At 56.1% G+C, this 46,897-nt stretch carries 45 protein-coding genes; 15 read left to right on the top strand and 30 right to left on the bottom strand.

Translation table 11 applies throughout. The annotated features are described in order from the left end of the window. On the top strand, positions 1-234 hold a 234-nt coding region (locus DEO48_RS13830; protein ID WP_309136813.1), incomplete at its 5' end, for an inositol monophosphatase family protein. A gap of 59 nt (positions 235-293) precedes the next feature. Here the strand turns inward: DEO48_RS13830 and DEO48_RS13835 are convergent. Beyond that, positions 294-1,274, bottom strand: a complete 981-nt coding sequence (locus DEO48_RS13835; RefSeq protein ID WP_109845506.1) for a nickel/cobalt transporter — start codon at positions 1,272-1,274, stop codon at positions 294-296. Then, positions 1,265-1,903, bottom strand: a complete 639-nt coding sequence (locus DEO48_RS13840) for a DUF1007 family protein (protein ID WP_047744042.1) — start codon at positions 1,901-1,903, stop codon at positions 1,265-1,267. Before DEO48_RS13840 ends, DEO48_RS13835 begins: the two co-directional genes overlap by 10 nt. 125 nt (positions 1,904-2,028) lie before the next feature. On the opposite strand from DEO48_RS13840, the gene csiE reads away from it, so the two are divergent. Beyond that, entirely contained in the window at positions 2,029-3,306 is a 1,278-nt protein-coding gene (gene csiE / locus DEO48_RS13845; RefSeq protein WP_023308831.1) for a stationary phase inducible protein CsiE, read from the top strand. Here csiE and DEO48_RS13850 read toward each other — a convergent pair. Further along, entirely contained in the window at positions 3,301-4,446 is a 1,146-nt protein-coding gene (locus DEO48_RS13850) for a 3-phenylpropionate MFS transporter (protein WP_039263750.1), read from the bottom strand. The two genes, csiE and DEO48_RS13850, sit on opposite strands and share 6 nt — an antisense overlap. Before the next feature lie 116 nt (positions 4,447-4,562). Beyond that, positions 4,563-5,054, bottom strand: a complete 492-nt coding sequence (locus DEO48_RS13855; RefSeq protein WP_045355304.1) for a DUF2569 domain-containing protein — start codon at positions 5,052-5,054, stop codon at positions 4,563-4,565. Between the two features lie 149 nt (positions 5,055-5,203). On the opposite strand from DEO48_RS13855, the gene DEO48_RS13860 reads away from it, so the two are divergent. Beyond that, positions 5,204-5,626, top strand: a complete 423-nt coding sequence (locus tag DEO48_RS13860; RefSeq protein ID WP_109845507.1) for a DoxX family protein — start codon at positions 5,204-5,206, stop codon at positions 5,624-5,626. A gap of 54 nt (positions 5,627-5,680) precedes the next feature. Here the strand turns inward: DEO48_RS13860 and glyA are convergent, their stop codons facing one another. Continuing rightward, positions 5,681-6,934: a serine hydroxymethyltransferase gene (gene glyA / locus DEO48_RS13865; protein ID WP_008502165.1), complete on the bottom strand. Its 1,254-nt coding sequence runs from the start codon at positions 6,932-6,934 to the stop codon at positions 5,681-5,683. A gap of 304 nt (positions 6,935-7,238) precedes the next feature. On the opposite strand from glyA, the gene hmpA reads away from it, so the two are divergent. Continuing rightward, positions 7,239-8,429 (top strand): NO-inducible flavohemoprotein, encoded by a 1,191-nt coding sequence (hmpA, locus tag DEO48_RS13870; RefSeq protein WP_109845508.1) that lies wholly within the window; start codon positions 7,239-7,241, stop codon positions 8,427-8,429. 79 nt (positions 8,430-8,508) lie between these two features. Here hmpA and glnB read toward each other — a convergent pair whose 3' ends face one another. The 5 genes from glnB to purL all read right to left on the bottom strand — a co-directional run bounded on the left by glnB (position 8,509) and on the right by purL (position 16,825). After that, the gene (gene glnB / locus DEO48_RS13875; protein ID WP_003860685.1) at positions 8,509-8,847 is read right to left on the bottom strand and encodes a nitrogen regulatory protein P-II; all 339 of its coding nucleotides are present in this window, start codon (positions 8,845-8,847) and stop codon (positions 8,509-8,511) included. 65 nt (positions 8,848-8,912) lie between these two features. Beyond that, complete coding sequence (gene glrR, locus DEO48_RS13880; protein ID WP_109845509.1) at positions 8,913-10,250, bottom strand: two-component system response regulator GlrR; 1,338 nt, start codon at positions 10,248-10,250, stop codon at positions 8,913-8,915. Further along, positions 10,237-10,974: a two-component system QseEF-associated lipoprotein QseG gene (gene qseG, locus DEO48_RS13885; protein WP_023308836.1), complete on the bottom strand. Its 738-nt coding sequence runs from the start codon at positions 10,972-10,974 to the stop codon at positions 10,237-10,239. Before qseG ends, glrR begins: the two co-directional genes overlap by 14 nt. 1 nt (position 10,975) lies before the next feature. Beyond that, on the bottom strand, positions 10,976-12,403 hold the full coding sequence (gene qseE / locus DEO48_RS13890; RefSeq protein WP_023308837.1) for a two component system sensor histidine kinase QseE/GlrK: 1,428 nt from the start codon (positions 12,401-12,403) through the stop codon (positions 10,976-10,978). Positions 12,404-12,937: 534 nt separating this feature from the next. Next, positions 12,938-16,825, bottom strand: coding sequence for a phosphoribosylformylglycinamidine synthase (gene purL / locus DEO48_RS13895; protein WP_109845510.1), 3,888 nt, complete (start codon positions 16,823-16,825; stop codon positions 12,938-12,940). Positions 16,826-17,092: 267 nt separating this feature from the next. Here purL and mltF point away from each other — a divergent pair, with 267 nt between their 5' ends. Then, entirely contained in the window at positions 17,093-18,643 is a 1,551-nt protein-coding gene (gene mltF / locus DEO48_RS13905) for a membrane-bound lytic murein transglycosylase MltF (protein ID WP_109845511.1), read from the top strand. On the opposite strand, the gene tadA is transcribed toward mltF, so the two are convergent. From tadA to murQ, 4 genes are read right to left on the bottom strand one after another with little or no spacing between them, the layout of a single operon-like run. Further along, positions 18,531-19,070, bottom strand: coding sequence for a tRNA adenosine(34) deaminase TadA (gene tadA / locus DEO48_RS13910; RefSeq protein ID WP_109845512.1), 540 nt, complete (start codon positions 19,068-19,070; stop codon positions 18,531-18,533). The genes mltF and tadA overlap by 113 nt on opposite strands. A 24-nt stretch (positions 19,071-19,094) precedes the next feature. Next, the gene (gene yfhb, locus DEO48_RS13915; RefSeq protein WP_039263757.1) at positions 19,095-19,730 is read right to left on the bottom strand and encodes a phosphatidylglycerophosphatase C; all 636 of its coding nucleotides are present in this window, start codon (positions 19,728-19,730) and stop codon (positions 19,095-19,097) included. 3 nt (positions 19,731-19,733) lie between these two features. After that, positions 19,734-21,095, bottom strand: a complete 1,362-nt coding sequence (locus tag DEO48_RS13920; protein WP_109845513.1) for a PTS transporter subunit EIIC — start codon at positions 21,093-21,095, stop codon at positions 19,734-19,736. 11 nt (positions 21,096-21,106) lie between these two features. Next, on the bottom strand, positions 21,107-22,000 hold the full coding sequence (gene murQ, locus DEO48_RS13925; protein ID WP_109845514.1) for an N-acetylmuramic acid 6-phosphate etherase: 894 nt from the start codon (positions 21,998-22,000) through the stop codon (positions 21,107-21,109). Between the two features lie 117 nt (positions 22,001-22,117). On the opposite strand from murQ, the gene DEO48_RS13930 reads away from it, so the two are divergent. After that, on the top strand, positions 22,118-22,966 hold the full coding sequence (locus DEO48_RS13930) for a MurR/RpiR family transcriptional regulator (protein WP_109845515.1): 849 nt from the start codon (positions 22,118-22,120) through the stop codon (positions 22,964-22,966). Between the two features lie 46 nt (positions 22,967-23,012). Continuing rightward, the gene (locus DEO48_RS13935) at positions 23,013-23,273 is read left to right on the top strand and encodes a YfhL family 4Fe-4S dicluster ferredoxin (RefSeq protein WP_109845516.1); all 261 of its coding nucleotides are present in this window, start codon (positions 23,013-23,015) and stop codon (positions 23,271-23,273) included. Here the strand turns inward: DEO48_RS13935 and acpS are convergent. The 12 genes from acpS to rseD form a co-directional block, all read right to left on the bottom strand. Next, positions 23,270-23,650 carry a holo-ACP synthase gene (acpS, locus tag DEO48_RS13940; protein WP_023294331.1) on the bottom strand — a complete coding sequence of 127 codons (381 nt, stop codon included), beginning with the start codon at positions 23,648-23,650 and terminating at the stop codon, positions 23,270-23,272. The genes DEO48_RS13935 and acpS overlap by 4 nt on opposite strands. Continuing rightward, positions 23,650-24,381, bottom strand: a complete 732-nt coding sequence (gene pdxJ, locus DEO48_RS13945) for a pyridoxine 5'-phosphate synthase (RefSeq protein WP_109845517.1) — start codon at positions 24,379-24,381, stop codon at positions 23,650-23,652. The genes acpS and pdxJ overlap by 1 nt, the downstream gene beginning before the upstream one ends. Positions 24,382-24,414: 33 nt before the next feature. Then, on the bottom strand, positions 24,415-25,122 hold the full coding sequence (recO, locus tag DEO48_RS13950; RefSeq protein WP_109845518.1) for a DNA repair protein RecO: 708 nt from the start codon (positions 25,120-25,122) through the stop codon (positions 24,415-24,417). 17 nt (positions 25,123-25,139) lie between these two features. Then, the gene (gene era, locus DEO48_RS13955; protein WP_023308847.1) at positions 25,140-26,045 is read right to left on the bottom strand and encodes a GTPase Era; all 906 of its coding nucleotides are present in this window, start codon (positions 26,043-26,045) and stop codon (positions 25,140-25,142) included. After that, on the bottom strand, positions 26,042-26,722 hold the full coding sequence (rnc, locus tag DEO48_RS13960) for a ribonuclease III (RefSeq protein WP_003860711.1): 681 nt from the start codon (positions 26,720-26,722) through the stop codon (positions 26,042-26,044). Before rnc ends, era begins: the two co-directional genes overlap by 4 nt. A gap of 222 nt (positions 26,723-26,944) precedes the next feature. Beyond that, complete coding sequence (gene lepB / locus DEO48_RS13970; protein WP_063408956.1) at positions 26,945-27,919, bottom strand: signal peptidase I; 975 nt, start codon at positions 27,917-27,919, stop codon at positions 26,945-26,947. Positions 27,920-27,934: 15 nt separating this feature from the next. Beyond that, positions 27,935-29,734: a translation elongation factor 4 gene (gene lepA / locus DEO48_RS13975; RefSeq protein WP_109845519.1), complete on the bottom strand. Its 1,800-nt coding sequence runs from the start codon at positions 29,732-29,734 to the stop codon at positions 27,935-27,937. Between the two features lie 185 nt (positions 29,735-29,919). After that, positions 29,920-30,396: a SoxR-reducing system protein RseC gene (gene rseC, locus DEO48_RS13980; RefSeq protein ID WP_023308850.1), complete on the bottom strand. Its 477-nt coding sequence runs from the start codon at positions 30,394-30,396 to the stop codon at positions 29,920-29,922. After that, positions 30,393-31,346: a sigma-E factor regulatory protein RseB gene (rseB, locus tag DEO48_RS13985; RefSeq protein WP_109845520.1), complete on the bottom strand. Its 954-nt coding sequence runs from the start codon at positions 31,344-31,346 to the stop codon at positions 30,393-30,395. Before rseB ends, rseC begins: the two co-directional genes overlap by 4 nt. After that, positions 31,346-31,996, bottom strand: a complete 651-nt coding sequence (gene rseA / locus DEO48_RS13990; RefSeq protein WP_008502186.1) for an anti-sigma-E factor RseA — start codon at positions 31,994-31,996, stop codon at positions 31,346-31,348. Before rseA ends, rseB begins: the two co-directional genes overlap by 1 nt. A gap of 31 nt (positions 31,997-32,027) precedes the next feature. Next, the gene (gene rpoE, locus DEO48_RS13995) at positions 32,028-32,603 is read right to left on the bottom strand and encodes an RNA polymerase sigma factor RpoE (protein ID WP_006176728.1); all 576 of its coding nucleotides are present in this window, start codon (positions 32,601-32,603) and stop codon (positions 32,028-32,030) included. Next, positions 32,600-32,686 (bottom strand): rpoE leader peptide RseD, encoded by an 87-nt coding sequence (rseD, locus tag DEO48_RS27335; RefSeq protein ID WP_223537823.1) that lies wholly within the window; start codon positions 32,684-32,686, stop codon positions 32,600-32,602. Before rseD ends, rpoE begins: the two co-directional genes overlap by 4 nt. A gap of 339 nt (positions 32,687-33,025) precedes the next feature. On the opposite strand from rseD, the gene nadB reads away from it, so the two are divergent. Next, the gene (nadB, locus tag DEO48_RS14000) at positions 33,026-34,645 is read left to right on the top strand and encodes an L-aspartate oxidase (RefSeq protein WP_109845521.1); all 1,620 of its coding nucleotides are present in this window, start codon (positions 33,026-33,028) and stop codon (positions 34,643-34,645) included. Here nadB and DEO48_RS14005 read toward each other — a convergent pair. After that, a complete protein-coding gene (locus tag DEO48_RS14005) occupies positions 34,630-35,367 on the bottom strand; it encodes a tRNA1(Val) (adenine(37)-N6)-methyltransferase (RefSeq protein WP_109845522.1) in 738 nt (245 codons plus the stop codon). The genes nadB and DEO48_RS14005 overlap by 16 nt on opposite strands. A gap of 132 nt (positions 35,368-35,499) precedes the next feature. Between DEO48_RS14005 and srmB the strand changes: the two genes are divergently transcribed. Then, the gene (gene srmB, locus DEO48_RS14010; RefSeq protein ID WP_023308854.1) at positions 35,500-36,828 is read left to right on the top strand and encodes an ATP-dependent RNA helicase SrmB; all 1,329 of its coding nucleotides are present in this window, start codon (positions 35,500-35,502) and stop codon (positions 36,826-36,828) included. Between the two features lie 51 nt (positions 36,829-36,879). On the opposite strand, the gene grcA is transcribed toward srmB, so the two are convergent. Beyond that, positions 36,880-37,263 (bottom strand): autonomous glycyl radical cofactor GrcA, encoded by a 384-nt coding sequence (grcA, locus tag DEO48_RS14015; RefSeq protein WP_029741127.1) that lies wholly within the window; start codon positions 37,261-37,263, stop codon positions 36,880-36,882. 314 nt (positions 37,264-37,577) lie between these two features. Here grcA and ung point away from each other — a divergent pair, with 314 nt between their 5' ends. Then, the gene (gene ung / locus DEO48_RS14020) at positions 37,578-38,267 is read left to right on the top strand and encodes a uracil-DNA glycosylase (RefSeq protein ID WP_109845523.1); all 690 of its coding nucleotides are present in this window, start codon (positions 37,578-37,580) and stop codon (positions 38,265-38,267) included. Between the two features lie 48 nt (positions 38,268-38,315). On the opposite strand, the gene DEO48_RS14025 is transcribed toward ung, so the two are convergent. Then, positions 38,316-39,446: a tRNA/rRNA methyltransferase gene (locus DEO48_RS14025; protein ID WP_029741125.1), complete on the bottom strand. Its 1,131-nt coding sequence runs from the start codon at positions 39,444-39,446 to the stop codon at positions 38,316-38,318. A 204-nt stretch (positions 39,447-39,650) separates the two neighbouring features. On the opposite strand from DEO48_RS14025, the gene trxC reads away from it, so the two are divergent. From trxC to DEO48_RS14055, 5 genes are all read left to right on the top strand, one after another. Next, on the top strand, positions 39,651-40,070 hold the full coding sequence (gene trxC, locus DEO48_RS14035; RefSeq protein ID WP_023308858.1) for a thioredoxin TrxC: 420 nt from the start codon (positions 39,651-39,653) through the stop codon (positions 40,068-40,070). 69 nt (positions 40,071-40,139) lie between these two features. Continuing rightward, a complete protein-coding gene (locus tag DEO48_RS14040; RefSeq protein WP_109845524.1) occupies positions 40,140-40,838 on the top strand; it encodes a tRNA-uridine aminocarboxypropyltransferase in 699 nt (232 codons plus the stop codon). Between the two features lie 35 nt (positions 40,839-40,873). After that, positions 40,874-43,537: a protein lysine acetyltransferase gene (gene pat / locus DEO48_RS14045; protein WP_048978828.1), complete on the top strand. Its 2,664-nt coding sequence runs from the start codon at positions 40,874-40,876 to the stop codon at positions 43,535-43,537. Between the two features lie 110 nt (positions 43,538-43,647). Then, the gene (gene pssA, locus DEO48_RS14050; RefSeq protein ID WP_023308861.1) at positions 43,648-45,003 is read left to right on the top strand and encodes a CDP-diacylglycerol--serine O-phosphatidyltransferase; all 1,356 of its coding nucleotides are present in this window, start codon (positions 43,648-43,650) and stop codon (positions 45,001-45,003) included. Between the two features lie 45 nt (positions 45,004-45,048). After that, on the top strand, positions 45,049-45,372 hold the full coding sequence (locus DEO48_RS14055; RefSeq protein WP_045399407.1) for a YfiM family lipoprotein: 324 nt from the start codon (positions 45,049-45,051) through the stop codon (positions 45,370-45,372). Here the strand turns inward: DEO48_RS14055 and DEO48_RS14060 are convergent. Continuing rightward, entirely contained in the window at positions 45,369-46,664 is a 1,296-nt protein-coding gene (locus tag DEO48_RS14060) for an MFS transporter (protein ID WP_109845525.1), read from the bottom strand. The two genes, DEO48_RS14055 and DEO48_RS14060, sit on opposite strands and share 4 nt — an antisense overlap. Positions 46,665-46,897: the final 233 nt, after the last annotated feature.

Consider the following 46,897-nt stretch of genomic DNA (forward strand, 5'->3'; position numbering starts at 1 on the left):
GATCTGGCCTACGTGGCGACCGGCCGCGTTGACGGTTACTTCGAGCTGTCTCTGAAGCCGTGGGACTTTGCTGCGGGCGAGCTGATCGCACGTGAAGCAGGCGCCATCGTATGTGATTTCACCGGCGGCCATAACTATATGTCTACCGGCAACGTCGTTGCGGGTAACCCACGCGTTGTTAAAGCCATGCTGGCCAACATGCGTGATGAACTGAGCGATGCGCTGAAGCGTTAATCCAGTTAGTTAAGCCCGGTGGCGCTACGCTTACCGGGCCTACAAAATCCCTCAGTACGCTAGAAAGGCCGCAATCCCCTTCCCACCAGCACCGCGCTCATCCACATCGTCACTGCCGCCACCAGCAGAATCACTCCGCCCGCCAGCGCAAGCGTTGTCCACCCTACCTGCCGCCACAGCACCGGCGTTTTATTGCCGCTCAGTTTGACCGCCAGCTGACGGAAGCTGTGAACCAGCAGCGCTAAAGACGAAATGGTGAGAGACGTTCCTGCCGCCATCGCCAGCGCAGAGAGCATTCCCCAGCCAAACACGCCAATCACCTTACTGAACAGCAGCACCATGATGGCCCCCGAGCACGGGCGCATGCCCATCGAGAGAACAATCATCAGCCGCGCGCGCCAGTCGTCGCCGTTCTGCAACTGTTCCTGCGTGGGCAAATGCTGATGCCCGCAGCCGCAGTGTTCATCATGAACGTGGTGCGGCGTAAAGGTTTTGAATTTCGGTTTTTGCAGCAGCACGCGCAGCTTTTTCAGCGCCCGCCAGCAGAGGATCACCCCCAGCACGCCAACCAGCGCGTAGCTCCCCTTCTCCAGCCAGAAACTGCTCATGTGCAGCTGGCGCGCGGGAAGCTGCAACAGCGAAAGCACGACAACGACGAGCGCAATCGCCACGCTGCCCTGAAGCAGCGAGGAGGCCAGCGTCAGCCCGATACTCGATTTCAGCTTCGACGGATGGGTGGCGAGCCAGGTCGCGATCACTATTTTGCCGTGCCCCGGCCCCAGCGCGTGCAGAACGCCATAGATAAAGCTGAACGCCAGCAGGGATCCGCCCGCTTTGGTCGGGTTCTCCGCCACCGCCTTCAGCAGGCCGCTCATCTGCTGGTTGACCTCACGCTGCCAGACAATACTTTTCATCATCACCTGCGGCCAGGCCTGCCATAGCCAGAGCGAACCGCAAACGGCTAGCAGGAGAAAGAGCGCCAGCGGCCAGAGGTGCAGCCAGCTGCGCGGTTTCCGAACCGGAGAAGAGATCACTGACATTGTAACGTCACCTCCTGCGCGAACTGTTTACCCAACTCCATGTCCTCAGGGGGTGCATCTTCTTTATCAAGCGAGATCGCAAAGTTCAGCGTCTCTTCGCTGGGTTTCGGGGTGTGCACGCCAATTTTGCAGTTTTTTTGCAGAGCGTCCGGCAGCCGTACGTCGCCGTCTTTGTCATAGCGCATGTCGACATAGTAGGTAGGATCAAAGGTGGAAAAGCGGTACGTTTGCCCCGCCAGCGGCTGCGGATGCGCCAGCGGAAGCACAAACGTCAGCACCGCCTGATGCCCTTCACGCGTCATACCGTATTCCGTTGGCCGGTTCAGAAATTTGACCTTCTGCCCGTTGTGCCAGAATTCCGTGAAGTAGTGCTGGCCGAGCACGTTAGCCATCACTTCCGCCGCCAGCTTTTTCCAGATTTCATCGCCAGGCTTCGCGTTTCCCGCATCATAGAGCAGATCGGCCGAGGTGATTTCATCCATCGTCCAGCGCATCTTCAGGCCGCTCAGCTGCGTGCCGTCGGTAACCAGCTCGGTCTGGAGGTCAATAAAACTGTGAGGATGTGCGCTGGCGGTGAAGCTGATAACCGCCAAAAATAACGCCATCGCACTTTGTTTAACTGTTTGCATCAATTCCTCACGTCAAAAATTCTGTGATGTTCCCCAGCAATCCTGAGTGAAAGGCCTGCCGGCGCGCTTTTCAGCGCTCATCCTTTAGCTATTCTTATCAAACATTCACACTGGATACCCGACAGATGATGACGACGCTTGAAATTCCATCTGTGCTTTCCAGTTCGCAGCGCCGCTGCCAGGTGCTTTTGATGCTTTACCTGCCCGATGCTGCCGTCACCGCACAGAGCATAATTGCTGCCAACGGGGTGGACGACGCGATGGCACGGCAAGATATAGCCGAGACGCGCGATGAAATCCAGCGCTATCACCGGCTGGACATCGTCACGCACCACGACGGCAGCTACCGGATTGAAGGCACAGCCCTGAATCAGCGTTTATGCCTGCTGCACTGGCTGCGCCGGGCGCTGCGGCTTTGCCCGCAGTTTGTCTCGCACCAGTTTACCCCCGCATTAAAAACCGCGCTTAAACAACACGGCATTGCGCGGCCGCTTTACGATGATGCGAACCTGCGGGCGCTGATCGGCTTCTGCTCCCGCAAGCTGCAGCGCCAGTTTGAATGCCGCGACGTCCAGTTTTTACAGCTCTATCTGCAATACTGTCTTATTCAGCACCAGCTTGGGAATACGCCACAGTTTTCTCACGTTCAGCGCAGCTGGACCCAGTCGAGAGGGGAGTATTTTACGGCCCAGGAGATCGTGCGTCACTGGAGACGTCGCGTGCCGCAGGGTGCGCACGGGGATGAACAGCTGTTTCTGGCACTGCTGTTTATGATGCTCCGCACGCCCGATCCGGTGCTCGATAAACACCAGCAGGATCAGCGCTTGCGTCGGGCCATCGTGCGCATGGTCGCCCGTTTTCGCTCGCAGACCGGGATGAACTTCAGCGATGAGCAAGGGCTGACCGATCAGCTGTATATCCATCTTGCTCAGGCGCTGGACCGCTCGCTGTTTGAGATCGGCATCGACAATAGCCTGCCGGAGGAGATCCATCGCCTCTATCCCCGGCTGTTACGCACCACAAAGGAAGCGCTGTTTGAGCTGGAAGCGGAGTTTGGGCTGCGTTTTTCTGATGAAGAGATGAGTCTTGTCGCGGTGATTTTCGGCGCCTGGCTGATGCAGGAGACCGATCTGCACGAAAAACAGGTGATCCTGCTGACGGGAGACGATAAAGCCACCGAGGACCTGATTGAACAGCAGCTTCGCGAGCTGACGCTGCTGCCGCTCAACATTCGCTATCTGACGCTGCAGGCTTTCCAGAAAGAGGGGGCACCGCGCGAGGCCGCGCTGGTTATCACCCCCTACCCTACCGTCCTGCCGCTGTTCTCGCCGCCGCTGATACATGCCGTTGAGACATTGAACGCGCAGCAGCAAGAACATATTCGCGCCATGCTGGAATCATAGCGGCGCACGAGCGGCCACTTTAGGGCGCACAACGATGGCGGGTAAGGCGACCAGCGCCATTACCCAGAAGACGCCATGCCCCAGATGCTGGTAGAGGAACCCCGCAAATACCGTCATGATCGCGATACTGCCCCCCATTGCAACCGCCGAATAGACGGCCTGCAGGCGAATAACGTCTCCGCCCTCGCGCGCAGCGATATAGCGCATCGCCGCCAGATGGCACACGGTAAAGGTGCCGCAGTGAAGGATTTGCGCCACTATCAGCCATGGCAGATCGGTCGTCCAGCCCATAATCCCCCAGCGCGCCACGCCGCACACGGCGGAAAGCAGCAGCAGGTCTCGCGCGCCAAAGCGGCGGAACAGCTTCTTGCTCAGGGCGAAAATAATGACTTCGGCCACTACCCCCAGCGACCACAGATAGCCCACTGCGGAAGCAGAATATCCCGCCCCCTGCCAGTAGATGGCGCTGAAGCCATAGTACGCCGCATGCGCCCCCTGAAGCAGACAGACACACGCCAGAAAACGCCAGCTCTGGGCCACCAGGCTCCGCCAGGCGGGCCAGCCTGCGCTCTCCTGATGGCGGCTTTCCCCTTGCGGCATCACCGACGGACGCAGCAGCATGCCCAGCAGCATTGAGGCAATACCGATACTCAGCAGGGCGAGAATGGCGCGGTAATCGTAAAGGCTGACCAGTTTACCCACCAGCGCAGAGCCAATCACAAAGGCAATAGAGCCCCACAGGCGCACGCGGCCATAGTCCATGGTGATCTGCTTTTGCCAGGTGTTCGCCAGGGCATCCGTTAGCGGCACCAGCGGTGAGAAGAACAGGTTAAAGCCGACCATCACCACCATCAGCCAGGCAAACTGGTGGCTGACCCAGAAGCAGGCAACAAAGACCAGCGTCAGCAGAGCAAGAATACGCACGGCCTTGATCAGCAAGGAGGGATCGCTGACGCGCGGGGCAATCAGCAGGCTGCCGAGGAAACGCGCCACCAGCCCGGCCCCCAGCAGGACACCGATGGTCTCAGGAGTCAGGCCGATACCCTTGAGCCAGACGCTCCAGAAAGGAAGAAAAATACCGTAGCTAAAAAAATAGGTGAAATAACTGAGCGCCAGCCAGCGCGTGGAATGCAAGACCATGAATCCCTCCCGAAATCGAGGCCATAGTCTGGCGTTAAATCAAAGCCTGCGCAAGCAACTATTAACAAGTGAATAACACGCACATTTTACAGGGCCATGGCGGCCCTGCGAAACGTCTAGCGTACAAAGACCTGATTAATGCGTTTGGAAACCAGGAAGTAGGGGATCCAGATCGATGCGCCAACAATGGAGGAAAGCGCATTGCGAATATCAGCCGTATCCAGCCTTGCGTCGAAGAGCCAGGCAGGTATGCCCACAAAATAGAGCATAAAGACAACGCCCATTAAATAGTAGGGAATGATGATCTTACGGATACCCGACTTTCTTTTAAAGAAATACCAGCCTGCGGCCGCGGTCAGTGCCACATCAATTATCATTACCGCGATACCCACGGCACCAAACAGGTTAATTCCCCCTGACTGGAAAAAGTGGAACATCGCCGCAAAGTAATTCCATGCTCCAATGGGCGTCATGATGAGGTTAATCACCAGGCCCGCCGCCGGGAGATAAAGCAGCCCGTTAATTTTCTTTTCATCTGCACGCTCACACTGATTACACAGCCCGGATTCTTTATTTGCCTCTTCTTGCTGACATGATATGCACTGCATAAATTTCCCTTGCCTAAGAAAAGAGACAATTTTACACGAAGTCTGAATTTAACATCACGCGAACGCCTGATTTATGAAGAAAAGCTGAATGGAAGAGTATGGATTTGTGTATTAATTTTAGATTGGGTCCCCTGAAAAATGAGCCAGCTATGAACACTCTACGTTATTTCGATTTCGGTCAGTCACGTCACCTGCTGCTGCTGATTGGCCGCATCGCGCTTGTCGTGCTGTTTATTATCTTTGGTTATCCAAAACTGACGGGGTTTAGCGGCACCGTACAATATATGACCTCGCTGGGTGCGCCGATGCCCATGCTGGCGGCCATTATTGCGGTGGTAATGGAAGTGCCTGCCGCTATCCTGATCGTCCTGGGCTTTTTCACCCGTCCTCTCGCGGTACTGTTTGTATTCTATACCCTCGGAACCGCGGTGATTGGGCACCACTACTGGGATATGACAGGTGATGCGGTCGTGCCGAATATGATTAACTTCTATAAGAACGTCAGTATTGCTGGCGCCTTTATTTTGCTGGCGATTGTCGGACCTGGAGCCATTTCCCTCGACCGGCGTTAAGCCATAAAAAAAGGCCGCAAGCGCGGCCTTTTTTATTTCTGCCAGGCAGAGGAATTATGCGTAAACCGGGAAGCGTGCGCAGATATCCAGAACTTTACCTTTGACGCGCTCGATAACCGCTTCGTCATTGATGTTGTCCAGAACGTCACACATCCAGCCAGCCAGCTCTTTCACTTCCGCTTCTTTAAAGCCGCGGCGAGTTACGGCCGGAGAACCGATACGGATACCGGAGGTCACGAACGGGCTCTTCGGATCGTTTGGCACGCTGTTTTTATTCACGGTGATGTTGGCGCGGCCCAGGGCTGCGTCAGCTTCTTTACCGGTCAGGTTCTTATCAACCAGATCCAGCAGGAACAGGTGGTTTTCAGTACCGCCGGATACCACTTTGTAGCCACGGTTCAGGAACACTTCCACCATCGCTTTGGCATTCTTAGCAACCTGCTGCTGATAAACCTTGAACTCAGGCTCCATCGCTTCTTTCAGCGCGACCGCTTTTGCCGCGATAACGTGCATCAGCGGGCCGCCCTGCGCGCTTGGGAATACAGCGGAGTTCAGTTTTTTGTACAGCTCTTCGTCACCGCCTTTCGCCAGGATCAGGCCACCGCGTGGACCCGCCAGGGTTTTGTGGGTGGTGGTGGTCACAACGTGAGCGTGTGGAACCGGGTTCGGGTAAACGCCAGCGGCAATCAGGCCCGCAACGTGCGCCATGTCGACGAACAGGTAAGCACCGATGCTGTCCGCGATTTCGCGCATTTTTGCCCAGTCAACGATACCGGAGTAAGCAGAGAAGCCACCGATGATCATCTTCGGTTTGTGCTCTTTAGCCTGCTTCGCCATGTCTTCGTAGTCAATTTTACCGGACTCATCAATACCGTAAGGGATGATGTTGTACAGTTTGCCGGAGAAGTTAACCGGGGAGCCGTGAGTCAGGTGGCCGCCCTGCGCCAGGTTCATACCCAGAACGGTATCGCCAGGCTGCAGCAGCGCGGTGTAGACCGCGAAGTTAGCCTGAGAGCCAGAGTGCGGCTGCACGTTTGCGTAGTCAGCGCCAAAGAGTTCTTTCGCACGGTCGATAGCCAGCTGCTCAACGATATCAACGTACTCGCAGCCGCCGTAGTAGCGTTTGCCCGGGTAACCTTCAGCATATTTGTTAGTCAGCTGAGAACCCTGCGCCTGCATGACGCGCGGGCTGGTGTAGTTTTCGGAGGCGATCAGTTCGATGTGCTCTTCCTGACGTACTTTTTCCTGCTCCATAGCCTGCCACAGTTCGGCATCATAATCGGCAATGTTCATTTCACGCTTTAACATCCGCATCTCCTGACTCAGCTAACAAGTAAATTTTGGCCTGAAAAGGCAGTCCTGTTGGACGACGGGCAACAGTATAACTGATTAGTTCTGTGATAACAGGTCTTGACAAACGATTTTACGCAAACGTTTTCCTACCCGCCACGCAAGGGTTTGAGGAATAAAGCTCTCGCTCTTTCCAGCGGATTTCTTTTCAGGTTTGTGATGCATATTTTTCATCTTGCAAAGAACCATTTACAACGCAGGGGTATTTTTTATAAGATGCATTTAAAATACATCATTAAAGTCACATCAGAAGGATGCGCTCATGCTCGACGCTCAAACCATCGCTACCGTTAAAGCCACCATTCCCCTGCTGGTGGAAACCGGCCCTAAACTCACCGCCCATTTCTACGATCGCATGTTCACGCACAACCCGGAGCTCAAGGAAATTTTCAACATGAGCAACCAGCGTAACGGCGATCAGCGCGAAGCGCTTTTCAACGCCATCGCGGCCTACGCCAGCAATATTGAAAACCTGGCGGCACTGCTGCCCGCGGTGGAAAAAATCGCGCAGAAGCACACCAGCTTCCAGATCCAGCCCGAGCAGTACAACATTGTGGGTGGCCACCTGCTGGCAACGCTGGACGAGATGTTCAGCCCGGGCCAGGAAGTGCTGGACGCGTGGGGGAAAGCCTACGGTGTGCTGGCAAACGTGTTTATCAACCGCGAAGCGCAGATCTACAGCGAAAATGCCAGCAAGAACGGCGGCTGGGAAGGCACGCGCGCCTTCCGCATCGTTGAGAAAACGCCGCGCAGCGCGCTGATTACCAGCTTTGAATTTGAGCCAGTGGACGGACAGCCGGTTGCCGATTACCAGCCGGGCCAGTATCTGGGCGTGTGGCTGAAGCCTGAAGGTTTCCCGCATCAGGAGATCCGCCAGTATTCTCTTACCCGCAAGCCAAACGGCAAAGGCTACCGCATTGCGGTGAAGCGTGAGGACGGCGGTCAGGTATCCAACTGGCTTCACAACGAAGCTAACGTGGGCGACGTGGTTCATCTGGCCGCGCCGGCGGGCGATTTCTTCATGGCGGTTGAAGCGAATACCCCGGTTACGCTGATCTCTGCGGGCGTCGGCCAAACGCCAATGCTGGCGATGCTTGATACGCTGGCGAAAGCCAACCACGGTGCGCAGGTCAACTGGTTCCACGCTGCGGAAAACGGTGACGTGCACGCCTTTGCTGATGAAGTGAAAACGCTCGGGGCGTCCCTGCCGCGCTTCACCGCGCACACCTGGTATCGTCTGCCGACGGATGCAGACCGCGCGGCCGCACGATTTGACAGCGAAGGTCTGATGAATTTAAGCCTGATGGAAGGGGCGTTTAGCGCGCCGGACATGCAGTTCTACGTCTGCGGGCCGGTGACGTTTATGCAGTATGCCGCGAAGCAGCTGGTGGAGCTGGGTGTGAACAAAGACAACATTCATTATGAATGTTTCGGGCCCCATAAGGTGCTGTAATGAAAAAGCCCCTCGTTCGAGGGGCTTTTTTTTCGCCGGGTGGTTGCACCTTACCCGGCCTACAAAACCATTGGCATTGTTAAATCGCGGCGTCGTCTTCTTCGCCGGTACGGATACGGATCACGCGCGCCACGTCAAAGACGAAGATTTTACCATCGCCGATTTTGCCCGTCTGCGCCGTGCGGATAATGGTATCCACGCAGGTATCAACGATATCGTCGCTGACCACGATTTCAATTTTTACTTTCGGCAGAAAGTCGACCATGTACTCTGCGCCACGGTAAAGCTCGGTGTGGCCCTTCTGACGACCAAAACCTTTCACTTCCGTCACGGTCATCCCGGTGATGCCGACTTCCGCCAGCGCTTCACGCACGTCATCCAGTTTGAAAGGTTTAATAATCGCATCAATCTTTTTCATGGTGGGTCCTTAAACTCTTGCCTGTAAGCTGCCTCGTAATCGATTGCTCACAGTACCATACGGCATTACTCTTTAAAATCGTTTGCTTCCAGCTCGTGGCGCGACAGCAGCTTGTAGAACTCGGTGCGGTTGCGTCCGGCCATGCGCGCCGCGTGGGTCACGTTGCCTTTGGTGATCTGCAATAGCTTGCGCAGATAGTTCAGCTCAAACTGATTCCGCGCTTCCGCAAACGTCGGCAGGGCCGTGTTTTCCCCTTCCAGCGCCTGCTCCACCAGCGCATCGCTGATCACCGGTGAGGAGGTCAGCGCCACGCACTGCTCAATCACGTTCACCAGCTGGCGCACGTTACCCGGCCAGCCTGCGGCCATCAGCCGCTTCATCGCGTCGGTGGAAAACGCGCGCACGAATGGTTTATGGCGATCGGCCGCCTGGCGCAAAAGATGGTTCGCCAGCAGCGGAATGTCTTCCGCACGCTCCGCCAGCGCCGGGATCTTCAAATTCACCACGTTCAGACGGTAGTAGAGATCTTCGCGAAACTCGTTGCGGGCCATCACTTTTGGCAAGTCGCGGTGGGTAGCGGAAATAATGCGTACGTTAATATCAATGTCGCGATTGCTGCCCAGCGGGCGAACTTTTCGCTCCTGCAACACGCGCAGCAGTTTGACCTGCAGCGGCGCGGGCATGTCGCCAATCTCGTCCAGGAACAGCGTGCCCCCTTCCGCGGCCTGGAACAGCCCTTCCCGGCTGCTCACAGCGCCGGTGAATGCGCCGCGGGCGTGACCAAACAGTTCAGATTCGAGCAGCTGTTCCGGAAGCGCGCCGCAGTTAATGGCGATAAAGGCGTTTTTACTGCGCGTGCTGGCGTTATGGATCGCCTGCGCCAGGATCTCTTTCCCGGTTCCGCTCTGGCCGTTGATGAGCACGCTGACGTCGGACTGCGCCACCATCCGGGCCTGTTCAAGCAGACGCAGCATAATGGGGCTGCGGGTGACGATGGACTCCCGCCACGCTTCATCCCCCGCCGGGGCGGCGTGTTCCAGCGCGCTGTCGATAGCCTTATAAAGCGCGTCTTTGTCCACCGGCTTGGTCAGGAAGCTGAAGACCCCCTGCTGCGTCGCGGCAACCGCATCCGGGATCGACCCGTGCGCCGTCAGGATAATCACGGGCATACCCGGCTGCTGCTTCTGGATCTCCGCGAACAGCTGCAGGCCATCCATTTCGTCCATTCGCAGGTCGCTTATCACCAGATCGATTTTCTCGCGGCTGAGGATCTTGAGCCCCTCCAGCCCGCTTTCAGCGGTGACGACGCTGTAGCCTTCGCTCACCAGACGCATCCCCAGCAGCTTTAACAGTCCGGGATCGTCATCCACCAGTAAAAGATGGGCAGGTTTACGGCTCGTCATGCTTCACATCCTCTTGTTTTGGCGTATCGCTGTCCGGTGCAGCGGATGAACTCCCCGGCTGATATTTACGCGACGAGAGCTGCCTTTCGATATCCGTCAGGTTTTCCAGCTTGCGCGTCGTGGTATCCAGCTGCGTACGTAAATGTTGCTGCTGTTGACGCAGCGTATCAAGCTCGCTGTCGGTTGACTGCTGCAGCTTGCTGTAGCGGGAGCGCTCTTCAGACAGCTGAAGCTGTAATGTCTGCCCATCGCGCCAGAGCTGGTATACCGGGCGTACCTGCACAGGAAGATTGACTACAAACGTGTCCAGCCGGGTGACATTGACGCGGCGTTCAACGGGAGTGATTTTCGCATCTGCGAGTAAAATCCCGCGCTTGAAAGCGTCCTGCCAGGTGTCGTCATCCAGCATCGCCGCCTTCGAGCGGGCGTCTACCGGCGCAAGACGCTGGGCGCAATCTATTCCGCGCAGCCAGAACAGCGGGTTGCTTTCAACGTCATGTCCTGACAGGTTCCAGATGTCGTCGCAGCGGGTTGAGAGGAAATCTGCCAGCTGGTTATCGGGCCATTTATCTTCTTGTTTATCGCTAATTGCACTTTGTGGCGCATGGGAAACACACCCTGCCAGAAACAAACAGGGCAGGCTCAGGCGAAGCGTGTTGCAGGAAAACACCGCGCGTACGGCGCGGAAAAAAACGTGTGACATACTCACCAGACATAGATTCATTTTATTGATTTTTCCGGCTCACGGGCAGTTCGATACGGAAGCAAACATCTGAACGTTCGTCCGCGGCAATGTTTAGCTCACCCTGCATGCGTCGTATGCAGTCCCGGGCGATGCTCAAGCCCAGACCGCTTCCTTTAACCGCGCCTTTCCGCTGATGACTCCCCTGGAAAAAGGGTTCGAAGATCATGGTTTTTTCGTCATCGGGGATCGGGGAGCCGGTGTTTGCGACGTCAATAAACACCCGTGAACCATTCGTATTACTTCGGATATAAATGTTACCGGATTCAGTACCATAGTGCACCGCATTGGAGTAAAGATTATCCAGAACGCTCATCAGCAGCATGGGTTCAGCCAGGCACGCAGGCGCATTCAGCTCGACGCCGGTATGCATCATTTTAGCTCTTGCTGGCAAGCTGTGGGCGGAGATCACCATATCCACCAGCGGCTCAATTTCAACGTTTTCCAGTACGACCGCCCCGTCAGCCAGCTTGCGGTTGTAATCCAGCAGTTGCTCAATCAGCTTTTGCAGATTGCGGCTGCTGTTATCCAGGATCTCGACAATTTCTTTCTGTTCTGGCGTAAGGGGCCCGGCCACTTCGTCCGCCAGCAGCTCCGTCCCTTCGCGCATGCTGGCCAGCGGCGTTTTAAGCTCATGAGAGATATGGCGCAGGAACTGATGGCGCTGTGATTCGAGCCACGCCAGGCGCTCGGACAGCCAGATAATGCGCTGGCCTACGGATCGCAGCTCGCGCGGACCTTTAAAGGCTACCGTATCCCCGAGCGATTTCCCCTCCCCCAGACGGTTGATCATACGCTGAATACCCTTCACCGGGCCGATGATCATGCGGGTAAAGAGCAGAACCAGCCCCAGGCTCACCAGGAACAGCACCAGCGCCTGCCAGCCAAAGAACTGGCCACGCTCGGCAATCTCCTGCTGGAGCTGCTGGCCGCGAGAGAAAATCACCGCGCGCGTTGACTGCACCATCTCGGTGTTGGCGCTGGCAAATGCTTCGAGGCGCGCGGCGGCGGCGGCATCCGGGCCGCTGTTGCTGCACTGCAGCTGCGCGAGATCGTTCAAATCCTGACGTAACGCCTGATACAGCTTGTCATCAGGCAAGACCCCCGCGTGAGCGTCCAGCATTTCGCTGTAGCGTTTACGCTGACTCTGATAAACCTTTTCCAGCGTCCGATCGTCAAGCACGCAATACTGACGATAGCTACGCTCCATCTCCAGCGCGGCGTTGGTCATTGCTTCACTGCGTCTGGCGTCGATGAGCGTCGTGCGGTTGGTCAAAGCCGCCTGCGCGCTCAGCGCGTTCAGGCTTTGCCACGCCTGCCAGGCAAGGATCAGCAGCGGCAGCAGGATCAGCAGGAAGGCCATCATGACGAGCTGCCGCAGGGAGCGGGGGAAAACGGGCCAGCGTTTCAACGCATTACTCTCTTAATGGGGATTTACGCAGAGCGTAACTGAGTCTGCCCTTCAGATACAACAAAGCCGGGTAAAAACCCGGCTTTGTCATGGAATGAGGCGGTGCCTAACTCGACGTTTCGCCCTGGCCTGATAAAGCATCGCTATGATCAGTAGTTGGACGGCAGGCACCTTTTTGTGCGTCATTCGAAGTTTATGTAGCGCGTCCCGAAGGGGCTGACATAAGAAGGTGAATGAGCCACTGGTTAATATTATGCAACACCCGTGCCAGAATGCAAAACAAAATATTAACAGTTTGAAATATATGAGTTTTACTCGTTTAGCCTGTTAATTATCGGTTGAATGATTTCCAGGCTAACTGTCGCTATTAAGCAACACCTTAACGGGAACCTTTACTGCCACATATAAATCAATGAGTTAAATGTCGCCTTTTGGAGACAGTTGGATTGCGGGTCTGTCGCGTAATTGCGACACAAATAAAAAAGCCCGGTGGAGCTTTCGCTTACCGGGCCTGGAAGGGTGTGAGGCTAAAACTTAACCCAGCTGCTTACGCGCGTTGCGGAAGATACGCATCCACGGGCTGTCCTCGCCCCAGTTTTCCGGGTGCCAGGAGTTGCTCACGGTACGGAACACGCGTTCCGGGTGCGGCATCATGATGGTCGCGCGACCGCTTTCGCTGGTCACCGCCGTAATACCGTTGGCGGAGCCGTTCGGGTTAGCCGGGTAGGTTTCAGTCACCTTGCCGAAGTTATCGACAAAGCGCAGCGCCACCAGGCCTTTGCTCTCCAGCTGAGCCAGATGCGCAGCATCACGCACTTCTACCTGACCTTCACCGTGGGAAACGGCGATTGGCATCTGAGAACCGACCATCCCCTGCAGCAGCAGAGACGGGCTTTGGGTCACTTCCACCAGGCTGAAGCGCGCCTCGAAGCGGTCAGACTGGTTGCGCACAAAGCGCGGCCAGGCTTCGCTGCCCGGGATCAGCTCGCGCAGGTTAGACATCATCTGGCAGCCGTTACACACGCCCAGCGCCAGGGTCTGCGGACGGTGGAAGAAGGTTTCGAACTCGTCGCGGACGCGGCTGTTGAACAGGATGGACTTCGCCCAGCCTTCGCCCGCGCCCAGCACGTCGCCGTAGGAGAAGCCGCCGCACGCCACCAGCGCCTGGAAATCTTCCAGACCGGTACGTCCGGCCAGCAGGTCGCTCATGTGGACGTCGATAGCGTCAAAGCCCGCGCGGTGGAAGGCAGCCGCCATCTCAACGTGGGAGTTAACGCCCTGTTCGCGCAGCACGGCCACTTTTGGACGCGCGCCGGTCGCAATGTACGGCGCAGCGATATCTTCGTTAATGTCGAAGGAGAGCTTCACGTTCAGGCCTGGATCCTGATCATTCGCTTTCGCGTTATGTTCCTGATCGGCACATTCCGGGTTATCACGCAGGCGCTGCATCTGCCAGGTGGTTTCCGCCCACCACATGCGCAGCGTGGTGCGGCTTTCGCTGAATACCGCGTGACTGTCTGCTTCAATCACGAAGCGGTCGCCCTGAACGGCTTTGCCCAGATAGTGCACGCAGTCTGCCAGACCGTGCTTCGCCAGAATCGCTTCAACCGCGTCGCGATCCGCCGCGCGCACCTGAATCACGGCGCCCAGCTCTTCGTTGAACAGCGCCGCCAGACGGTCTTCGCCCAGCGTCGCAATGTTCGCTTCCACGCCACAGTGGCCGGTGAAGGCCATCTCTGCCAGGGTCACCAGCAGGCCGCCGTCGGAACGGTCGTGGTAGGCCAGCAGCTTACGCTGCGCCACCAGCGCCTGAATCGCGTCGTAGAAGCCTTTCAGCTGGGCCACGTCACGCACGTCGGCTGGCTTGTCGCCGAGCTGGCGGTAAACCTGCGCCAGCGCGGTGGCACCCAGCGCGTTGTGGCCTTTACCCAGGTCAATCAGCAGCAGGGCGTTGTCTTCTGTCGCAAGCTGCGGCGTAACGGTGTGACGCACGTCTTCCACGCGAGCAAACGCGGTGATGACCAGCGACAGCGGAGAGGTCATCTCGCGCTGCTCGCTGCCTTCCTGCCAGCGGGTTTTCATCGACATGGAGTCTTTGCCCACCGGAATGGTCAGACCGAGGGCAGGACACAGCTCCTCGCCCACCGCTTTCACGGCTTCATACAGGCCAGCATCTTCGCCAGGGTGGCCGGCAGCGGCCATCCAGTTGGCGGAGAGCTTGATACGTTTGATATCGCCAATCTGCGTCGCGGCGATGTTGGTCAGCGCTTCACCGACCGCCAGACGGGCAGAAGCAGCGAAGTCCAGCAGCGCCACCGGGGTACGTTCGCCGAGAGCCATCGCTTCGCCGTAGTAGCTGTCGAGGCTCGCGGTGGTCACGGCGCAGTTAGCGACCGGGATCTGCCACGGACCGACCATCTGGTCGCGCGATACCATACCGGTCACGGTGCGGTCGCCGATGGTCACCAGGAAGGTTTTCTCTGCCACAGCAGGCAGGTGCAGCACGCGGTTGACCGCTTCTGCCACGGTTATGCCCTGGCGATCCAGCGCTTTGCCCGCCGCTTTACGGGTGGTTACGTCGCGGGTCATCTTCGGCGTTTTACCGAGCAGAACGTCGAGCGGCAGATCGATCGGCTGGTTGTCAAAGTGGGTGTCGCTTAAGGAAAGGTGCTGCTCTTCGGTCGCTTCACCGATGACGGCATACGGCGCGCGCTCGCGGCGGCACAGCTCGTCAAACAGCGGCAGCTGGTCGGCAGCAACCGCCAGCACGTAGCGCTCCTGGGATTCGTTACACCAGATTTCCAGCGGGCTCATGCCCGGCTCATCGCTCAGGATGTCACGCAGGTTGAAACGCCCGCCGCGGCCGCCGTCGCTTACCAGCTCCGGCATGGCGTTGGACAGGCCGCCCGCGCCCACGTCGTGAATGAAGAGGATCGGGTTAGCGTCGCCCAGCTGCCAGCAGCGGTCGATCACTTCCTGGCAGCGGCGCTCCATTTCAGGGTTGTCGCGCTGCACGGAGGCGAAGTCGAGATCCGCATCAGACTGGCCGGAGGCCATAGAAGAGGCCGCTCCGCCGCCCAGACCGATGTTCATCGCCGGGCCGCCCAGTACGATCAGCTTCGCGCCGACGACGATCTCGCCTTTTTGCACGTGATCGGCACGGATGTTGCCGATCCCGCCCGCCAGCATGATCGGCTTGTGGTAGCCGCGCAGCTCTTCGCCGTTGTGGCTGTCCACTCTCTCTTCATAGGTACGGAAGTAACCGTTCAGCGCCGGACGACCAAATTCGTTGTTAAACGCCGCGCCGCCCAGCGGGCCTTCGGTCATGATATCCAGAGCGGTCACGATACGCTCTGGCTTGCCGAAATCTTCTTCCCACGGCTGTTCAAAGCCCGGGATACGCAGGTTAGAGACGGAGAAACCGACCAGACCCGCTTTAGGTTTAGCGCCACGACCGGTCGCACCTTCATCACGGATTTCACCGCCGGAGCCGGTCGCCGCGCCCGGCCACGGAGAGATCGCCGTCGGGTGGTTGTGGGTTTCCACTTTCATCAGGATATGCGCGGGCTCCTGATGGAAGTCATAGCGCCCTGCTTCACGATCGGCGAAGAAGCGGCCCACCTCGGAACCTTCCATTACCGCGGCGTTGTCTTTATAGGCAGACAGCACGTGGTCAGGAGTTTGCTCCATGGTGTTTTTGATCATTTTGAACAGCGACTTCGGCTGCTGTTCGCCGTCAATAATCCAGTCGGCGTTGAATATCTTGTGGCGGCAGTGCTCAGAGTTAGCCTGCGCGAACATGTAGAGTTCGATGTCGTTCGGGTTACGGTTGAGCTTAACAAACGCATCCTGCAGGTAATCAATTTCGTCTTCTGCCAGCGCCAGGCCGAGACGCAGGTTGGCGTCAATCAGCGCCTGACGGCCCTGCCCCAGCAGGTCTACGCTCTGTACCGGCGCAGGCTGATGGTGAGAGAAAAGCTTCTGCGCGTCATCGAGAGAGGCAAATACGCTCTCCATCATGCGATCGTGCAGTTCAGCCGCAACCGCCTGCCACTGCGCGTCGCTCAGGGTAGAGGCTTCCACATAGTACGCCACGCCGCGTTCCAGACGGTTAATCTGGCTCAGGCCACAGTTATGGGCGATGTCGGTGGCTTTGGAAGACCAGGGGGAGATGGTGCCCGGACGAGGCGTCGCAAGGATCAGTTTGCCGGTTGGCGTATGGCTGCTCAGGCTTGGGCCATACTTGAGCAGGCGTTCCAGCTGTACGCGCTCCTCTGCATTCAGGGGGGCATTCAGGTCAGCAAAATGGACATACTCAGCGTAAATATTGCTTACCGGAAGGTCGGCCGCCTGAAAACGTGCCAGCAGTTTAGTGATACGGAAGGCAGACAGTGCAGGCGAACCACGCAGAATTTCCATCATAAGTCTCTCGTCTTCGAAGCGCCGGGGCGCTTACAGTGTGCGCAAGGGGGGAAAACGGGCGTCATTATAGAGAATCCTGAGCGCCGACGAAACCGTTTGCGTCGAAATAAAATTTGCACAGAGATTTAACAATAGATGTGACCTGTCTCTCTAATTGGTTGCCAAGTGGCGCAAGTTTACGCAAAATGCCGCTCATTCAATGGCAAACCTTATGATTAACATGGCTACAGCAGACTGAGGCAACCGGCGTCGCAGAGAATTAACTAATTGAAAAAATTAAAGATTAATTATCTGCTCATCGGCATTGTAACGTTGCTGCTGGCAGTGGCCCTCTGGCCTTCCATCCCCTGGTTCGGCAAAGCCGAAAACCGTATCGCCGCCATTCAGGAGCGGGGGGAATTGCGCGTCAGTACCCTCAACTCTCCGCTGATTTACAGCGACGTCAACGGCAAAATCACTGGCCTGGATTATGAACTGGCACAACAGTTCGCCGATTATCTTGGCGTGAAGCTTAAAATCACCGTCCGCCAGAATATCAACGAGCTGTTTGACGACCTCGATAACGACGATGCTGATATGCTCGCCGCCGGGCTGGTGTATAACAGCGAGCGCAGCAAGAACTACCAGCCAGGCCCGACCTACTACTCCGTTTCTCAGCAGCTGGTTTACCGCGTCGGGAGCCTGCGCCCGCGCTCGCTGGCGTCAATTAACGATCGGCAGCTGACGATTGCGCCCGGCCACGTGGTGATTGACGATCTGCGGGAGCTCAAGGAGAAGAAATATCCCGACCTGAGCTGGACGGTGGATCCGAAACTCGGCACGACGGAGCTGCTGGAGCAGGTAAAAGATCAGAAGGTGCCCTACACCATCGCCGATTCGGTCGCGATCAGCCTGTTCCAGCGGGTGCATCCTGAAATCGCCGTGGCGCTGGACGTCACCGACGAGCAGCCCGTGACCTGGTTTAGCCAGCTTGATGACGATCAGACCTTCTCTGCCGCGATGCTTGATTTCTTTAACACCATCAATGAAGACGGTACCCTGGCGCGTCTGGAGGAGAAGTACCTCGGGCACGGTGATGACTTTGACTACGTTGACACCCGCAGCTTCCTGCGCGCGGTAGACAGCGTCCTGCCGGACCTGCAGCCCTTGTTCGAAAAATACGCCCAGGAGATTGACTGGAAACTGCTGGCGGCTATTTCGTATCAGGAATCCCACTGGGATACCCAGGCCACGTCGCCCACGGGCGTACGCGGTTTGATGATGTTAACCAAAAATACCGCGCTGAGCCTGGGCGTGAACGATCGTACCGATGCCGAACAGAGCATCAGCGGCGGCGCGCGCTATCTGCAGGATATGATGGCCAAAGTACCGGAAACGGTGCCGGAAGAAGAGCGGATCTGGTTTGCGCTGGCGGCCTACAATATGGGCTACGCGCATATGCTTGATGCGCGAGCGTTGACGGCCAAAACGAAAGGTAACCCGGACAGCTGGTCAGACGTTAAGCAGCGCCTGCCGCTGCTGAGCCAGAAGCCATGGTATAACAAGCTGACATACGGCTACGCGCGCGGACATGAAGCCTACGCCTACGTGGAAAATATCCGTAAATATCAGATTAGCCTGGTCGGGTATCTGCTGGAGAAAGAGAAAGAGGCGACGGAGGCCAAACAGCTGGCTCAAAGCTACCCGGTCGTGGCGCCGGACGAGCTTAATCGTCCGACAGCTTCAATACTGCCTTTTGCTGCTTTTTCTGCTGACGGCGCATTCGAAAGAAATCGCTTAATAGCCCCGAACACTCTGGTGCAAGCACCCCACCGATAGTCTTCACCTGGTGGTTCATACCCGGGTGACCCAGCACGTCCATCAGCGAACCGGCCGCACCGGTTTTTTCATCCCGCGCCCCGAAAACCAACGTCCCGATCCGGCTGTGCACCATCGCGCCGGAGCACATCACGCACGGCTCCAGCGTCACATACAGCGTGGTATCAAGCAGGCGATAGTTTTGCAGCACCAGACCGCCCTGGCGAAGCGCCATGATTTCGGCATGCGCAGTAGGATCGTGGCGGCCAATAGGACGGTTCCACCCTTCGCCAATCACCTGATTGTTATGAACCAGCACCGCGCCCACGGGCACTTCGCCCTCGTCCCAGGCGCGTTGAGCCAGCGTCAGCGCGTGGCGCATCCAGTATTCATGATTGTGTTCAGGGTTGGACAAAGGCTGATACTCCAGTCGAAAAGCGGGCGGCATTATACACGCCAGTTTTAGAGAAGACTATTCGAGTTGCTGAAGTTCGCCTGATGGCGTGACGCGCCAGCGGTGCTGGCAAAAATAGAGCAGCGGGTTGTCCTGCTTGCTGTCGCTGTAGCCGCTGTACAGGCGCAGCGGCGTACCGATGCGTTTCTCCAGCTGGACCACTTTTTCATGCCCCAGACAGCGCAGGGTCAGCACCCAGCCGCCGTAACCGCGGGCAATTTGCGTGGCGATAAGATTCACGCGCGGAAGCCAGGGGGTATCAAAGTAGACCTGCTCCACCAGCGTCTGCGGGGAGCCGGTAATAAGCCAGATGTCGGCATCGTTCGCGTCGAGGTAGCTGGTCAGGCGCGCCTGCACCACCGGAAAGGCGGCGACGTGGCCGCGAAACCAGTGCGCAAAATCCTTTTCGAGCTGCTTGAGCCGCGCTTCGCTGTGCCCAAAGGTACATCCCCACAGCAGCAAACTCATCGGCCATCGCGCCGCACGGCCTTTCACCAGCAGCGCGATACCGATAACCGGTAAGAGCGGCAGCACGAGCAGCGCATTCAAAGGCTGACGCCGCAGCAGGTAACGCATAAACGTACCAAACATATCCTGCTGATGCAGCGTTCCATCCAGGTCGAAAAAGACAACGCGACGCGCGTGATTTGCCAAACCTTACTCCTCTGGGTCGTTGAAACCTAACAGCCAGGTAAACAGGAACCCGGCGATCACCGCTACTAAATAGCCTAACAGATAGAGCATCACTTTTCCGGTCACGATGGTTAATGCCAGCGGTAAACCGGAAAGCCCAAAGGTGATAACGGTAGCGACTTTCCAGTAGCTGATCAGCGCCCCGCCTACCGCGCCCCCCAGACAGGCGGCGAGGAACGGTTTACCCAGCGGCAGCGTAACGCCGAAAATCAGCGGCTCGCCAATGCCGAGCAGTCCGACCGGGAGCGCGCCTTTAATCATTTTTTTCAGACGCGCGTTGCGGGTTTTCATCAGTACGGCAATCGCCGCGCCGACCTGCCCCACCCCCGCCATCGACAGGATAGGCAGCAGCGCGTTATAGCCGTGCGCCTGTACAAGCTCGACGTGGATCGGCACCAGCCCCTGGTGCAGGCCGGTCAGCACCAGCGGCAGGAAGGTACCGGAAAGCACGGCGCCCACCAGCAGCCCGCCTCGGTCGATAGCCAGAGACGCACCGTGAGCGATGGCTTCAGAGATCCATCCGCCTAGCGGCTGGAGGGCCACAATCGCTACGCTACCGGTAATCAGCGTGGTCAACAGCGGGTTGAGAATCAGCTCGATCGAGCCAGGCAGAACCGCGCGCAGCCTTTTCTCGATCCAGCACATCAGGATGACAACCAGCAGCACGGCGATTACACCACCGCGGCCCGGCTGGAGCGCCTCGCCAAACAGCGTGATCTGCGCCAGCTGCGGGCTGGACAAGATGCCCGCCATGACCCCGCCCATCGCCAGCGATCCGCCAAACACCTTCGCGGTATTCACCCCGACCAGAATGTTCATGATGGCGAAAACAGCGCTGCCGAAGATCCCCAGAATCCCCAGCAGATTCGGATACTGCGTGGCGAAATCCCCCACAATATCCGGTCGCTTGAGGATGTTGATGATCCCGGTGATCAGGCCTGAGGCAATAAACGCCGGGATTAGCGGAATGAAGACGTTTGCCAGCTGACGCAGCGCATCGCTCATGGGGGCTTTGTATTTGGCCTTCGCCTGCGCCCTGGTGCGTTCCGCATCGTTAATCGACGCGCTCGCGCTAACGCCCATCAGCGAGCGCATGGCATCAACAACCTGCGCCGCTTTCCCCGGCCCGACGATCAGCTGATGCTGCTGCCCCTGTTTAACGTAGCCGCTGACGCCGGACAGCTGCTTCAGGCGCGGCACGTCGAGCTGGTCGTCGTTATGCACCTCGACGCGCACGCGCGTCATGCAGTTTTCGAGACGTTGAATATTTTTTTCCCCACCGATCCCCTGCAGGATATCGCTGGCGAGCGCTGCTGTTTTGTCCATAGACGCCTCTGTTAGTTTTCTAATGCCGCCCGTAAGAAGCCGCTATGCGCATCGAGTTTGGCTCTCGCGGCCGCCGCATCCAGCCCGCTCAGGATCATCAGAATGGCCGGTTTAACATCGTGATCGGTCTGCCTGAGCACCGCTTCTGCCTCTTCACGGCCTGCACCTGTCGCCTCCATCACCATGCGGCAGGCTCTGTCCACCAGCTTGACGTTGGTGGCCTGCATATCCACCATCAGGTTCTGATAAACCTTGCCGAACTTCACCATCGCGCCGGTGGAGATCATATTGAGCACCAGCTTTTGCGCGGTCCCGGATTTCAGGCGCGTGGAGCCGGTGAGCGCTTCCGGCCCGACAACCGGAGAGATAGCAATAGCGGCCACCTGCGCAATCGGGGAGCCCGGATTACAGGAGATGGCCACCGTCGTGCAGCCCGTCCGGTTGGCGTATTCCAGCCCGCCAATGACGTACGGGGTGCGCCCGGATGCCGCCAGCCCGACCACCAGATCCTTCGCGGTCAGATTCAGATCCTTCAGGTCATCCTCGCCCAGCTGTGCATTGTCTTCCGCTCCTTCAACGGCTTTCAGCAGCGCACCGGGTCCACCGGCAATCAGCCCAACGACCAGACCGTGCGGCACCCCAAAGGTTGGCGGACATTCTGACGCATCCAGAACCCCAAGACGCCCGCTGGTGCCCGCTCCCATGTAGATAATACGACCGCCGGCCTTAAGGGCTTCCGCCGCCGCATCGACAGCTTTCGCCACCTCGGGTAATGTCTCTTTCACTGCCTGCGCGACCAGCGTATCCTGTTGATTAAAGCGGTTAACCAGCTCCAGGGTGGAGAGCGCATCCAGATCCATGGTTTGTGGGTTACGCGTTTCAGAAACAAGTGAGCCAAGATTCATTTTTGTACCTCAAGAATTTTTAATTCATAATAATCACACTATAATGGAATATAAAATTCATTCAGGCGAGCAAAATTCGTATTTGCGCAGATAATCACATTTTCGCCAGGAGACCCTATGAACTGTTTAATTCGCATTCGCCAGCGCTATGCTGGCTTTGCCCAAAGCGACAAAAGGCTGGCGGATTTTCTGCTTTCTCAACCCGATCGCGCGCGCCATCTCAGCTCGCAGCAGCTGGCGAGTGAGGCCGGCGTGAGCCAGTCCAGCGTAGTGAAATTTGCCCAGAAGATTGGCTTTAAAGGGTTCCCCGCCCTCAAGCTGGCGATCAGTGAAGCGCTGGTCAGTAACCCCAACCCGCAGTCCATGCCGGTGCATAATCAGATCCGCGGCGATGATCCGATGCGGCTGGTTGGCGAAAAGCTGATCAAAGAGAACGTGGCGGCCATGCATGCGACGCTCGACGTGAATACCGAAGAGAAGCTGCTGGAGAGCGTGGCGATGCTGCGCGGCGCGCGGCGGATCATCCTGACCGGTATCGGCGCGTCCGGACTTGTGGCGCGTAACTTCGGCTGGAAGCTGACGAAAATTGGGCTTAACGCCATCGTCGAGCAGGATATGCACGCCCTGCTGGCGACCGTACAGGCGATGGATCCTGACGATCTGCTGCTGGCCATCTCTTACTCCGGCGAGCGCCGTGAAATCAATATGGCCACCGATGAGGCCCTGCGCGTCGGCGGTAAAATTCTGGCGATCACCGGTTTTACGCCGAATGCCCTGCAGCAGCGGGCAACGCGCTGTTTATATACCATTGCTGAAGAGCAGGCCACGCGCAGCGCGGCTATCTCGTCCACCAGCGCGCAAATGATGCTGACGGACCTGCTGTTTATGGCGCTGGTGCAGCAGGATCTGGAGCGCGCGCCCGAACGCATTCGTCACAGCGAAGAACTGGTAAAGAAACTGGTTTGACGCGTATAATGCCCGCCCGGTTTGTGTTGTTTCTGAGAATTTCCTGATGGCGCTGTTAATTACCAAAAAATGCATTAATTGCGATATGTGCGAGCCCGAATGCCCGAACCAGGCGATTTCGATGGGCGACAGCATTTATGAGATTAACAGCGACCGCTGCACGGAATGCATCGGCCACTATGAAACGCCGACCTGTCAGAAAGTGTGCCCGATCCCGAATACCATCCTGAAGGATCCGGCCCACGCTGAGAGCGAAGAGCAGCTATGGGATAAGTTTGTCCTGATGCACCACGCGGACAAACTTTAACTTTCGATGATCACCGTCGCGCTGGCATAGTGGCGTTCATCCGCGATCGTCACGTGCATATGATTCACCCCCAGCTTTTCCGCCAGCTTCTGCGCTTCTCCCCACAGACGCAGGCTCGGTTTGCCCAGCTCATCGTTAAACACTTCGAACTGATTAAACGCCAGGCCGTTACGAATGCCGGTCCCGAAGGCTTTGGCCGCCGCCTCTTTTACCGCAAAGCGCTTTGCCAGAAAGCGCACCGGCTGCTGATGCGCTTCCCAGATGGCCCACTCGTTATCGCTCAGAACGCGTCTTGCGAGGCGATCGCCGCTACGGGCGATCACCGCTTCAATACGGGCTATTTCAACGATATCGGTGCCTAAGCCCAGAATGGCCATTACTGACGCGCTTCCTGCATCAGGCGTTTCATTTCTGAAACCGCCTCTTTCAGGCCGCTCATCACCGCGCGGCCAATGATGGCGTGGCCGATGTTCAGCTCGTGCATTTCTGGCAGTGCGGCAATGGCCTTCACGTTGTGGTAGGTCAGGCCGTGACCGGCGTTAACCTTCAGTCCCAGGCTTGAAGCATACGTGGCCGCTTTGGCAATACGCTCCAGCTCTTTGGACTGTTCGGCATCATTTTTGGCATCGGCGTAGCAGCCGGTGTGGATTTCGATATACGGTGCGCCCACGTCGGCCGCCGCTTTAATCTGGGCGAAATCGGCGTCGATAAACAGAGAAACCAGGATACCGGCATCCGCCAGGCGCTTGCAGGCATCGCGCATTTTGTCGAGCTGACCGGCCACATCCAGGCCGCCTTCGGTGGTTACTTCCTGGCGTTTTTCCGGCACCAGGCAGCAGAAGTGCGGCTGGGTCTCGCAGGCAATCGCCAGCATCTCTTCGGTGACCGCCATCTCCAGATTCATTCGGGTGTCCAGCGTCTGACGCAGAATGCGCACGTCGCGGTCAGTAATGTGGCGACGGTCTTCACGCAGGTGAACGGTAATGCCGTCGGCGCCAGCCTGTTCAGCGATAAACGCCGCCTGAACCGGATCGGGATACGCCGTGCCGCGCGCGTTACGCAGCGTGGCGATGTGATCGATGTTGACGCCTAACAGTAATTCAGCCATGACAATCCTCGGTTTTCTTTTCGATTCTGTGGTCTAACGTTTCGGCACAAACTGCCTGAATAATTCGCGGCTCTTTAAGGGCTTGCCGCCAAGATACGGCTTGAGGGCAATCCGGGTAAAGCGTTTTGCTGCGCGCAGGGTGTCCAGATCGGGAAACTCGCGCTCGTACAGCGCCCGGAGCTGGCGACCGGTAAAGGTGCTGTTGTCTATCACGATACTGGCAATGAAACCTTTTTCTTCGCGGTAGCGGTAGGTCATGGTGTCTTCTATCTCGTCACCGCTGCCCGCGCAGTGCAGAAAATCTACGCCGTATCCGAGGTGGCCCAGCAGCGCCAGTTCAAAACGACGCAAGGCGGGTTCGGGCGTGCCGGTTCCGCCAGCCAGCGCCTGGATACAGTGCAGATAATCGAAGAAAACTTCAGAGAAACGGGTTTCATGTTCAAGAACGCGTGAGATGAGTTCGTTGACATACAGACCGCTGTAGAGCGTGATGCCGGAAAGAGGAAGCGCCAGAGAGACGGCTTCGGCACTGCGCAGGGTTTTCACTTCCCCTCGCCCACCGAAGCGTACCAGCAGCGGCGTGAAAGGCTGGAGGGCGCCCTTCAGGTTAGAACGTTTGGAACGTGCGCCTTTCGCAACAAGGCGCACGCGGCCCGACTCTTCCGTGAAGACGTCCAGCATAAGGCTGGTTTCGCTCCAGGGACGACTATGCAGGACAAAGGCGCGCTGCCATCCATCCATATACGCGTCGTCTTAAGTTACTGGTCTTCGCCGTAACCGAGGCTGCGCAGAGCACGCTCATCATCGGCCCAGCCAGATTTCACTTTCACCCACAGTTCGAGGTGAACCGGCGCTTCGAACATCTCCATCATGTCCTTACGGGCTTCAATGCCGATAGTTTTGATCTTGGCCCCTTTGTTGCCGATAACCATCTTCTTCTGCCCTTCGCGCTCTACGAGGATCAGGCCGTTGATATCGTAGCCACCGCGCTCGTTGGTCTGGAAACGCTCGATCTCTACCGTTACGGAGTAAGGCAGTTCAGCCCCCAGGAAACGCATCAGCTTTTCACGGATGATTTCAGACGCCATAAAGCGCTGAGAGCGATCGGTGATGTAGTCTTCCGGGAAGTGATGAATTGCTTCCGGCAGATGCTTACGCACGATGCCCGCGATGGTATCCACGTTCAGACCGGTCTCTGCAGACAGCGGAACGATGTCGAGGAAGTTCATCTGGCTACCGAGCCACTGCAGATGCGGCAGCAGGTCGGCCTTTTCCTGCACGTTATCAACTTTGTTGACCGCGAGGATGACCGGCGTTTTGCCGTCACGTAGCTTGTTCAGCACCATCTCGTCGTCCGGCGTCCAGCGGGTGCCTTCCACAACGAAAATCACCAGCTCTACATCGCCGATCGAGCTGCTCGCCGCCTTGTTCATCAGGCGGTTGATGGCGCGCTTCTCTTCCATGTGCAGGCCAGGGGTATCGACGTAGATCGCCTGATACGCGCCTTCAGTATGGATGCCGACGATGCGGTGACGCGTGGTCTGCGCCTTACGCGAGGTGATAGAAATCTTCTGCCCGAGCAGATTATTCAGCAGGGTGGATTTGCCAACGTTCGGACGTCCGACGATGGCAATAAATCCGCAATAGGTTTTATCTTCGCTCATTCCAGCTCCAGCATTTTTAACGCCTGTTCGGCGGCAGCCTGTTCAGCCTTACGACGGCTTGAACCTGTGCCCACCACCGGTTCACTCAGGCCACTGACCTGGCAATGGATGGTAAATTCCTGATCGTGCGCTTCGCCACGCACCTGTACCACCAGATAAGACGGCAGCGGGAGATGACGACCCTGCAAATATTCCTGCAGACGCGTTTTCGGATCTTTTTGTTTATCGCCCGGGCTGATTTCGTCCAGACGGGTCTGATACCAGTTCAGGATCAGCTTTTCTACGGTCTGGATATCGCTGTCCAGGAACACACCACCAATTAATGCTTCGACCGTATCGGCAAGAATAGATTCACGACGGAAGCCGCCGCTTTTCAGTTCACCCGGTCCAAGACGCAGACATTCGCCCAGCTCAAATTCGCGAGCGATTTCCGCAAGGGTATTACCCCGAACCAGCGTGGCACGCATGCGGCTCATATCACCCTCGTCCACACGCGGGAAACGATGATAAAGCGCATTCGCAATCACGAAACTTAAAATAGAGTCGCCTAAAAACTCGAGACGCTCATTATGTTTGCTGCTGGCACTGCGGTGGGTTAATGCCTGTTGCAACAACTCCTGATGATGAAAAGTGTAGCCCAGCTTCCGTTGAAGCCGATTAATTACGATGGGGTTCATGCGATACCAATAAATGAATGCGTCAAAAATGCAGCACACGAAACCGACCTGAGAAAACCAACGCGGTTTCGTGTGCCGTGGCACCCTTGCAGGGCCAACCTTAAACTTCGGGGGAATATTCTATACACAACGACAGGGGATGTCGTTAGTTCGAAGAGATTTATCGTGGAAATAATTCACGTAGCCGCTAATTAAAGCGGCTACGCGTTCATTTATTGAGAATTAATGGATTCCGCCGATACGATTCAGGCGTACACCGGTCGGCCATTCGCCTTCCTGCTTCTCAAAACTCATCCAGATGGCGGTGGCTTTGCCGACCAGATTCGCTTCCGGCACAAAGCCCCAGTAACGGCTGTCCGCAGAGTTATCGCGGTTGTCACCCATCATGAAGTAATGTCCTGGCGGTACAATCCAGCTCGCCAGCTGCTGGCCAGGCTGGCGATAGTACATACCCAGCTGATCCTGCGCGATTGGCACGGTGAGGATTCGGTGCGTCACATCGCCCAGCGTCTCTTTGCGCTCAACCAGACGGATGCCGTCCTCTTTGGTTTCACCTTTCGGTACCTGGAAGAATCCGCTGGTCGCTTCGCCGCCGTTACGACGGGCAAAGGTCTGCACAAAATCACTTGGCTCAACGTTTGAGTAAGTGATTGGCAGCGCGTTTTCACATGCGGTACCGGAGCTGCAGCCCGGCTGAACGGTGACTTCTTTCGCAACCGGATCGTAAGTCACTTTATCACCCGGCAGACCTACCGCGCGCTTGATGTAGTCCAGGCGCGGATCTTCCGGATATTTAAACACCACGATGTCGCCACGTTTCGGATGACCGGTTTCGATCAGCGTTTTCTGGTAGATAGGATCTTTAATGCCGTAGGCAAACTTCTCTACCAGAATAAAATCACCAATCAGCAGCGTTGGCATCATTGAACCTGATGGGATTTGGAACGGCTCGTAAATAAACGAACGTACCACCAGCACAATTGCCAGCACCGGAAATACCGAGGCACCCGTTTCCAGCCAGCCCGGTTTCGGGCCGACTTTCTTCAGGGTTTTCACGTCAATCCCATCGCCAGTGGCTGCCTGTGCGGCAGCCTGACGTTCACGACGTTTTGGGGCGAAGATAAACTTATCCAGACACCACAGCAGACCTGTCACCAGGGTAGCAATGACCAGGATCAGGGCAAACATGTTCGCCATGCCAACTCCTTAGGGTTATTTGCCGTCTTTACCAACATGAAGAATGGCAAGGAATGCTTCCTGCGGCAGCTCGACGTTACCGACCTGCTTCATACGCTTCTTACCTTCTTTCTGCTTCTGCAGCAGCTTTTTCTTACGGCTGACGTCACCGCCATAGCACTTCGCCAGAACGTTTTTACGCAGCTGTTTCACGGTTGAACGCGCGATAATGTGGTTGCCAATCGCCGCCTGAATCGCGATATCGAACTGCTGACGCGGGATCAGATCTTTCATTTTCTCAACCAACTCGCGGCCACGGTACGGCGCGTTGTCGTTGTGGGTGATCAGCGCCAGCGCATCCACACGCTCGCCGTTGATCAGCACGTCCACACGCACCATGTTGGAGGCCTGGAAGCGTTTGAAGTTGTAATCCAGTGACGCATAGCCACGGGAGGTCGACTTCAGACGGTCGAAGAAGTCGAGAACCACTTCCGCCATTGGGATTTCATAGGTCAGCGCCACCTGGTTACCGTGGTAAACCATGTTGGTCTGCACGCCACGCTTCTCAATACACAGCGTAATGACGTTACCCAGGAATTCCTGCGGCAGCAGCATGTGACACTCTGCGATAGGCTCACGCAGCTCCTGAATGTTGTTCAGCGGCGGCAGCTTGGACGGGCTATCGACGTAGATCACTTCTTTCGAGGTGGTTTCAACTTCATAGACTACGGTCGGCGCCGTGGTGATCAGATCCAGATCGTATTCACGCTCCAGACGCTCCTGAATGATCTCCATGTGCAGCAGACCGAGGAAGCCACATCGGAAGCCGAAGCCCAGCGCCGTTGAGCTTTCTGGCTCATAGAACAGGGAGGCATCGTTCAGGCTCAGTTTACCGAGCGCGTCACGGAAGTTTTCGTAGTCGTCAGAGCTGACAGGGAACAGACCCGCGTAGACCTGCGGTTTCACCTTTTTAAAGCCTGGCAGCGCTTTATCTGCCGGGTTACGCGCACCGGTCAGGGTATCGCCCACCGGCGCGCCGAGGATGTCTTTAATGGCGCAGACCAGCCAGCCTACCTCGCCGCATCTCAGCTCGGTACGGTCAACCTGTTTTGGCGTGAAGATGCCCAGACGGTCGGCGTTGTAGACCTGTCCGGTACTCATTACCTTGATTTTGTCGCCTTTACGCATGGTGCCGTTTTTAATACGCACCAGAGAGACAACGCCCAGATAGTTATCGAACCAGGAGTCGATAATCAGCGCCTGCAGCGGGGCATCCGGATCGCCTTCCGGGGCCGGAATGTCACGCACCAGGCGTTCCAGCACGTCGGTCACGCCGACACCGGTTTTAGCAGAGCAGCGCACGGCATCGGTCGCGTCAATGCCGACAATATCTTCAATCTCTTCCGCTACGCGCTCAGGATCGGCGGCTGGCAGGTCGATCTTGTTCAGAACCGGCACAACTTCGAGATCCATTTCCATCGCGGTGTAGCAGTTTGCCAGGGTCTGGGCTTCAACGCCCTGCCCGGCATCCACCACCAGCAGCGCGCCTTCACAGGCCGCGAGCGAGCGTGAAACCTCATAGGAGAAGTCAACGTGGCCTGGGGTGTCGATAAAGTTCAGTTGATAGGTTTCACCATCAGCCGCTTTGTAATCAAGCGTAACGCTCTGCGCCTTGATGGTGATACCGCGTTCGCGTTCCAGGTCCATGGAGTCCAGAACCTGGGCTTCCATTTCACGATCAGACAGGCCACCGCAAATCTGGATAATACGGTCAGACAGCGTCGACTTACCGTGGTCAATGTGAGCAATGATCGAAAAGTTACGTATGTTCTTCATATAGTTAAATAATTATGCCTTACGAATTCCTGGAGGCCGCTGTTCTTAGCCTGACGTTTTTCAGTGCGAAAACGCAGCATTCTACACTACATCCTCGCTACCTGGAAATGCACTTAGAAGCACGTATAACGTGAAGAAAGGCCGTTTTCTGTTTTAGGGTGTAAAAAATGATAAAGCCCGATGGATCACCGGGCCTCTGAAGAGAGCGTTTCAACACGAAGCTGGTCTGGTGCCAGCCCAACGCTGAGAATGACAGGCTGCCACTCCTCGCGCGCGGCAAGCGTCGGAGATAGCCCTTTGGCAAGCCAGAATCCCCCCACGCCACCCAATGCGGCACCGCACATAGCGGCCACATCGGTACCAAACAGCATCTGAAACAGGCCACCCATGATAAACAGGCCGACCAGCGGAGAGAGATACACCAGCATAGCGGAGCTGAGCAGGCTGCCTTCCGCGATGCCCAGTTCCACCTTCTGCCCCGCCATCAGCGGCTGTTCGCTTGGCACAGAAATCGTGTGCGATGTTTGTGGCCCGAGCTTATTCAGCACGCGGCTGCCGCAGCCAGCGCGGGATGCGCAGCTATTACATGAGGCTTTTACATCGCAGCTCACCAGCGCAATGCCGTTCTGCCAGGAGACAACCGTCGCCCACTCTTTGATCATTGTGTAGCCCTGAATTTAATGCTGTCGGAGATGCGCTTCGCCGTCTGCGGAGGGAGTTCTCCCACAATGGTGATCTCTGCGTTATCGCGTACCGTTGTACTCACCGTACGGCGCCCGGTACGCAGCATTTGTTCAGCGCTGTTTGCCGTTGCGCGATTGATATTCACAGAGAAGCTGAACAAACCATCCGAATAGAGACGCGATTCTACCGGCGTTTCAATCGTTGGCAGCTGACGACGGCTGCTGGACACTTCGCTAAACCCTTGCGGGATCCAGGCAGGTACCCAATTGAAATTAACAGAATCCCCGGCAGGAACAGAAAGCAGCGGCGGCAGGCTGGCCTTAGCCAGATTCTGCATGCTGTTGCCAACCTGATTGTTCACGCTGAAGGAGATAACCCGGAACTGTTCCAGCGTTTCACCGTCACGGTCGAGCAGGTCAACACGCATGGGGAGTTTGGTTTCGGCATCAATCCAGACGATATAGCTGTAGCGCGTTCCGTCCCGGGCAACAACGCGAATTACCTCGCACAGTCTGTCCGCGATGCGGGTACGCCCTACCGAAATAAAATCGTAGTAAGGGGCAAGCCGTTTAAAGTCGGTATAAATGAGTGACGGCAGAGAATCAACGATATAGTCGCCATTCAGCGTGAAAGGCTCCAGGCCTGGCTCGAAATAGCTGATTTCGTTACCACGCTGAACCACTTCCCGACGCGGGCCATCCATCTGTAAAAGCTGGGCGAGCGGCTGGTTATCAAGACGGGCATGGCGATAGCGTAACGACTCGACGCCCTGCTTATTAATGCTGATAAATGCCAACTCGTAATTGAGTGACTGGCTGGCCAGATTCATTTGCTGCAACAACGCCCCGGATGAAACATCAGCCGAGGCGTTGGCAGAGAAGAACAGGCTACCCGCCATCAGAGACATGGCGAACCAAAGTTGCTTCATTACTGCGATTGCGTTCCTAAAGTTTGGTTTCCGGGCACCTGCACAGCCGCTTGCTGTGTCTGCGCCTGCTCAAACTGAAGCTGTTCAGAGTGCAGACGACGCTGCAACTCGTAATCCTGCAACATCGCATTAATGCGACGGCGCTGCTCCTGAACCTGCTGTTGCTGACCGCCGCTGGCGGATGCATCAGCCGGTACGCCCAGGCTTACCGGGCTGGCCTTGCCCATCATCGGCAGTGTGTTAAACACTGGCGCTTCTGGCTGCTGATTAGTTTCAGACTGAGTATTATAGTGCTGGACGCCAACAATAACTGCAAGCGATACGCATGCAGCCACACCCATTTGGGTAAGCTGGCTGGCCCACGGACGCACCTTTTGCCAGAACGGCATTTTCTGCCACTGGTGAGGCGCGGGTTGAGCTTCAGGAATCAGCGGAGTGGTCTGATGAACAGGCTCATTCTCAATCGCCGCCATGACGCGGGCTGAGATATCGAAATGGAGAACCTCGCCGGTGTCACCGCGAAGGGTGTCACGGATGAGATGGTAACTCTCCCAGGTCTCTTGCATTTCGGGTGAATGAGACAGCTCATTGAGCAGCTCACTATCCACCGTTTCACCATCCATTAAAGCGGAAAGTTTTTCTTTCTGCATGCCTAATACCTTTTCCAGTATCCCGCTATCGTCAACGCCTGATAAGCGGTTGAACTTTATTATCAATAGCTTCTCGCGCACGGAAAATTCGCGAACGTACCGTGCCGACCGGACAATCCATGATAGCGGCTATCTCTTCATAGCTCAGACCATCCAGCTCCCGTAACGTAATTGCCATACGTAAATCTTCCGGGAGCGACTCGATCGTGCGAAAAACGATTTGTCTCAGTTCTTCTGACAACATTAAGTTCTCAGGGTTCGAAATTTCTTTCAATGCGCCGCCACTTTCGAAGTTTTCGGCGTCTATTGCGTCCACATCACTTGAAGGCGGACGACGACCCTGAGCGACCAGATAATTCTTTGCCGTATTGACCGCAATACGGTACAGCCAGGTATAAAAAGCACTATCTCCCCGGAAAGAATCCAGCGCGCGATAGGCCTTAATAAAAGACTCTTGCACCACATCAGGCACATCGCCTGACGGTACATAGCGGGAAACCAGGCTCGCCACCTTATGCTGGTAGCGGACCACCAGTAGGTTAAAGGCTTTCTGATCTCCCTTCTGGACCCGTTCAACCAGGACCTGGTCCGTTAACTGCTCGCTCATCCGAGGTAATGTCTCCCCAAACCTAAATTCCACGCGTTATCGAAACGCCACTCTAAAATACCGCACTTTGAGCAAGCACCAATTAGAGTGTCTGATCTTCAATAAGTTCCGTAACGCCTTTGTTTTTGTTCATCGCGCCGCAGACTGTTCATTTTCTCTCATTATAAGTCTGTTCACGATACGCACCACTTTCTGACAAGAAACATCTTTTTCCCGCCAGAAGAGTAACGCAACACAGGCTTTATTTCACCACAAAATCTGACGCTAACGATCTGCTTCGCAAAATAATTTCACTCATTTACCCTCCATTTACCTCCGCTTACGCGTTTAGCCATTGCGACAGCCTCTAAAAAAATACGTGCGATATATCGCATTCGAGTGCTATTCTGACCCAACACTGTTTAGTAAATTAAACAACAATCATGAACACAACATCTGAACTCCATTGTGATGTACTGATCATCGGCAGCGGCGCTGCCGGTCTCTCTCTGGCGCTGCGCCTGGCCGAGCATCAAAACGTTATCGTTCTGAGTAAAGGACCGATAAGTGAAGGTTCCACGTTTTATGCCCAGGGCGGCATTGCCGCCGTGTTTGATGAGACAGACAGCATTGCTTCCCACGTCGAAGATACGCTGATTGCCGGGGCCGGGATCGTGGATGCACACGCCGCAGAGTTTGTCGCCAGCAATGCCCGTCACTGCGTTCAGTGGCTCATCGACCAGGGCGTCTTATTCGATACTCAGGTTCAACCCAACGGTGAAGAGAGCTATCACCTGACTCGCGAAGGCGGCCATAGCCACCGCCGCATCCTGCACGCAGCGGATGCCACCGGAAAAGAAGTGGAAACCACGCTTGTCAGTAAAGCGCTGAACCATCCTAATATTCGGGTTCTCGAGCGAAGCAATGCCGTTGATCTGATTATCTCCGACAAGATTGGCCTGCCCGGCACGCGTCGCGTGGTGGGCGCCTGGGTCTGGAACCGTAATAAAGAGAAGGTGGAAACCTGCCAGGCGAAGGCTGTAGTCCTGGCGACGGGCGGCGCCTCTAAAGTGTATCAGTACACCACGAACCCGGACATTGCCTCCGGAGACGGTATCGCGATGGCCTGGCGCGCCGGCTGTCGGGTGGCGAATCTTGAGTTCAATCAGTTCCACCCAACCGCCCTGTTCCACCCTCAGGCGCGCAACTTCCTGCTGACGGAAGCCCTTCGCGGTGAAGGCGCTTATCTGAAACGCCCTGACGGCTCCCGTTTTATGCCCGACTTTGACGCCCGGGGTGAACTGGCCCCGCGCGATATCGTTGCCCGCGCCATCGATCATGAAATGAAGCGCCTTGGCGTGGACTGCATGTATCTCGATATCAGCCATAAGCCAGCAGAGTTCATTCGCCAGCATTTCCCGATGATTTACGAGAAGCTGCTCGGTCTGGGCATTGATTTAACGCGCGATCCGGTGCCGATTGTGCCAGCCGCCCACTATACCTGCGGTGGCGTGATGGTTGACGATCATGGACGTACCGATGTGGACGGACTTTATGCTATCGGAGAGGTCAGCTATACCGGGCTTCACGGCGCGAACCGTATGGCCTCTAACTCGCTGCTTGAATGTCTGGTGTACGGCTGGTCGGCCGCGGAAGACATCACCAAACGCATGCCCTACGCCCGCGAGACAGACCGCCTGCCTGCCTGGGATGAAAGCCGCGTGGATAACCCGGACGAGCTGGTCGTGATCCAGCACAACTGGCATGAGCTACGGCTGTTTATGTGGGACTACGTGGGGATTGTGCGCACCACGAAACGACTGGAACGCGCCCTGCGCCGCATCACCATGCTGCAGCAGGAAATTGATGAATATTATGCCAATTTCCGCGTATCGAATAACCTGCTGGAGCTGCGCAATCTGGTACAGGTTGCCGAGCTGATCGTTCGCTGCGCGATGATGCGTAAAGAGAGCCGCGGGCTGCACTATACGCTGGACTACCCGGATCAGCTTGCGGAGTCCGGCCCGTCAATCCTCGCCCCGCAGGTTTACATAAACAGATAAAACGCCTGGGTCAGGGCAGTGTAATCTTCGGAATAACGCTGGTCTGGCCCACGGATCACCATTCGGTCATTAAAGCATTCACCCTCTTTTGGCGAGAGCGCCAGCAGCACGCGGTGCGGCAGTCGGCCTTCCGTATCCGAAATATCGGTACGCAGACGTAGCGTCCAGCCGATCTCCTGCGCGATACCGATGAACGTGTTGCCGGTACTCTCAGGCAGGACCACGCAGAAAAAACCTTCTTCGGAGATGAGTTCTGCCGCACTGGTGAGCAGCGCTTTATGATCGAGGGAGCCGGTATAACGCGCCTGTTCACGCTCGGGTGTCCCGCACTCAACGCCGGGCGCGTAGTAGGGAGGGTTGCTGACGATCAGATCGTAACGCGCGGTTTGTTCAGACGCCCAGGTCAACACATCGGCGCATTCCACTTTCATGCGGGCACCCCAGGGGGATTCGGCCATATTGTCACTCGCCTGCTCTGCGGCCTGTGCATCCAGTTCGACGGCATCAATTGTGACATGCTCTTCCGTACGCTGCGCCAGCATCAACGCCACCAGCCCGCTGCCGGTACCGATATCAAGAATACGCTTAACACCTGCGACAGGCGCCCACGCTCCCAGTAAAATACCGTCTGTACCGACCTTCATGGCACAGCGATCGTGGGCGACAAAAAACTGTTTAAACGTAAAACCATCGCGGCGCAGCTGCGCTTTGAGTTGAGACATGTCAGGGCAACCTTCTAAGTGAAACTGGAGTAGCATAGGGGAAAGCGAAGTGGCCGAAAAGCGATATCCATACAAACAGATGAAGATTACAGCCGTAACGTCTATAATCAGCGCCCCACACAGAGGTAGAACATGACTGTAACGACTTTTTCCGAACTTGAACTCGATGAAAGCCTGCTCAATGCACTTGAGAGCAAAGGCTTTACACGCCCGACCGCCATTCAGGCAGCGGCCATTCCGCCTGCGCTTGAGGGCCGCGATGTGCTCGGTTCTGCGCCAACCGGCACGGGGAAGACAGCAGCCTATTTGCTGCCTGTGTTGCAGCATCTGCTCGACTTTCCGCGTAAAAAATCTGGCCCGCCGCGTATTTTGATCCTGACGCCTACGCGCGAACTGGCAATGCAGGTTGCCGATCACGCGCGTGAACTCGCGGCAAATACTCATCTGGATATCGCCACCATCACCGGCGGCGTAGCGTACATGAACCACGCCGAAGTGTTCAGCGAAAACCAGGACATCGTCGTTGCGACGACGGGCCGCCTGCTGCAGTACATTAAAGAAGAGAACTTCGACTGCCGCGCGGTTGAAACGCTGATCCTCGACGAAGCCGACCGCATGCTGGACATGGGTTTCGCACAGGATATCGAGCACATTGCAGGGGAAACGCGCTGGCGTAACCAGACGATGCTGTTCTCTGCCACCCTCGAAGGGGAAGCGATCAAAGACTTCGCAGAGCGTCTGCTGGAAGATCCGGTGGAAGTCTCGGCGACGCCGTCCACCCGCGAGCGTAAGAAGATCCACCAGTGGTACTACCGCGCGGACAACCTTGAGCACAAGGTCGAATTGCTGAAACACCTGCTCAAACAGGAAGATGCACTGCGCACAATCGTATTTGTGCGTAAGCGTGAGCGCGTGCACGAGCTGGCTGAAATGCTCCGTAACGCCGGGATCAACAACTGCTATCTTGAAGGCGAGATGGCGCAGATCAAGCGTACCGAAGGGATTAAGCGTCTGACCGATGGTCGCGTTAACGTGCTGGTTGCGACTGACGTTGCCGCACGCGGGATCGACATCCCGGACGTCAGCCACGTCATTAACTTCGATATGCCGCGCAGCGGAGATACCTACCTGCACCGTATTGGTCGTACCGGCCGCGCGGGCCGCAAAGGGATTGCGATTTCACTGGTCGAAGCGCATGACTACCTGCTGCTGCAGAAAATTGGCCGCTATGTTGATGAGCCGCTGAAAGCGCGCGTTATTGACGAACTCCGCCCGACCACGCGTGCGCCGAGTGAAAAGATGACGGGTAAACCGTCCAAGAAAGCGCTTGCAAAACGTGCTGAGAGAAAAGAGAAAGAAAAAGAGAAACCGCGCGTGAAGCAGCGCCACCGCGATACCAAAAATATTGGTAAGCGCCGTAAGCCAAGCTCTGCCGCACCAGAGACGAAAACTGAAGAGTAAAAAAAAGCCGGGGAAATCCCCGGCTTTTTTATTCCCCCCGTAGCTGAAGCCTTACAGGCTTTCAGTAAAGGTACGGGCGATAACGTCGCGCTGCTGTTCTGGAGTCAGTGAGTTAAAGCGAACCGCATAGCCAGACACGCGGATGGTCAGCTGTGGGTATTTTTCTGGGTGCTCAACGGCATCCATCAGCGTTTCGCGGCGCAGCACGTTAACGTTCAGATGCTGACCCCCTTCCACGCGCACTTCAGGCTGCACTTCCATAGGAACTTCACGGTACTCGATTTCGCCCAGTTTGTTTACCGGTACGATTTCATCTTCAGCAAAACCCGCTTTCGCAACGACGCAGCGCGCTTCGTTCTTCTCGCTGTCCAGCAGCCAGAAAGAATTGAGCAGATCGTCATTTGCAGCTTTAGTAATCTGGATACCTGTAATCATGTGTTGCCTCCCTTAGGCTACATTAACTGGTGTCGGCCTCTTGCGGCCAATTGGTAAAACCATTGTTTCTTGTGTGTATATATAACATTCACACCCCGGTGATTTATTGATTTAAATCAACAAAAACACCAACCACATAAAGAGTGTGGTTTGAATTTCTTGTTTTAGATCAATTTCGCAGTCTTACCAATTCAACTTACCCTGTATCTTTTCAAAATAAATTTTGCCACTTAGCACCTATTTCAGCGCGTAATTTTGTTCACCGGGGTGAAACAGGTAAGCTAGTCAGAGATTGAGATTCGCAGGAGAGCGAGATGACGACACCTTTAACCTGGCATGACGTGCTGGCCGAAGAAAAGCAGCAGCCTTATTTTATCAATACGCTCAGCACCGTTGCCGCTGAGCGTCAGTCCGGACAGACGATTTACCCGCCGCAGAAAGACGTGTTTAACGCCTTTCGCTACACCGAACTGAGCGATGTGAAAGTGGTCATTCTAGGCCAGGATCCCTATCACGGCCCCGGGCAGGCGCATGGGCTGGCGTTTTCCGTTCGTCCGGGCGTGGCTATCCCCCCTTCTCTGCTCAACATGTATAAAGAGCTTGAAGCAACCGTGCCCGGTTTTACCCGACCAAACCACGGTTACCTGGAAAGCTGGGCGCGCCAGGGCGTGCTGTTACTGAATACGGTGCTTACCGTACGGGCGGGTCAGGCGCACTCGCACGCCAGTCTGGGCTGGGAGACGTTTACCGATAAAGTCATCAGCCTGATCAACGAGCATCGTGAAGGGGTGGTGTTTTTACTCTGGGGTTCTCACGCGCAGAAGAAAGGGGCGATTATCGATCGTCAGCGTCATCACGTGTTGAAAGCACCGCACCCATCACCGCTGTCTGCACATCGCGGTTTCTTTGGCAGTAATCATTTTGTTCTGGCGAATGAATGGCTGGAAAAACGTGGCGAAAAGCCGATTGACTGGATGCCTGTATTACCGGCAGACAGCGAGTAGTTAGAGTTTGTATGCCCGGCTCACCGGGCATACAAAAAGCACAATGGATTATGCCTTATTCTGGCGCCACCATTCGGCCAGCAGTACACCAGTCGCAACGGATACGTTCAGACTTTCCACATTGCCTGTTCCGTCGATAGAGACACTCAGATCCGCACTGGAGAGCGCCGCGTCAGACAGACCATCACGTTCCTGCCCCAGCACCAGCACCATTTTGCGCGGCAGCGTCGCTTTAAACAGCGGCGTACCGGCATGGCTTGAGGTGGTCACGATGGAATAACCCGCTTTACGGAACTGCTCGAGGGCGTCCAGAACGCTGTCGCCGGTGATCGGCTGTACGTGCTCGGCTCCGCCTTCCGCAGTACGGATCGCGGCACCGGATTCCAGCAGCGCGGCATCCTGCAACAGCACGCCTTTCACGCCAAAGTGCGCGCAGCTACGCATCATTGCGCCCAGGTTGTGCGGGTTGCCCACATCTTCCAGGGCCAGCACGCAATCATCGGCATCCGCCTGGCTGACCCACTGCTGCACAGTCGTGCCGTTACGCTTTTTGATCAGGAAGCAGACGCCGCCGTGGTGTTCAGTGCCGGACGCTTTGGTCAGCTCGGCATCATCAACCACGTGGTAGGCTTTACGGTTCGCGGCCATCCAGCGCAGCGCTTCTTTGAAGCGCGGGGTCACGCTCTGGATAAACCAGGCGCGGACGATACACTCAGGACGGCTCAGGAACAGCGCCTGGCAGGCGTTCTCGCCATACACGCGGGTCTCTTCCGCACGCTGACGGCGCAGCACTTCCGGGTCGATAAAGCTTTTACCGCTGATACCGCCGTGATCGGCTTTTTCCGGCGTCTCATCGCCAGGGGCGCGAGAAACGGTGCGCCACGGGGAGGCGTTATCACGTGAGAAGTCATCACGCGGACGATCGTCGCGTGGACGGTCACTGCGTGGGCGGTCGGAACGCGGACGGTCATCGCGTTTGCGATCGTCACGTTTGCGGTCATCACCGCGGTTATTTCTGTCATCGCGGGCGGGGCGACGGCCACCGTCTGCACGAGAAGACGCCGGACGCCCGCCACCTTTTCCGGTACGCGGATTTTGGGTGCGTTTATCAGAGTCATCATCACTGCGGACATACATCACTTTGACCTTGCCGCTTTTGTTTTTCATTTCGTCGTTCATGCTTTTCTCCACCAGCGCTGCGCGAAGCGCGCAGATTACCCGATGTGCCAGCGCATAGCCATAATTTCGTACAAAAGCCTGTGACTATTGTTCTCATTGAATAAAACGCATTGTTGTTTCAAACAGGCTCATTGATAATATGTAACATATTAGAAACATTATCGGCGTTGTGCCGCTGTCCCACGGCTCTATCAGAGGTTAGTTATGAATACCGTATGTGCCAACTGTCAGGCTCTTAATCGCATCCCGGACGATCGGATGGAAGATGGTGCGAAATGCGGACGTTGTGGCCATGAATTATTTGATGGCGATGTCATTAACGCGACGGGTGCTACGCTGGACAAACTCCTCAAGGACGATCTTCCTGTCGTGATCGATTTCTGGGCGCCATGGTGCGGCCCATGCCGTAGCTTCGCGCCGATCTTCGAAGATGTGGCCGAAGAGCGTAGCGGAAAAATGCGGTTCGTTAAGGTCAATACCGAAGCCGAACCCGAACTGAGCGCCCGTTTTCGTATTCGCAGCATACCGACCATTATGATTTTTAAAAATGGTGAAGTAATCGATATGCTCAACGGCGCGGTTCCAAAAGCGCCTTTTGAAAGCTGGTTAAACGAGTCTCTGTAACATTCTCGGGGCACGTCTTGTGCCCCGCTCCCGCCTCTGCGAAAATAGCGTTTTTCCTGCATTTCGCCCATGACTGATAACGCCGTTCTTAAATTACGCGCCGAACGCCTCGCGCGCGCCACCCGACCTTTCCTCGCCCGAGGCAACCGTATTCGCCGCTGTCAGCGCTGCCTGTTGCCGCTGAAGGTTTGTCTGTGCGAGACGCTGGCGCCGAGTACGGCACAGAGCCGTTTTTGTCTGGTCATGTTCGATACCGAGCCGATGAAACCCAGCAATACGGGGCGTCTTATCGCCGATATTCTGCCGGATACCGCCGCGTTTCAGTGGTCCCGTACGGAGGCGCCTCAGGCCCTGCTCGATTTAGTGGCCAGCCCCGACTATCAGCCTATGGTCGTCTTCCCCGCGTCATATGCAGGTGTAGATCGCCAGGTGCTTTCAGCGCCGCCATCCGGTAAACCACCGCTGTTTATCATGCTGGACGGTACCTGGACCGAAGCGCGAAAAATGTTTCGCAAAAGCCCGTATCTCGACGCGCTGCCGGTGATTTCTGTCGATCTTTCCCGCGTCTCCGCCTACCGCCTGCGTGAAGCGCATGCTGACGGGCAATACTGCACCGCCGAAGTGGCGATTGCGCTTCTGGATTTAGCGGGAGATACCGCTGCGGCTGGTGCCCTGGGCAACCATTTCTCTTGCTTCCGGGAGCGCTATCTGGCGGGAAAAAGCGTTCATAAGGGCAGCGTCACAGCGCCCGAGCCAGAAAGCGTTTAAAATCATCAGGTCGCTTGCATTTACAGGAGGCCTGCATGAGCCAGCGAGGGTTAGAAGCGCTACTTCGTCCTAAATCCATTGCCGTTATCGGCGCATCAATGAAGCCGGATCGTGCTGGCTATCTGATGATGCGTAATCTGCTGGCCGGGGGATTTAATGGCCCTGTCATGCCCGTCACGCCGTCCTATAAGGCAGTTCAGGGAGTGCTTGCATGGCCTGATGTACAAAGCCTGCCTTTCGTGCCGGATCTTGCCGTACTTTGTACAAACGCGAAGCGCAACCCGGAACTGCTGGAATCACTCGGCAAGAAAGGGTGTAAAACCTGCATAATTCTCTCGTCTCCGCCTGAACAGAAAGCCGAGCTTCTGGCCTGCGCCAGCCGCTATCAAATGCGCATTCTCGGGCCAAACAGTCTGGGCCTGCTTGCCCCCTGGCAGGGGCTGAATGCCAGTTTCTCCCCGGTTCCGATCCGCAAAGGCAAACTGGCATTTATCTCGCAGTCGGCTGCGGTATCGAACACCATCCTCGACTGGGCGCAACAGCGTGAAATGGGATTCTCCTACTTCATTGCCCTAGGAGACAGCCTGGATATCGACGTTGATGAGCTGCTGGATTTTCTGGCGCGTGACGGCAAAACCAGCGCGATCCTGCTTTATCTTGAGCACCTCAGCGACGCGCGTCGTTTTGTCTCGGCTGCGCGAAGCGCTTCACGCAATAAGCCGATCCTGGTGATCAAAAGCGGACGCAGCCCTGCGGCACAGCGTCTGCTGCATTCTCATTCCGGCATGGATCCCGCCTGGGACGCCGCCATTCAGCGCGCGGGGTTGCTGCGGGTACAGGATACGCACGAGCTTTTTTCCGCCGTTGAGACGTTAAGCCACATGCGCCCGTTGCGCGGTGAGAAGCTAATGATTGTCAGTAACGGTGCGGCCCCTGCCGCGCTCGCTCTGGACGAGCTGTGGCGGCGCTTCGGCAAGCTAGCAACGCTGAGTGAAGAGACGCTGCAGCGCCTGAAAGAAGCGCTTCCGACCAGCGTGACGCCCGGCAATCCGCTTGATTTGCGCGATGACGCCAGCAGCGACCGCTATATCAGGGCGATATCCATTCTGCTGGATAGCCAGGATTTCGATGCGCTGATGATTATCCACTCCCCCAGCGCGGTCGCGCCGGGCAGTGAAAGCGCGCGCGCGCTTATTGATGCCGTGCGCAACCACCCACGCGGTAAATACGTTACCCTGCTCACCAACTGGTGCGGTGAGTTTTCCTCTCAGGAGGCACGGCGCTTGTTCAGCGAGGCCGGGCTGCCAACCTACCGCACGCCGGAAGGCACCATCACCGCATTTATGCATATGGTGGAATATCGCCGCAACCAGAAACAGCTGCGTGAAACACCGGCTTTGCCGGGGAATCTGACGGCGAACACCGTCGACGTTCACCGGCTGTTGCAGCAGGCCATTGAAGAAGGCGCGACCTCGCTTGATACGCATGAGGTCCAGCCCATTCTGGGCAGCTACGGGATGCAAACCCTACCGACCTGGATCGCCAGCGACAGCGCAGAGGCCGTGCATATAGCCGAACAGATTGGCTATCCGGTGGCCCTGAAGCTCCGCTCCCCGGATATCCCGCATAAGTCTGATGTTCAGGGGGTTATGTTATACCTGCGTACGGCGACTGAGGTGCAGCAGGCTGCTGATGCTATTTTCGACCGGGTAAAAATGGCCTGGCCACAGGCAAGGATCCACGGATTGCTGGTGCAAAGCATGGCCAACCGCGCAGGGGCTCAGGAATTACGGGTGGTGGTTGAACACGATCCTGTCTTCGGACCGCTCATCATGCTGGGAGAGGGTGGCGTTGAGTGGCGCCCGGAGGAGCAGGCCGTGGTGGCGTTACCGCCGCTGAACATGAACCTGGCGCGTTATCTGATCATCCAGGCGATCAAAAGTAAAAAGATCCGTGGCCGGAGTGCGCTGCGCCCGCTTGATATTGCCGGGTTAAGCCAGTTCCTGGTGCAGGTCTCTAACCTGATTGTGGATTGTGCAGAGATCCAGCGGCTGGACATTCATCCGCTGCTGGCCTCCGGCAATGAGTTTACGGCGCTGGATGTGACCCTGGATATCGCACCATTCGAAGGAGACAGAGAGAGCCGTCTGGCGATCCGCCCGTATCCCCTGCAGCTGGAGGAGTGGGTTGAGATGAAGAATGGAGAACGCGCCTTGTTCCGCCCTATTCTGCCGGAAGATGAGCCCCAGCTGCGGGCTTTTATCTCTCAGGTCACGAAAGAGGATCTTTATTATCGCTATTTTAGCGAAATCAACGAATTTACCCACGATGATTTAGCCAATATGACCCAGATCGACTACGATCGAGAAATGGCGTTTGTTGCCGTTCGTCGCTCCGATAAGGGGGATGAGATCCTCGGCGTCACGCGTGCGATTTCTGACCCGGATAACGTCGATGCGGAGTTTGCGGTGCTGGTGCGCTCCGATCTTAAAGGCCTGGGTCTTGGGAGACGGCTGCTGGAAAAACTCATCAGTTATACGCGAGATCACGGATTGTTACGCCTTAATGGCATTACTATGCCTAACAATCGCGGTATGGTGACCCTGGCGCGAAAACTCGGGTTTGACGTTGATATTCAGCTGGACGAAGGTATTGTGGCCTTGTCCCTCAGTCTGACATCAGCAGACAAACGCGAGTAAGCTACTGGAAATGTTACCCACTTTGGACGGGACTGGTGGTATCATTGTCCGCTTATGTTGTTTGCATGGTACAGACAACCCTTCAATGAACAGAGAAGAAACGCACTGTGATGTTGTCAAAATTTAAGCGTAATAAACATCAACAACACCTTGCTCAACTACCGAAGATTTCTCAGTCAGTTGATGATGTAGAGTTCTTTTACGCTCCCGCTCATTTTCGGGAGACGCTGCTGGAAAAGATTGCCAGCGCCACGCGACGCATTTGCATTGTAGCGCTCTATCTTGAACAGGATGAAGGCGGGCGCGGGATCCTGAACGCGCTCTATGAAGCCAAACGTCAGCGTCCGGAACTTGATGTTCGCGTGCTGGTAGACTGGCATCGCGCTCAGCGTGGCCGTATTGGCGCTGCTGCGTCAAACACTAATGCCGACTGGTATTGCCGCACGGCGCAGGAAAATCCTGGCGTTGATGTGCCTGTTTATGGCGTCCCGGTTAATACCCGTGAAGCGCTCGGCGTCCTTCATTTCAAGGGATTCATCATTGATGACAGCGTGCTTTACAGCGGCGCAAGTCTGAATGATGTTTACCTTCATCAGCTCGATAAATATCGCTACGACCGCTACCATCTGATCCGTAATCCGCAGATGGCCGATATCATGTTTAACTGGGTTGATAAAAATCTGGTCCATGGACGCGGTGTTAATCGCCTTGACGATCCCGAACGCCCTAAAAGCCCGGAAATCAAAAACGATGTTCGCGCCTTCCGCCAGGAGCTACGTGATGCGGTCTATCATTTCCAGGGCGATGCGAACAACGAAGAGTTATCCGTTACCCCGCTGGTAGGGCTCGGCAAATCAAGCCTGCTGAACAAAACGATCTTCCATCTGATGCCGTGCGCGGAGCAGAAACTCACCATCTGTACGCCGTACTTTAACCTTCCTGCCGTGCTGGTGCGTAATATCATTCAGCTGCTGCGCGACGGTAAAAAAGTGGAAATCATCGTTGGCGATAAAACTGCAAACGACTTCTTCATTCCTGAAGATCAGCCGTTCAAAATCATCGGTGCCCTGCCTTATCTCTATGAGATTAACCTGCGCCGTTTCCTGAGCCGTTTACAGTATTACGTAAACACTGACCAGCTGGTTGTGCGTCTCTGGAAAGATGAAGACAACACTTACCATCTGAAAGGAATGTGGGTCGACGATGAGTGGATGCTGCTGACCGGTAACAACCTGAACCCACGCGCGTGGCGACTGGATCTGGAAAACGCTATCCTAATCCATGACCCGCAGCATGAGTTAGCCGCAAAACGTGAACGTGAGCTGGAGCTGATTCGCACACATACCACTGTGGTGAATCACTACCGCGAACTGCAGAGCATTGCCGATTACCCGGTGAAAGTCCGCAAGCTTATCCGCCGCTTGCGTCGTATTCGTATCGACCGACTTATCAGCCGTATTCTGTAATGTCCAGGCCCTGCCACCCGCAGGGCTTTTTTATGGAGCCCGTTGATGCGTATTCCTCTGTTACTGAGCGTCCTTTTTCTGAGTGGCTGTAGCCATGTGGCCAACGATAACTGGTCTGGACAGGATAAAGCCCAGCATTTCCTCGCTTCCGCGATGTTGTCTGCAGCCGGTAATGAATATGCGCAGCATCAGGGATACAGCCGGGATCGCAGTGCGGCAATTGGGTTGATGTTCTCAGTCAGTCTTGGAGCATCAAAAGAACTGTGGGATAGCCGCCCCGCAGGGAGCGGCTGGAGCTGGAAAGATTTCGCCTGGGATGTCGCCGGCGCAACGACCGGCTATGCCGTGTGGCAGATGGCACGCTATTAAAGCCGAATGCCTTTCCCTTTGCGATGCAGCATCAGGGAAACAATAAAGGCCAGTGCGCCCATTATCGTTACGTACCAGAAGAATGTCGTTTCACTTCCCCATGATTTAAGCGATAACGCAACGTACTCCGCCGATCCGCCAAACAACGCATTAGCTACCGCATAAGAGAGCCCTACCCCTAAAGCACGTACCTGCGCCGGGAACATTTCGGCTTTCAGTATTCCGCTAATAGAGGTATAGAAACTGACAATCACCATCGCCAGCATCACCAGCGCAAACGCGGCATACGGCGAAGTCACATGCTGAAGGGCAGACAGAATAGGTACGGTACATAATGCCGACAGCCCGCCAAAAATCAGCATCGACGTTCGTCGACCGATTTTATCCGAGAGCGCACCGATAATAGGTTGTATGAGCATAAAGACAAACAGCGCCACGGTCATGACTACGCTGGCAACGTTTGCGTGCATGCCGGTGGTGTTCACAAGGTACTTCTGCATATAGGTGGTGAACGTGTAGAAACTAAGAGATCCGCCCGCAGTAAAGCCCAGCACCATAAGGAAAGCTTTGCGGTTACGCCATAACCCTTTGAATGTTCCCGCCTCCTTTAGCGTTCTGACTTCCTTCTGAGAGGTTTCATCTAACTGACGGCGTAGCCAAAGTGCGACAACCGCCAGTACTGCGCCCATTGCGAAAGGAATTCGCCATCCCCAGGCGTGAAGTTGTTCATCCGTCAGAATTTGCTGCAGGATCACCACCACAAGAATGGCCAGCAGTTGACCACCAATCAACGTGACATACTGGAATGAGGCGTAAAAACCTTTACGGCCTTCCAGTGCAATCTCACTCATGTAGGTCGCACTGGTACCGTACTCACCGCCCACCGATAATCCCTGAAATAAGCGGGCCAGTAAAAGTAGCGCCGGTGCCCAGGTACCAATCGATTCATATCCCGGTAAGCAAGCGATCACCAGAGAACCAAAGCACATCATGCACACCGAGATCAGCATAGAAGTCTTACGGCCGCGACGATCCGCAATGCGACCGAACAGCCAGCCCCCGATGGGCCGCATTAAAAACCCTGCGGCAAATACCCCCGCCGTTTGTAGCAGCTGCGTTGTGGTGTTGCCGGATGGGAAAAAAATATGTGCGAAGTAGAGTGAACAGAATGAGTAGACGTAAAAGTCGAACCATTCAACCAGATTCCCTGAAGAGGCGCTGACTATTGCCCATACCCTTCTTCGGGTATCACTGTTAGCCAGCGTCCCGTTTGATGTAATGCTTTCTGTCATTGTGATTATGCTCCTGCCATAAACAGCGGCGTATTGAGCCAGGAGACTCAATTACCTCGTAAACGAAATGTTATAATCTTGTTATAAATAACATTGCGACAGGGATCACACATTCCATTAGCAGGATAAGGGATTAAGAGGAAGGCCAGAGAGTATAAGCACAAAGCAAAAAACCCCGCACCTTACGGTACGGGGTTCTTCTAATTGATGCCTGGCAGTTCCCTACTCTCACA

The organism is Enterobacter sp. CGMCC 5087, assembly GCF_003144775.1.
Taxonomy (GTDB): Bacteria; Pseudomonadota; Gammaproteobacteria; order Enterobacterales; family Enterobacteriaceae; genus Enterobacter; species Enterobacter cloacae_M.

Excerpts from the sequence above, each read along its gene's own strand:
- DEO48_RS13835 (WP_109845506.1), bottom strand. The coding sequence starts at position 1,274 with ATGTCAGTGATCTCTTCTCCGGTTCGGAAACCGCGCAGCTGGCTGCAC.
- DEO48_RS13840 (WP_047744042.1), bottom strand. The coding sequence starts at position 1,903 with ATGCAAACAGTTAAACAAAGTGCGATGGCGTTATTTTTGGCGGTTATC.
- csiE (WP_023308831.1), top strand. The coding sequence starts at position 2,029 with ATGATGACGACGCTTGAAATTCCATCTGTGCTTTCCAGTTCGCAGCGC.
- DEO48_RS13850 (WP_039263750.1), bottom strand. The coding sequence starts at position 4,446 with ATGGTCTTGCATTCCACGCGCTGGCTGGCGCTCAGTTATTTCACCTAT.
- DEO48_RS13855 (WP_045355304.1), bottom strand. The coding sequence starts at position 5,054 with ATGCAGTGCATATCATGTCAGCAAGAAGAGGCAAATAAAGAATCCGGG.
- DEO48_RS13860 (WP_109845507.1), top strand. The coding sequence starts at position 5,204 with ATGAACACTCTACGTTATTTCGATTTCGGTCAGTCACGTCACCTGCTG.
- glyA (WP_008502165.1), bottom strand. The coding sequence starts at position 6,934 with ATGTTAAAGCGTGAAATGAACATTGCCGATTATGATGCCGAACTGTGG.
- hmpA (WP_109845508.1), top strand. The coding sequence starts at position 7,239 with ATGCTCGACGCTCAAACCATCGCTACCGTTAAAGCCACCATTCCCCTG.
- glnB (WP_003860685.1), bottom strand. The coding sequence starts at position 8,847 with ATGAAAAAGATTGATGCGATTATTAAACCTTTCAAACTGGATGACGTG.
- glrR (WP_109845509.1), bottom strand. The coding sequence starts at position 10,250 with ATGACGAGCCGTAAACCTGCCCATCTTTTACTGGTGGATGACGATCCC.
- qseG (WP_023308836.1), bottom strand. The coding sequence starts at position 10,974 with ATGAATCTATGTCTGGTGAGTATGTCACACGTTTTTTTCCGCGCCGTA.
- purL (WP_109845510.1), bottom strand. The coding sequence starts at position 16,825 with ATGATGGAAATTCTGCGTGGTTCGCCTGCACTGTCTGCCTTCCGTATC.
- tadA (WP_109845512.1), bottom strand. The coding sequence starts at position 19,070 with ATGCCGCCCGCTTTTCGACTGGAGTATCAGCCTTTGTCCAACCCTGAA.
- DEO48_RS13920 (WP_109845513.1), bottom strand. The coding sequence starts at position 21,095 with ATGGACAAAACAGCAGCGCTCGCCAGCGATATCCTGCAGGGGATCGGT.
- murQ (WP_109845514.1), bottom strand. The coding sequence starts at position 22,000 with ATGAATCTTGGCTCACTTGTTTCTGAAACGCGTAACCCACAAACCATG.
- DEO48_RS13930 (WP_109845515.1), top strand. The coding sequence starts at position 22,118 with ATGAACTGTTTAATTCGCATTCGCCAGCGCTATGCTGGCTTTGCCCAA.
- DEO48_RS13935 (WP_109845516.1), top strand. The coding sequence starts at position 23,013 with ATGGCGCTGTTAATTACCAAAAAATGCATTAATTGCGATATGTGCGAG.
- acpS (WP_023294331.1), bottom strand. The coding sequence starts at position 23,650 with ATGGCCATTCTGGGCTTAGGCACCGATATCGTTGAAATAGCCCGTATT.
- pdxJ (WP_109845517.1), bottom strand. The coding sequence starts at position 24,381 with ATGGCTGAATTACTGTTAGGCGTCAACATCGATCACATCGCCACGCTG.
- recO (WP_109845518.1), bottom strand. The coding sequence starts at position 25,122 with ATGGATGGATGGCAGCGCGCCTTTGTCCTGCATAGTCGTCCCTGGAGC.
- era (WP_023308847.1), bottom strand. The coding sequence starts at position 26,045 with ATGAGCGAAGATAAAACCTATTGCGGATTTATTGCCATCGTCGGACGT.
- rnc (WP_003860711.1), bottom strand. The coding sequence starts at position 26,722 with ATGAACCCCATCGTAATTAATCGGCTTCAACGGAAGCTGGGCTACACT.
- lepB (WP_063408956.1), bottom strand. The coding sequence starts at position 27,919 with ATGGCGAACATGTTTGCCCTGATCCTGGTCATTGCTACCCTGGTGACA.
- lepA (WP_109845519.1), bottom strand. The coding sequence starts at position 29,734 with ATGAAGAACATACGTAACTTTTCGATCATTGCTCACATTGACCACGGT.
- rseC (WP_023308850.1), bottom strand. The coding sequence starts at position 30,396 with ATGATCAAAGAGTGGGCGACGGTTGTCTCCTGGCAGAACGGCATTGCG.
- rseB (WP_109845520.1), bottom strand. The coding sequence starts at position 31,346 with ATGAAGCAACTTTGGTTCGCCATGTCTCTGATGGCGGGTAGCCTGTTC.
- rseA (WP_008502186.1), bottom strand. The coding sequence starts at position 31,996 with ATGCAGAAAGAAAAACTTTCCGCTTTAATGGATGGTGAAACGGTGGAT.
- rpoE (WP_006176728.1), bottom strand. The coding sequence starts at position 32,603 with ATGAGCGAGCAGTTAACGGACCAGGTCCTGGTTGAACGGGTCCAGAAG.
- nadB (WP_109845521.1), top strand. The coding sequence starts at position 33,026 with ATGAACACAACATCTGAACTCCATTGTGATGTACTGATCATCGGCAGC.
- DEO48_RS14005 (WP_109845522.1), bottom strand. The coding sequence starts at position 35,367 with ATGTCTCAACTCAAAGCGCAGCTGCGCCGCGATGGTTTTACGTTTAAA.
- srmB (WP_023308854.1), top strand. The coding sequence starts at position 35,500 with ATGACTGTAACGACTTTTTCCGAACTTGAACTCGATGAAAGCCTGCTC.
- grcA (WP_029741127.1), bottom strand. The coding sequence starts at position 37,263 with ATGATTACAGGTATCCAGATTACTAAAGCTGCAAATGACGATCTGCTC.
- ung (WP_109845523.1), top strand. The coding sequence starts at position 37,578 with ATGACGACACCTTTAACCTGGCATGACGTGCTGGCCGAAGAAAAGCAG.
- DEO48_RS14025 (WP_029741125.1), bottom strand. The coding sequence starts at position 39,446 with ATGAACGACGAAATGAAAAACAAAAGCGGCAAGGTCAAAGTGATGTAT.
- trxC (WP_023308858.1), top strand. The coding sequence starts at position 39,651 with ATGAATACCGTATGTGCCAACTGTCAGGCTCTTAATCGCATCCCGGAC.
- DEO48_RS14040 (WP_109845524.1), top strand. The coding sequence starts at position 40,140 with ATGACTGATAACGCCGTTCTTAAATTACGCGCCGAACGCCTCGCGCGC.
- pat (WP_048978828.1), top strand. The coding sequence starts at position 40,874 with ATGAGCCAGCGAGGGTTAGAAGCGCTACTTCGTCCTAAATCCATTGCC.
- pssA (WP_023308861.1), top strand. The coding sequence starts at position 43,648 with ATGTTGTCAAAATTTAAGCGTAATAAACATCAACAACACCTTGCTCAA.
- DEO48_RS14055 (WP_045399407.1), top strand. The coding sequence starts at position 45,049 with ATGCGTATTCCTCTGTTACTGAGCGTCCTTTTTCTGAGTGGCTGTAGC.
- DEO48_RS14060 (WP_109845525.1), bottom strand. The coding sequence starts at position 46,664 with ATGACAGAAAGCATTACATCAAACGGGACGCTGGCTAACAGTGATACC.